This window comes from Nonlabens xiamenensis, from assembly GCF_003865345.1.
GTDB lineage: Bacteria > Bacteroidota > Bacteroidia > Flavobacteriales > Flavobacteriaceae > Nonlabens > Nonlabens xiamenensis.
In genome coordinates, this window is record NZ_RMVE01000001.1 from 980415 (window position 1) to 1038085 (window position 57671).

Consider the following 57671-nt stretch of genomic DNA (forward strand, 5'->3'; position numbering starts at 1 on the left):
AACCCTTACCACAACAAAAAATGCAGGAAGTGCAAAAAGAAGCTGGGTCTGGATATTTCAAAATTAAGCTGGACGCCGATGAAATCACCAAAGCCCACGCCACAATGGAGGTTACCAATCGTTCAGAGACAACAGGATACGGCGGTCTGTATTGGCAATATTTTGAGGACATGGATAAGATCTTACGCGACGATGAGAATGGTCCCTTGTCGGTCAAAAAGTCCTTGTTTAAAAAAGTTAGCAATAATTCTGGTGACCGTTTGGAAGCGATTACACCATCTGAACCTTTAGCGATAGGCGATCTGGTAACCGTACGTATAGAGATCAGGTCCAACGCAGATATGAATTTTATACACCTCAAGGATATGCGGGCCAGTGGGTTTGAACCGGTGGATGTGATTTCTACCTATAAATGGCAAGATGGGCTAGGCTACTACCAAAGCACCAAAGATGTGGCTACACATTTTTTCTTTGATCGCTTGAATAAGGGAACCTACGTTTTTGAGTATGAATTAAGAGCCAACAATGCTGGTAATTTTTCCAATGGAATCACTAGTATCGAGAGCATGTATGCTCCCGAATTTTCCAGTCATAGCCAGGGACAACGTGTGGAAATTAAGGAGGTGAAGCCATAAATGACTGTGGCGAGATAGTTAGCTTAAGATTCTTTAACGCTTTACGGATTTACGCTTGAAGCTTATAGCGTACCTTAGCAACAATGAATCAGGAGCAGACTTATTCATGGGGCACGCGTCAAAGCATCAAGACCTTGGTGGTCAAGATATTGAGCTTATTTTCCTCGGTGCGCTTGTACAATATTATATTGGTGGCGATCGCACAACTGCTGGCTGCAATATTTATCATTGCTCCTGAATTAAGGGTTAAAGATATACTGCTGGATTACAGGCTTTGGCTCATCGTACTGGCGAGCGCTGCTGCAATCGCTGGCGGCTATATCATTAATAATTTTTATGATCGGGAAAAAGACCTGATCAATCGTCCACAAAAAACTTTGTTGGAACATCAATTGAGTAGGCACACCCTTTGGTCCGTTTATTTTGGCATGAATTTTCTGGCTTTTGTGTTGGGAATGTTGGTTTCATGGCGGGCTGGGATGTTCTATGCAGCCTATATTTTTGCCATGTGGTTATATTCCCATAAGCTTAAAAGGGTTTTGTTTTTGGGAAACTTGATGGCAGCCCTATTGGCGATCACGCCCTTTTTTGTGCTGTTTATGTATTACCGCAATTTTTATCCAGTCATTCTGGTGCACGGTGGCTTTTTGTTTTTGATCATAGGTATGAGGGAGTTGATCAAGGACCTTGAGAATCTTAGAGGAGATCTGGCACAGAATTATCGCACCATTCCCGTAGTATTGGGAGAGCGACGTTCCAAGCAATTTTACACGCTGCTCACTTTGTTGACGATTTTTCCCATCGCCGTCTTGATCACTTATTTTGATATCGGCTACATGAAGTATTATTTTGCCTTAATTGGTGGTGCCTTAATGGTGTGCCTGCCATTGATCTGGTCTTCTCGCCGCAAGAGGGAATATCTTTTAATTCATTTTATACTGAAAGTGATCATCAGCGCTGGGGTATTTTCTATTTTACTGATTGATCTTCCCGCCATTATTGATCGTATTCAATCGTTTACCACATGAGATCACAGCACATCAAAGTTGCCTTGGTACAAATTTCACCTGTATGGTTAAACAAGCAAGCAACGCTTAAAAAGATCATCACCCGCCTGGAAGACGCAGCCGATCAGGGAGCGGAATTAGCGGTATTTGGAGAAGCCCTATTGCCAGGTTATCCTTTTTGGCTCGCGCTCACCGATGGGGCGTCTTGGAACAAAACAGTGGTCAAGGAATTGCACCGTCATTACGCTTTAAATGCGATCAGTATTGAGCAGGGAGATTTGGAGGAGGTTTGCGCTTTCGCGAAAGCGAACAACCTTTCCATCTATTTAGGCATAATCGAGCGCCCGCAGGACAGGGGCGGACACAGTCTTTATGCCAGTATGGTATACATCGATGCCAGTGGAGTTGTACAAAGCGTGCACCGAAAATTACAACCTACCTATGATGAACGTTTGACCTGGTCACCGGGTGATGGCCATGGTTTGGTTACTCATCAATTAAAAGGTTTTACCTTGAGTGGCCTCAACTGCTGGGAAAATTGGATGCCTTTACCACGTGCCGCCATGTATGCCCAAGGTACTAATTTGCATGTCGCCTGCTGGCCAGGTAGTGATCACAACACCAGGGATATTACCAGATTTATCGCCAGGGAAGGCCGTTGTTATGTTTTATCTGTTTCCAGCCTGATGAGTAAAACTGATTTTCCTAAGGATACACCGCATTTGGAGGAAATTTTATCTCAAGCGCCTGAGGTTTTAACAAATGGAGGTAGTTGTATCGCAGGTCCAGACGGAGAATGGATCGTGGAGCCGCAAATTGGATCAGAGCAAATTATCTATGCAAATTTGGATCTGCACCGTGTGTTTGAAGAACGACAAAATTTTGATCCCGCAGGACATTATTCCAGACCTGATGTAACGCAACTATATGTCAATCGTAATCGGCAGACTACTGTTAAATTTGACCAAGATGCCGCTTCATAGATCGGCTAAGCACTTATCTTTGAATCAAAAGGATAGAATTTGGAGCAAAGGGTTTTTTCTGCACACGGTAAATTTTTGATTACTGGGGAGTATGCGGTACTTGACGCTGTTCCCGCTCTTGCTGTACCTTTAAAATTGGACCAGCGTTTGGTCATAACACCCAGAGAGGACCAGCAGATTAACTGGAAGAGTTACGATGTGGATGGAAGTCTGTGGTTTGAATTGTCGACTAACGTGCATGATCTTTATTCGGACTGCATTGATTGTGACAATCCGATCAGTATAAAACTGGCCGAAATTCTCAATCACGCACTTCATTTGTCCTCGATTAGATCCTTGCATGGTTTTGATGCGGTTACCGAGTTGGATTTTGACCGAAAGTCAGGTATGGGTACCAGTTCGACTTTGATTAGTATGATTGCGCAGTGGTTAGGTTGTGATCCCTTTGCCTTACAATTTCGTGCTTTTGGAGGGAGTGGATATGACGTTGCCTGTGCGACTGCCCAAAAGCCTATCACATATACGTACGATCCAGTGCGTCCCAAGGTAGAAACCGTGAACTGGGATCCAGCCATAAAAGATGAATTATTTTTCGTGTATTTGAACCGCAAGCAGAACAGTCGGGAAAGCATTGCTAGCTATCAGTCTTCCCGACTGACATCAGATGTTCGCTCACGTCTGGTAGAGATGCCAAAAGCTTTTCTAAATGCTTCCAATGATTTGACTGTCTTTAAGGCACTCATCGACGAACACGAAGGACTGATCGCACCATTGGTAGGTATTTTGCCCGTCAAGGAAAGGCTTTTTGCAGACTATCCTGGGTCGATAAAATCCCTTGGAGGCTGGGGAGGTGATTTTGTAATGGCTACCGGCGGTGCGCAAGAGCGCGATTACTTCAGGCAGAGAAATTACCAAGATATCAGGGAATGGAATGAGCTGATACGCTAAATTATCAGGGAAGAGAAAATATAAAAAAAGGCCGCTTTCAAAAGCGGCCTTTTTTATTGTAGGTATTGTGTCAGAGAATTAATAGAAGATGACTCTGTTGTCTTCTATTTCGACGCTTTTTTTCAAAGCCTCCACCAGTTTAGAAGTGGATTGATTAGCAGCTTGATTAGCCAAAGTATTGGCATTTGATGCATAATTTTGCAAATCTGGAGCATCAGTGATCTCGGTCACTTTAATCACAAACACGCCAGTATCACCTTTGATAGGTTTAGATGTTGCGTCTTGTGCTAGACCAAAAGCAGTTCCCACTACTAGTGGTTCGTCACCAGCTCCTGGAATAGTCGGATTCTTACGAGAGATTTGTGAAGCTGTTTTAAGAACTTGACTTTGATTTTTTGCAATCGTACTCAGATCGTTGGATTGAATCTTGTCCATGATCATACGTGCTTTTTTATTCTTTCTCAAGATAGGAGTTACTTTGGCGCTGGCTTCTTCGCTGGACATGTTTCCGGCTTCATTCGCACCAGTTACTTTGGCTACGACAAATCCTTGAGCAGTTTCAAATCTTTTCACATCACCTACCTCAGTGTCCTCCTCAAAAGCCCACTTGACGATAGATCTGTTTTTTCCAATAGTAGGAAGGGTTTCATCCAACGGCTTGAGGTTGCTAACAGGTGTAGCCACCACATTGTTATCTTTGGCCAAGGCAGTAAAATCACCTTTTTCTGCTGCTTGTTGGAATTTGACCGTTTTGGTGTAAATGTCATTTCCAGTTTTCTTGGACGGGTAGATCTTTTTTGAAATGGTCGCTAGTTTTACCGCCTCTTCAGGAGCTTTGGCTTCGTCAATTCTGATGATGTGGTATCCAAAAGAAGATTCAGCTATTCCAATAGTTCCCTCTTCGTTACTAAAAAGGAATTCAGTAAATCCAGGAGCAAAGTTTTTGGCATTACCGGAGTAAACTACCCAACCAATGTCTTCTGCTTTAGCCACCTCAGTATTTTCCTTAAAGTAATCAAATTTTGAATCAAATACGGATTTGCTTTGACCAATAGTAGCCAGAATGCTGTCAGCTACTTTTTCAGCTTCCTCTTTGGTTCTGGTAGCCTGTGAACGGGTAGCGCCGGCATAGGCAACCAGTATGTGACGGTTTTGAACACTGTCATTGATTGTTTTTTTGTCCTCGATCAGGGCCAGTTTCATCATTTCCCCTTCTTGATAAGGACCTACAGTACTTCCTATCTCAGCTGTGGCCGCTTTTCTGGCCGGGGCTGGAAGCTTAGATACCATGGTGTACATCGGGTCATATGATTCCTCACTGTACTGGTTTACGTAGAGTTCTACATCTTCTGCCTCACTGAACGCTGGGATATCATAATATTGTTTCGTGTTTTCATTATAAACCTGATTTTCAGCGGTTAAGCGCTTACTCAATTCGGCTTTCAGGGCGTCTTTATCTGCTTGAGAGGCTTTATCCTCAAATAGAACAAATTGAAGATCGCGCTGGGCTTCCACCTCAAATTGTTTTTTGTGATCTTCTACATAAGCTTCAATCTCGGCCTTGGTTACCTCTACTGTGCTATCAGGAATAGAAGTATACGGAATGTTCACATATTGGAAACTGCGTTTGTCATTTTCCATGCGGTATTCCATTTCTCCTTCAGCAGCTGTGGCGATCAACCCAGATTTCAATAGATTGAAGAATTGGTTTTGGCGGGCAGTCTTAGCTTGCCCATTTACATAATCGTTCCAGATAGATGCGTTGGTGCCGCTGAATTGCGTATCAATAAAAGTCTTGAATTTAGCCTCAGAAAAGCTGCCATCCTCATTCTGAAATTGTGGGTTGCTTCTATAGGCGTCTTTAACTAAATCAGCCACTTGTTCATCAGTTACTGCTACACCTGCTTCTTGGATTTGCTGTTCCAGAACGGCATCGCGCACTTCCTGTTCCCAAAGCGTGTTCACTGCCTGGACAGTAGTGATACCATTAGCACGTTGGGTATAATTATCGACTTTGCGACCGAATTCCTCGAATGAAATTTCTGTGTCACCTACATATCCTACTGCATTGCCTTGTTTCTGACCACCAGAGGTCAACACCCCTTGAATGATGAACGCAAACAATGCGAGTGCAATCACTAAAATCAGAATTACTCCTTGATTTCTAATTTTACCTAATATCGCCATCTTATTTTGCTATTAATTTTTAGTGTGGGCGAAAATAGTGTTTTCCACTAAATAAATAAAGCCTCCAGCACCGATAAACCTATAAAAATCAAAGTTAATAGTACTTGGTGTGCCAACAGGTTTATGGGTTGTTTGTATTCGGGTTGCGATAAAAGGCTATCGGACTTTTTTTCTTGGATAAAGTGAACAATTGATCATTTGTGATAGGAGCTGAAAGAACACCTCGCCTTACTCTTTTTCACCCAAGGTCAGATAGACCAGATCAATTTTGTTGTCTGATTTTTCAAGAATTTTAAAGTGATTTCCATCGATCAAAACTTCTTCTCCTTCATCAGGAATTCCTGCAGTGGCATGGGTGATTAGTCCTCCTAGGGTCTCGTATTGGTCACTTTCAGGAAGGTCGATTTTATAATTTTCATTGATTTGGTCGACTTCCAATCTGGCACTTAATTTAAATTCGCGTTCATTGATCTGCTGATCGATCAATTGATCAGAGTCGTGTTCGTCTTCTATTTCACCAAATAATTCCTCGATGATATCTTCTACAGTGATCAAACCGCTGGTTCCGCCATATTCGTCTAGTACGATGGCGATGCTCTTGTGTCTTTTGATCAATAGATTGAGCACGTCCTTGGCCAGCATGGTCTCAGGCACGTTGATCACGTTGCGTTTGATATTCTGGATACTTTCTGGTGCATTGAATAGGTCAAAACTATGTACATAACCAGTGATATCATCAATGGTGTCTTCGTGAATCAGGATTTTTGAAAGTCCAGACGCTACGAACTTTTTGTTGAGTTCTTTAAGGTCTGTGTCTTGATGAACAGCGATCATTTCTGTTCTTGGCACCATCACTTCCCTGGCCTTAAGACCTCCGAAGTCCAGTGCATTCTGAAAGATTTGAATTTCAGTATCTACATCCTCCTGCTCCTGCGCGCTTTCCATTTGTTCGGTGATGTAATTTCCTAGTTCCAATTTTGAAAAAGAAAGCTGCACTTCATCCCCATCGGACTTGAAGAAAGTTTTCAAGATAAAATCTGAAATTTGAATACAAAACCAAGAAACAGGCCAGAATACCAGATAAAACAGGTAGGCAGGCAGGGCAAAAAATTTTAAAAGTTCATTGGAATAGATTTGAAAGAAAACCTTGGGAAGAAACTCAGCGGTCAACAGAATCACGATAGTGGTAATACTAGTTTGAACCAAAATTCCCTTAAATCCTTCTGAAATAGGAGCGTAAATATCGCCCAGTAATGTAGTAAGGAGTTCACCAGCAAAGATCCCGTAAACCACAAGGGCAATGCTGTTCCCAATCAGCATGGTGATGATGAACTTGGAAGGTTGGGCAGTAAGGTTACCTAAAATCCGACCAATAAAGTCATTTTGGCGCTTTTCTAATTCAATATGGATTTTATTGGAAGATACGTAGGCGATCTCCATGCCAGAAAAAAAAGCACTGAGCACCAACATCAGCAATATGATCAGGATCTGCGTGAGCATATTTATTTGTTGCGATCCTCAAATCTACGACGAAAACGTCGCTTAAAGAAAAACATAAAAATTGCCACTGCAGCCATGGCAAACATCAAATAGGATCTGTTGGGTGTGACCTCATATTCATAGATTCCCGTCGCAATAAAAACGACAGCAAAAATGAGATAGGCGTACTCAAAATATTTAAAGAATTTACTCATTGTCTTGGTTTATCAAAAAGGCATCATCTGCTTTCCTTACTTGTACTAATTTAAGGTTTTCATCCGAATCCAGAACTGTTCCAGAGGTGTTACCCAAATCTGCCTGTGTTTCTGCATCTTTCAGTCTGGTTTCAAAGGCTTGGTTGGTGAATATCCATTTATCGGATTGATCCCAATACAGTTGATCGCCAGCAAAGGTATTACCATCAGCCCTTATAATTCTGACATTGCCTCTCAGGTCGACGATGTCCGTGAGATCATAACTGGTAGCCTGATCTGCTAGAATGGTAGTAATCGCTGTGCTGTCTTGAAGCGTCTCGTAAATGGTGACTTTAATACCGTCTGGAAAATGAGTGTAAGGAAAATCATCATTAGAAAAATCCAGCATGTTCTTGCCTTGAAGACTCAGCTTTAGCTTACCGCTATCCGTATGTTTGAGCAGCATATTTTCGACCTCTCCTATAGGTTCGTTACTGGACATTTCCATTTTCTCAATAGCTTTCAGATTGTCTTGGCAGGAGGCCAAAAAACAGATCACGGCCATGGCCGTGATCTGCGATATGATATGCAATAAATACCTATTCACTATGGAATTCTTACCGATTCACCGATCCAGCAATTAAAGGAGATTGTGCTACCAGATTTATAATTGCTGGTAAATACCATCTGCTTGCTTGGAGCCGCCGCTCTATAGCTGGCTGCGGTTTTTTGAGCAGTGCTTTTGATAGACGGATCTACACTAGCAGCGCGATCTGCATATCTGGCAGCTACCCAGTTAATGGCTCTTTTTTCAAAAGGATTACTTCCGCAGCTACCGGTACTTTGGGCAATCATGTCTGCGATACGCAAATAAGGCAATCCAAAAGAAGGCTTAGCTTTAGTAGCCAAAAGGTATTCTTTTTTAGCGCTACTATTTTGTCCTTTATTCTTGTAAATAGTGGCTTTCTTGTAGTGAATATTGGCTTCCAGATCTTTGTCTACACCCAGAGCAATAGCTTCGTCCCAATATTTTAGTTTCTCTGCATCATTGGTAGCGATATTACCCAGTCCATAGGCAGTTTTTGCGCTCGGATTCATGGCATGCAATGCTTTTACAGACTTTATATAAAGAGGTGCATCTGTACATTCTTTTTTCTGAAGTCTTACTAAAACATTGCTCAACCAACCCTTATTGGTGCTGTTGGCATCAAACTCAGCATCATACAATGGAATCAGTTTGTCACAGTCGGCCAAGGCTCCTAAGGTTCCATTCACACTACCCATTACGATACCGTAATTCTTGAGGTTGATTTGCTGATTTTTCATCTGCTTTTCCTCAGTTTGCGTAATACTGCCTTCCTGTTCTTTATCCAATAATGTAGTAACTACCTTGGATCGTTCGTCTTGAAGATCTTCAATGTGTGCAGTCAAGGCGTCATAGATATCAAATAATCCCTGCAAATCCATTTTACCGGCACCGTATCTTTTTTCAGCCAGTTTGAAATAAGTCATCATCGCCTTTGGATCCGTAAAGTTCTTTCTGTCTTTATTAAATAGACTGTTTAGGATTTTGTATTGCTCGTCCTCAGTACCTACATCATATTTAAACATGACGCTGGCTGCTTCCATTTGTTTTTTGGTCTCATTTACTACGTCTGGAAATTTCTCTGCCTGGGTAGTCAACATCTTTAATAGACCTTCAACGTTTTCCTTTTCATCACCCTTTTTCTTTTTCAAACGGTCCTCGTAAATTCTTTCCCCGTATTGATAAATAGCGGCGCTGGCATCTGGACATTTCTCCATCAGCTGCCCCAACTGTTTGTAGGCTTCGTCGTAATTCTTAGCTTTTGCGTTTTCCGCATAGATACTCAACATGACATTACAGTCATTAGGTTGCTGCGCTTTCGCGAAAGCGACACTAAAAACAGCCATACCTGCCAAGATGATATTTTTCTTTAATTTCATAATAAGGGTATATTAAGTACTTAGTTGTATTTTCTTTTCTGGAACCATCTGTCATTTAGCGAAAGTCCAATGGAAATGCTGAAAAAATCTTCTTTAATCAGCCCTGCATCCGTTGTCCCTCTTTGTCCGTATTCAAAGCCGATATTGGCATTTGAAAAGGCGTTGGATCGTCCCACTGGCAATCCTAGTCCAAAAGATATGCCAAACTCGGTTATGTTTTCACCCCTGAGCTCCAACCCCAATTCTTCATAGCGCACGCCGCCTCTGTAAACAACTCTGTCCCAATAACTTGTAATACTATTGTAATTGGGAATATAAAATCCACCAGCTCTAATAATGTTTGCATCGGTAAATGTAGCATTTTGTGGAACAAAGGTTCTGTCAGTCAAAGAGCTACTACCTTTTTGCACATATTCTAAACCGATATTCCATTTCAAGGGTTTTCCCAACCCAATGCCCAAGGTGAGTTCAGAAGGTAGTTTAACGTCTTCATTGCTGGTCTCTGTAACCTGAGTATTGACAATGGATTCTGTCAGGTCTTGCCTTAAGAAAAAGCTAGACAAATTACGTTCACTTTTGGCGTTTAGATCGCTTTCTGGGGAATAGACAGCGCTGGCTTGCAATTCCATGTCATCACTGATCATTTTCTGAAAATGCAGACCAAAGTTATAAGAAACTCCGCTGAAATCGGTCTCATTGGTTTCATTGGTTCCAAATTGGACTGTATTAATCGCAACACTGGAGGAGTTGGTTTCCTCACCAAAATTATATCGAAACTCAGCACCCAGGCTTAAGGCATCCAAAAGTTGGTAACCTAAGCTAAAATAAGCCCGGTTGATACTTCCCTCACCCGTGAATCTGGTATAATTGGTGGGAGAAATATTTCCAATTTCGTATCCTACGGAATTAAAAGGAATAAGTCCAAACCCAAAGGCAGTGCGACGCCCTACTGGAATCCCGATGCTCACGTATTCGATGGTTGTCGCATCATAGGTGTCATTGTCATTTTCAGTAGAAGCCCAGGTTTCTGTATGGACGCCTCCAATGGTGTAAGTGGTTAGACGCAGTCTTCCATAGGCTGCGGGATTACGTAAATTAATATGCACACTATCGGCATAAGTGAGCATGCTTCCCATGCTCCTGTTTTCAATGGTGCCTTTAAAAGTTTCCTGTCCCAATCCGAAAAAGGAATAAGGGGAAGAAGTACGCGATTGGGCCAAACTGTAACTGCTGGCCATAAGGATTACCGCAATGATTATACTTCTGATCATAAATTGTGATTAAAATTGTAAAGCTGTTCTATGCCTTGAAGCATCAAAAAAGGCGTGGCAAAGAAACGGTTTTTTAGTTGTTTGACCAATAGATCGGCGTCTCCACCAGTGATAAAGATCTCTAAATGGTCAAATCGTTCTTTATATTGATTGATTACCCCTTGAATTTCTTGGGTAGCCCCATTGATCACCCCACTATGCATGGAGGATGCTGTTGTTTTTCCTATAAAATCCTCTACATTTTCTTTTTCCAACAACGGTAATCGGGCTGTAAAATTATGCAGGGACTCATACCTCAAACGCAATCCAGGGGAAATAGCTCCGCCTAAATATTGATTGTCCTTGTTCAACAGGTCATATGTGATACAGGTTCCAGCGTCAATGACCAAAACGGCCTGTTGTTCCTTACGCAATTGTTGTGCTCCAGCCATCAATGCCAAACGATCCATTCCTATGGTTTCACTTTGATAGGTGTTGGTGAAGGGTAGATGCATTGTGGGGCGAAGTTCAAAAATCTCTGTAAAATACTGCTCCAGGACCTGACGAAAGGCTGCATCCATTTTTCCTACAGCACAAATTGCGACAGTAGCTATGTCTGGATACTTTTCTTTGATATCGGTGAGGCGAGGTTGAAGTCCATTGGAATCCGTTCGGTAGAGTAGGAGGGGCTCCTGCTGCTGCATTACCGCAAGTTTGATCGAGGTGTTACCTACATCTACTACTACAATCATTGGTCCTTCTTGTGTGGGATACTGGATTCGAACCAGCGACCTCTACGATGTCAACGTAACGCTCTAAACCAACTGAGCTAATCCCACAATTTGTTATGGTTGTACACGGCATTTTGCCTGTGCTGGGACAAATGTAAAACACTTGTCTGCTACTGCCATATGTCCACACAAAGGTTTAGCACATATTAACAGTAGTGCAGCTGGGCTTGTGAACCAATACTGCCGTGATCAACAAAAAACCCGATCTTTTTGATCGGGCTTTTGTGGTACCTCCAGGAATCGAACCAGGGACACATGGATTTTCAGGCTGCAGCACTATAGAGGCAACAAAATCCCAGGACTGATTCTCAACGGATTGTTCTACAAGCAACCGATCGAAACGGGCTGCAAATGTAACGTAATCGATTTTATTTGCGATTATCAAGATAGCAGTTTTTTTATAAATAAGGAAAATGTAAATCGTGATGTATGACTAGTGCAGAAGGATTGTCGACCCGTATTCGTAAATGCGTAACTTTTGTGATGGACATAGTCGTATCCATTTTAAACCATAGTCCAATGCTGTAATTATTTCGGCTTTTTTCTCTCAAAAAGATACTTCATCACCAATAAATAAAATAGAAAGACTGAGGTGGTTAGAGAGCCCATAACAAATAAAAATTCCACTTGATTTAAGTCAAATCCGCAAAAACTGAAACCTTTAAGCAGAATTAGTATAATAATGAAAGCTTTCCATATACATGTCAAAACAAAAGCTTTAAGGGCATTTTGTTTTCTTAAAGTACGCTCTTGATCACGATCTTGTTTGGTAAGATAGAATTTTTTGTGGTCGATCCAATCGGGGAGTGATTCTAGAGAACCTTTAAAAAGAGTGTCGTTTTCTTCCTCAGATTTAGAATCGTTTTTATCATTGATAGGTTCAGGGTTAAAGCTCCCAAAGTACTCCTCGTAATCTTGATTTAAATTATCTCGCTTTCTTTGTTTAGCCATTCGAAACTTGATTGACCTTTTTTTTATAATAATCCTTTATAAGATTGTTATCAATTTGCTGATAATGATAACCATTATAGGTTTGTGCCCATGGAGTATCTTCCGTGTGAGTTTTGGAAGAAAGCTCTAGTCCAGTAAATCTCTTATAAGCATTGTATACTGATCTCAAAAACTTTTCATCTTTTTTCTTTATTTCTGAATTTGACAATGAGTCTAAGGCACTGAAGGACACTGAATCTTGACCAAATATTTTGATTGTAAAGTAAAGTCGAGGAATGACTGGTCCATATTTCCAAGCCTGGATTTCTTCTTTAAAGAGAGGTTCGCCATAAAAAGCCAAATAATATCCATGAGCTATGTAAGTTAGTTTTAACAGCTTCATTGGGGTCATGGGACTACCTTCTTCTTCAGCAAAGCTTAGAAATTTTTTCGCTATGTCATAGCATGAGTACATTGGGTTCGTAGGTTTTATTTAAAGTTAAATTATTTGAGATAAATATATTATAATTATTCCATAAAGTGTCTGTATATTACATAACACTCATCAATGAGTAATATTAGTTGCCTTCAATGCTGCAATTTATGTTCCAAAATCTTTTCTAAAAATGATTATAACTATCGTGTAATTTGTCGGTAGTATCCTTATATACTTTCCTTCTTTCCTTCTTTCCTTCTTTCCTTCTTTTACTTTTTGGACTTCTTATAAGGATTATTTAAGTGTTGTGGCCTAACGGGCCTTATTTTCGTTTGATTGAAAAAAAAGCAGAAACAAAATACCTGAAAGACTTAAATTCATGCAGCATAAATAGATTATCAAAAAGGCAAATAATTAAGGCCCAGCTGCTGCAGCTGGAAAAATGCCTGCTCGGGAATTTTCAAAATTCCATTACTTAGATAGCTTATATTGCAGGATACGACTATCGCTCTTCACTTAATTGAAGAAGCCAGGCTTTCCCGGGTGCTCAATACGACTATCGCAACCGGTAATTGCCTAGCTATTATCAATCATAATTTATACGTGGTTGGCATTCGATTTTTACATTTAAGTATCTATACTCATGGCAAGGAATTCCACAATTCCTATTATTGCCGATTTTTTGTCCAGACGATCTTTAAGCGGTTTTACTGCTGTTTTCTTCATTGTCCCTTTCTTTCAAAGCCCTTTTCACACTTTCATCGATCAATTGCTGCAAGGCCTTGGCCGCTAGATCCTCCATACCTGGTTGCGCATGCTTTGGAAGTTCTCCAGTCTCCTCAATAGTGTTTTGAAGGTATCCTGGATCCTTACTCCTTAAATAACTATCTGTTATTTCATATCTATATATGTAGTCAAGACTGATATTTAGTCTCTCAGCCAGTTGAATCGCTAGATCTATCGGTAAATCTCTATCCTTAAAATACCTGCTCGCGGTTTGATGTTTAAGGTTATACTCGCTAGCAAAATCAACAATTCGCCAGTTTAAATACTTAGCGATATAGTTTAAATTGATAGAACTCAATCTTTTCATAAAAAAATAATATACACACCGAAAAGGTGGATTTTACCTGTGTTTTTTGGTGTATTAATACCTCAAAGCGGTGTTTAAATACTTTTTATAGTGTGAAAAACATTTATTTGGTGTATCATTGCCCTATTAAGATACTAAAAAGATCATGTCATCATCCAAAAAGTTTAAAACTCAGCGTGTGGTCCAGAACTGCATTAATGTTTATGCCAATGCAACTGAGATCATGATCAGAACCCAATGTTCTATAAGTGCGGCACTTAGGTTTCTTTCGGTTCACGACAAGGCTATGAATATGTTCACGCTCAAACAACAACGCGATATGTATTACGCCGGAAAGGAGTTTTATAGCCTCATAGAGGTCAAAAAGCTCGCGACAATTACAGCAATGAGTGAAATGCTCCGAAATGAAGTAAAAGATCTTACAAAACAGGATATTAAAAACATCGGCCAGGAACGTATGGCCATATAACAAAAAAGCCCGGCGCTTGAGCTACGGGCTTTTGAAACTTCAATAGCATCAAAATTCCACTTAAGATGCGAAGAGGTACAAATATAAGTAATAATCGATGTCAGCAATAGCAGTTGCGCAATTTTATGAAATGTTGTCTCCAGCCGAAAGGAGGAAGGCAGATGCATTGCTGGACGCTATCCGGGAACCGGCACCACCTGTGAGCGATGCCCAGGCGTCATTTGATTATTACACTAACAATATCACCGCCATGAAGGCCATGCTATTAAAGCTGGAGGAAGAGCGCAAACAAAAGAGACCAAATGCGGGCTAAGGCTCCTTTCATGCCGTGGACACGTTCACTGGAGCATTGTCCACGGCTATATACAATTGAATACATGACAATCGACAAGAAAAAACCACCTGGCTAAAACCATGAACCATCAAGGATGCAACCCTTGATGAGCCATGAAACATCAATAGAAATTTTAAAAATTCCACAACATGTACACACCTCAAACAGGTCATCATCAACGACAACTTGTATTGCCCAGCGTGGGCGATGCTATTTGTAAAAAATTGACGCGCATTGACGCTAGTGCGCTCATAGAAACAACAAAAAGTGATAGGACAATGATCTACACCATATACACGCTGCTTCCCTTATGGAAGTTCCTGCCTTGTTTTCAAGGGAAAAGAATTGCCCGGACAGAAAATGACCCGGTATCTGTATCCATTTCAATTTATAAGTCATGAGTGAGAAACTAATCACTATCACCGTAGAAAAAAAGATAGGAAAGCAGTTGGAGGAATTCAAGAATTCCGATAGCCTTTATTTGAAGAGTAGATCCATAAAACTACGCGGAGTAGTCTATCATCAGCATCATGCAATTGTTGGATTTATCGTGGATGAAGAGCAAACCTTCCAGTCACAACTTTTTTCGGACCTGTTTTTCATCGGGTTCTATACCGGAGGTGAGCTATTACTAAAAGAAGAATTATGATCTCAGAACCTAAAAACGCAACGCAAAGAAGAGATGTCGATCCCGCTTTCGCGAAAGCGAGACTTGAGGAATTGGATAAGAAAGAAGAACGTATCAAGAGACAGATTTTCCTACTGGATGTCTTGGTATTCCTTTTAGGAATTGCGCTATTGCTAGGTGTGGTCCATTTAATAAGACATATATGGATCACGCTATAGTATTGATCAGCGAGGAAATCAATCGGCTAAGCCGGGCCCTCAAGCGCATGAATGAGGATAGTAAAAATGATTGGGGAGACCTGGAACCAGAATACACGGCCAAATTGGATCAGTGCATTCGGGCCCGTGAGATCCTTATCAATAATCTACAAGTTATAACAGAGCCTTAGATATGACCATACGAGAACTTTTAGAGACCTGCGTTGGTGATGGTGCAATTTCTTCCATAAAAACTCCAAAAACCTACAATGGCTTTTTGATGCATCTAAGTCTTTGCCCAAACACCAACATCAAGGACGTCAAGATTGGCCAGACCGTCAGGATAGATGACTACTTCAAGGTGGATACCGGTGTCACTGTAGGCGCCATACTTCTTGAATTAATGAACATTAAGACCCCAACTACACATGACAATTAATCAATTCCTAGAAAAATACTACTCCCTCGAGCTTCAGCTATGGGATTTTCAGTACCCTGATCGTCAGGACGTGAATCAGCACTTCAAAGATGTTACCCTAGACGTATATGAGGAGATTGCTGATAGACTCAACATAGACTTTCGCTCAAACCTATTTGAGAACGTCCTAACAGAGCTGGAGGCTTTGAATCTCAGATTAAATAACTCGACAAACATAAAAGCTTCCCCAAATTTATGAATTCCGCGTTACAATTACCACAATTCCTGGAACCTAAAGACGGACCCAGATCAGAAAATAGATTTGGTCATAAATTATATAGGTCACCATTTATGGAGGGTCGGGACATAACTACTTCCATGACCATCAACTATCGGATCCTTTATGATCAATATGCTTCCCACTGTGAAGAGTTTAATATACAAGTGGACAACTACAATGCAGAAAGGGAACGACTGGAAGAATCCAAGACGACCAGGACAGAACTGAGGCAAAAGTCAATCATGAGATTGGCCAGGAAGAAGAAGGCCCGCAAGCATGATCCCGATCCGACCGCCTGGAATGAGCTCATTCATGAGTTCAACGTAGAGCATGGCACCAATTACTTACTGGAGCGCAAACAGCCCTTAAAGCAGAGCTATGATGTACTGCTCTCGGTGCTTTTAAAATACTATTGCGCACAGCTTACGGCTCATGTCGCCAAACGCCGGCAGAACAATCTAAGTCTGGTGATACCATTACCTGCTCTCGAGACAAATAGTGACCGCATACTGAGATATAAACAAGATGGCTTGCGTCAATTGTCGTGTGACAACAGAACAGTACTAAGACAGATCAAACGTCTGGAGGCCGCGGGAATTCTTCAATTTATCAGCCATGGCGCACGTGCAACCAGCGAGATATATTTCAACCCCAAACTGCTTAATATTCAAGAGAAAGAGCCTAAAAAGGGTCCTAAAAAACCACAAAAACCGACTCCAAAACCCCAGGAATCTGAAAATTCTTTAAGTGCTCAGGATCAATCTTCTAAGGATTCAGAGTGTACAAAAAGTACACTGTTAGGTGGCCCTTTAACCAGAACATTAGAAATCCTTAAAGAAAGAAAAGAAGTTTCCAACTTCAATGATATGCGGAACGGCGCAAAGGCGCCTACGGCAGATGAACCAGAACAGAACCAGAACACCAATTGCGTGCAAACTTTTAAATCAGATCCCGTGCTTCAGAACGTTAAAAAAATAAATATTCCTCCCGCGCTCCAGAAAAATGAAACTGATCCGGCCGCCCGCATTGCTCCAAAAACAGAAAAGAACGGCCGGGCCCAGGCGAAAAGCATAGAACTATTAGCTGGAGTACAGGATGTATTTACGCTTTCGCGAAAGCTTTCTGAACATTTCTATGATCATTATGAGCCAATTCCCAATGAGGATCTTCAGTGGGAAGTGCAGGAGGGAAGCTTGACCCGGCAGGACTTTAAAAAGGTGATCGATCAGGAATTTCTCAAGTGTTTTGCCCGGATTTATGTAGGAATCGACAAACATTATCAAATGAAACCATACCACTGGTCCAAAGCTTTGCAGGACATAGACAAAAATCTTTTTAAGATTTTTACCGGTAAGGTGTTTTCAAAACAAGAGATTCTGGACCAGCTCAAGGTGTACAAACGCATGATCCGTATGGCTGATTACAGTTTCAAAAAGAATACCGACTATTTCCCGCGCTTTGCTTATGAGTATCTCTGGAGAGGATCAAAGATCAGCTTTTGGAACCTGGAACAACGAGCCCAAAAAATAGACCGACAAACGGCCACGCGCAGGGCCGAGCGAGAGCGCCGGATGATCAAGATCCTGGAGATCAATACCAAGATCAAATCAAACCGGCAGATGAAACGACTCAGGAATGATTATACCAAGGCCCGAAAGGCAGCTTCCAGATACTTGGATCCTAAAAATACAGAATGGACCAGGGAACGTTTGGATTCCTATTGCAATAGCGAGCTGTTAAAATCTGTATCAAAACAGATTGACCGAATCATTGCAGACGTGCAATTTCGGCAATTACCGAAGCACAATCCATAAATGCAGGCATTATTCTTTCTGCAGCTGCCACCAGGAAACCAAAAACGCCAGCAAAACAATCAAACATTCAATAATATGTACATAAAACTGACTTCAATATGCACTTAACGATTAGAAACCTAAGTCCTAAAGCCCAAGAAATGTTGGAAGCCTACATGGAATCCCACGATATCCCCAGTAAATCCAAAGCCATTGACAAGATGCTGGAGGACCATCGGGAAATGAACAATCTGAGAATCTCCAGAAATCAGTATAGAAATGACATGGAGCTGTACAAGTCAAGATGGGAGGCTATTGTAAAACTGCTCAGAGGCTTGAGTTTCCATATGAAAGCAGATGTAGATGGGGAGAAATAACAACTGCACCTGCACCCCAAAGGCAAAACTAAGCTGTAAGAACTGCAGCCGGATAAAAATGTGGTGGTCAGATCCAGCAGGTAATTCTCGAGCTTGGTACTCCAACTGGAACGATGAAGCTTATCAAAAATCTGATAGTGCCATAGCCACCGCTATGCTGGTACGTTGGAAAAGGAAGTTCAATTTTCCGTTTTATCCCATATTCTATTTGAATCGCGAACCAGACCGTCCAGAGTTTGAGTTTATTGAGCACATTAAAAACATTCAGGAATTATGAGAATTCCAACCATAAAGGTTAAGTATGATCAGTGCCTCACAATTGAGGTACTGGTTGAAGCTCTTAAAACATTTTTCCAGGCAGATATAGTAGTTTCCACCTATACCGGTGATCGGGCAGCTCTACACAAATTGAAGCTGAACATTGCGGCCAAGATATTTAAGGACATCCAGTTCAAGTACAACTCAAGAAAGTTCACAGGAAAGGGCAGTTTTGAATTTTACAAATACGAGGCTGAAATCATCTACGATGGATTGCTCAAGATGGAAACTACTCACCAGCAAATGCAGTTGAGACAGCGGGAATTGATTGATAACCTGATACAGGAAATTTTTGATATTGAGACCAAGAATCCCTGGACGGCCGCATTTGATTTGTTTCAGATAGGTGTCAAATGATTTTTTGAAAGAAAATGTTAGATCTTAAACCTGAAGTAAACGGTCAAGTATAAGCGTAGTGCGGGATTTCGGAGCGATTCACTGTCCGCCCAACGCAAAGTATCTTAGTAGCAAAAATGCTCATTTTTAGCTGTTCAGACCGCATTACGCTTATACAATGTTGTGCTTGCGTGCTTTTCATAGATACATTTCTTCATCTCGATTCTTTTCTTGCCTTATTTGTTCATCAGCATAAGACAAGTATTTAGTAGCCCATTCCGCAACAAGTTGTATTTCATGATTTTCAATTGACTTAAACAGTTCCTTTTTTGCTTCCAGAAGAGGCACGACTGAACCTGTCCAAGAATATGTCTCCATATTTGAGCTTAAATTTCTTAGCACTTCTTCAATGCTGCCAAATTCATCAATAAGTCTTTTGGCTATTGGATGCCATATTGAATACTGATTATTATTTTCTCCATAAATCGGAACAAGTTCAGCTAGTCTTGCTGGAGCTAGAGGTTGATTGGATTTACACCATTCAAAAATCAAGTCAATGTCTCCATCAAATAAAACTCCAACACTTCTTCTTACACCCCCAATGTGTGAGCCAAGAATATGCTTTAGACCATAAAACTTGATATAGTCATCCTCTTTTGACAACAAAGCGGTTGAAAGGTCTTTCCAAATAGATTGAAAGTGAATTTTCATTAGAATCTCATAAATTCTTTGAGCATCATTGTCGAGATGATAGGAATTATCCCAGGAAATTGATTCGATTATTGATCCGTTGATAAATACAGCAAGCTTTGACTCATCACTTGAAGATAAGATTGAACAGATTGTTTGCGACCATTTATAATTGTCAAGCTGTCTTTTTTCTTTCTTAGAAGCTCCTAATCTAAAAATGCATTTTTTGAAAATGGGTGTGAGAGTAGTTTTTAGCTCATCGTCATTATAACCAAGATTAAAAAATAAATCAAAAACTAGTGCATAGCCTTCATCACCATATTTAAATAGCTTACTACTAAAGTCTTCTAATTCATCAAAATCGCATCGATTTAATGAGTTGCTGTAGCTAAATACATCAAAATTTGTTAATTCACACCTACCACTTTCGATAAGTTCAAATAATAATCTGAAGTATCTTTTTCCTTCAGCATCAATTGAAAGGAAATAAAACAGGAGATAGTTCAGCTCCTCATTTCTCGAAAGCGATATGTAAAAGCCTTCTTTAATTTTAGAGTTTGCTTCAGCTATGAAACCACCAAAAACTGTAAGATTCCTTTCTTCTCTTTTTAGATCGGTAATAGTGTTTATTGATAGGTCAATGAACGCATCAACTTTATCAGCATTATTCCGTATCAGTTCATAAATCCTTTTACCGAAATGATACGAATATACTTGCTGATTGGTGTAAAAAACAGGAAAATGTTCCTCCCAGGATAATTGGTCAATGATAAACTCATCTGCCAATTTGATTATAGCATCCTTAACCTTTTCACTAGAATAGGATTCGTCATTGTCTAAATGGTAGGAACTGGATATTGTTTTATATCTAGTTACAAAGTCCATTTTTGTCAAAGAGTTAATTAGTGCATTAATTTTTTCCAATAAGTCTTTTGACAATGATGCTCTCTCATACTTCCTAGCATACTTTAGCCCCTTCAACCCCTCATCCCAATCATATTTTTTGTGAACTGATATTTCTTCAACAAAAGGAATAATTACATGGCCAAGGCGAGCATTACAAATCGATCTAATACTATTTGCAATAGCATCACTCGCAGATTCAGAGTGTATTTTATCTGTCTTTACTATGTGTGTTAACTTGGTTAGAATATTTGTCCAGTACTCACTTACTTCATTACCGGTAGGCTGATAATCTCTAAGTCTCTTGCTTCCTTGACTTTCTGCTCCACCCATCCTACTAAAATGACCATATGCTAACCCAGATTTCATGGCTCTAATGGCAAGCTCGTAGTATTCCTCATTTTCCTTAGACAAACCCCATTCAATTATTTTCCAACGTTCTTCCAGATCAGCCTCTGTACCCGCCAGTAGAATTTTGAATAATTGCAAGAATTGACCAGTTGCGTTATTAGCCCAAGTTTCATTTTCTGCAATAGCAAAAGCAAATAATAACTTTGCACTTTGGTTAAATGTTCTCTTATCAAAACATAGCTTTTCTAAAACCCAAATAAGATTTCTTCTCCCTTCACTAATCTCTAATAATTCTTCTTTTGATTTATTTAAAAAGACCCTTGTTAAATTTTTAGAAACAGCCACTGGATTCACTTCAACAAAAGAGCGGAAGAGGCGTGAACCCAGTTCAGAGTTTAAAACTCCCGCGTTATCGAAAGGGCTTTGAGGCCCCACAATTTTTTCAATAATGGATATGGCTTTATCATTATATCCGAGGTACTTCATTTGTTCGGCTATAGCCTCAGATAGATTTTTCTTGTCTGGTTCTTTTAATTTTGCAATGTTTGTAATGACATTTAGAAGTCGATCGGGTGTACATGGCTCAAGCCATTCCTGTGCAAGCGACATTGCTAATGGGAAAGGACGTAAACCTATTAGTCTACCCTTTTTCTCAAAAATCTCTCGTTTTAAGAAATGGGTGCAGGTTTCATGAAATTCATTAATGATTACTTGGTCATCTCCTGTTAAGCTGGTTATGTTTTTATCTTTAGCAATAAATTCTAGCTGAGTTTTTAATTCATCCTCATAGCCGAAATAGTTAAAGATAGAACACGATTTTAAGATTGTTCGATATCTAGCATTTTGTCCCTTTTCACCAAGAAGTTTATCAAGAAGTTCCTTATCGTCTAACTTACCAATAAATTTTTCACCGTTTTTAATGCTTTCTCCTATAAGTACAGCCATTAAAGGAATACCCTGAGAAAACTCTTTTATTTTCTCAATATTATCCTTTCCCAATACATCAATATCTTCGGTAAGAATTTGATCAACAATTGACGATAAATCTTCTTTCTTGATTGAAATGTAGTTTACTCCATTTATTTTATCTATCTCCAGTTCTTCTGGATTAGAATCGATTGTGATCAGGGAAATACGATTGTTTTCATTTTTAATAAAGTGAAGTAACTGACGATGAAGAGCTCTTGAGCAATTATCCAATATTACAATTCTGTCTTCCTGTTCTCTTGTCAGCCTTGTGAAAAGAGCTTGATAATCAGCGTTAGAATGATAATTACAATTTAGGTAGAGAACTCTGCTATTTAAGTATATAGATTCTTCTGATTCATTAGCCCTGAAAGCTTCTAGTAAAATTCTTGTTTTACCAAGCCCAGATAGACCAATTAATCGAACACTCTCATTTGGGTTCCTAATACCACTTAAAATTTGCTTTGTTATTTCACTAATAAACTCGCTAGAATAATATTTCTGAGATGTATTTGTCGTTCTTTCCCAATCACCCCATACAGATAAGGGTTTGTACTTATCTTTTTGATGTTGAAGTGCAAAAATTGCAGTTTCTTTAATGGCTCCAACTAGTCTGGATACTAATTGATTTTGAGCTTTTTCTTTATCGTTAACTTCCGGTGAAAAGTTATATTCGACAGGAAATCTCAGGTGTTTTATATCAAAAGGAAGTAATTCTTGATTTTCCTTTAATGAACCTAAGGTTCCATTTACAATTCCAATTATTCTTTCTTCTTGAATAGATTTATATGCAATACCATATTCTAAAAGAACATTTGGGTTTGGTGTTGGTTTTTGCGTTTCTCTTAAGACTTTTTGAACCTCAGGAGGGATTGTATCAGGGAAATTATGATTAATTATAGATAAGTCAGCAATGAATATATCACAATTTGGAATTCTTTTATCCATGATTGTGGAGGCTAATTGAACGGAGCCTGGTTCGCCTGAGATACCTTCTTCTATTTCGAATTCAACCTCCTTTAGTTCGGGCTTGTTTTTTAGTTTCTTGACAGCTTTTTCTATGCAATCCAATATGAAATATTTATTGTATTTGGCATCTGTAGTCATCTGCCAAGAAAAGAATATCTTCAATTTCATCTTTTAATTCTTGTTTTCATGAACGGTTTTATGCATGAAGCACAACAAAGATATATGATTACTTCAGGATCATATTCTGGATCAAATTAAAGAATAAAAAACGACTAGTACATGAATTGCAGGCAGTTCAATGGAGGATCCTGCCGGATCGGGATGCTTGAAGGAAAGAAAGTGCAGGCAAATAATGAGTGCTGTCTGATTCTCCTTTTTATTTGCTGTTGGTTAAGAATCATTTATATCACTTAGTCGATTACCTAACTGGCCAATCTCCTACCCAATGTATCAAACAATGGTTCGCCTAGCTCTTCCCGCAATTCTCTAAATTCAGGAATGGTCAGACAGTGAAGTCTTTTGCGTTCTGGTCTTTCCCCGTACTTAGTTTGGACGTCATGGATGATGCGCATGAGTGTGCGCTTGGGGTAATTGTTGTACATGTTGAGCAGTTGTGCCTTTGACGGCACCAGTGTATCTATATTCATTGGAATCTAGCGATTGATTGAGCGATAGTCGTACATGCAATATAAAGAATCAACAGTGTGGAATTATCGGAATTCCACGCAGGTTGTACGTTTTGACAGCATTTTTTCGATGAATCCCGCAAAAATTTGATGATTGAAGTAAAAATCTCTGATTCCTTACACCTCTCGTCGATTCGTGGAATTCTCAGAATTCCTCAAAATAGATTTGTGGCTCAGTAGGAGTATTAAACGAATGACTGAGTACGATCTTTTAAATAAAACCTTGACCACGGATACCAAGTTAATCAACATGATTGATGGTACCGAATGCAGAACTCGATACATGGGTAGGGGCAACACCCGATTCACGATAGAGAAAATGGCGCAAATGGTAAAGGAGACTTTGCACCACACAAAAAGGATTTCCCAAGAGTTTCTGAAAATGTACGGACGGGACCCCTTGAAGCTTCATCATGGAATTAACAAATTCCTATGGGAGAATTACCGGTATAGGATGGATGGTGAAACACAAGATATCCGGTCCCCTGGATGTGCAAAGTCCGCAAGGTTGACTGGAATTGACTGTAAAGGGGTTACGATCACCGCCTCCAGTATTCTCATGAACTTGGGAATTCCACATTCTATAAGACGTATCAAGAAAGTTTATACAGATCCTGAAAACTGGTCACATGTTTATCTAGTGATCCATCATCAAGGAGAGGAGCTAGCCGTAGACGGCACAACAAGTTTTACAGAACAACAGCCAAACAGTGAGGCAGATGACATCATTATGATACACCAAGGACTTTATAAACCTGAAATTAAAAAAAGAACGACTAGAGCTATAAGAAAGAGAAAGTCGAAGGGTCTAAAATCTCCTTTGGATCTCAATGTGACAGAATATAATGTAGCCGTTTTTATTTCAGTAATGCGTGAATTGGTAGCTCATGGCGCCAATGCAAAAATGGCTGAAGCAGCAAAGAATCATCTTAGAAGGATTTTAGATCAAGGTAGACACCCTATCGTAGAGATGGAAGAAAATACTCTTTTCATCAATGGAACCAAATATCCATTAGTTGACGCGGGTTTAAAGTCTTCAACAGATCTATCCACGCAGATATTCACTGGGAAGTCCACAGGAATTACAAATCCTTTTGCGTCTATAGGTTTCGGTGGTACTTCAGGAGGTGCAATCTCAACAACAGGGACTGCCAGTACAGGAGGATTCAATTTTGACAGCTTTCTAGGTAACCTTGGAGGAAATCTACAATCAGGAGGTTTCAATACAGGTGGTTCAACCGGAGTTGGAGATACCAGCGCGGGATCGGCAATTGGTTCCATTGCTGGCGGTGCTACAGCTGCAGCGTTTGGATTGCCTCCCGGAGTTGGTTCAAGTATTGGAGGAGTAATAGGAGGATTGTTTGGGGGCTCCTCTTCTGGGAGCCCGGAGATGGGAACCGAAGATGCAAAATTGGATGGCGAACATTTTTTGAAAACCAGCGGGATCAGTCAAGCAATCACAGAAGAAACCTTTAACAAGTTCATCTTTTTCTCAGAGAATTACTATCAGGCTCGTTTTGCCAAATCAAAATGGGATCAATCTGCATCTACTAAAGAAGGAAATAGATTGGCAGCAGAGGGAATGAAAAAACTTCAACAAGCTGTAACTCAGAGGGTGGGTCAATACTTTCAAATTCAGCAAATAGGGACAAGGCCAATGGCCCGTGATAGGGAGATATCTACAGTGGGTGGATGGCACGGATCTACGTTGCCTACTACAGCTTTCGGCAATTGGACAGTTCCAGTATATAAACTGACACCGAAGACAAGCGCTAATCCTACCAATAATCAGCCAGTTGGAAGTCTTCCATCTGGGAATGCTGATAACTCTCCACAGACAATTGACGATAAAAAAGAAAAAACACTCTCACTTGCCCCTGTGGGCTGGGGAATGGCAATAATTGGAGCTTTGGCCGCTGGAGCCGCAGTTCTAAAGAATAACAATCCAGAACAAAAAACTCAAACTCAAAAAAAGCAATCTAAAAAGTAAGTTATGAAAGTAGGACTTCCTAAAACCAAAAATGACAAAAAGCGCCCTGCATTTTACGGCTCTGCAATATTCTTTGCATGGCTCTATCGAATGATCACTATGTATATACCTAAAGCGCACCGTGAGAATGTTTCTTACATAGCAACCGCTTTGGGTGCGTTAGGGATCACTTTTATCAACGGTGATGATATTATCGCGGCAATCGCCCAGGGGGCATCTGCTGGTGTTGGTATAGTCGGTACTGTCGATACAACCCAATTTATCAGTCAGAAGTTGTGGGACCCTGTTCAAGTTGGGACCGACCAGTACAATGACAAAGGATTCCAGTCAAAATTCACAAACGCAATGTTGGGTTACGATGCTGGAATGAGCAATGGCGTAGATGGGCAAATAGGTATGCCTGAAACCGTTGACGCTTCTCTATGGGATACCGATTTAGTTCAGACCATTCAGGAGGATGGTTCTTTAAAGGAAGTCCAGAATGATTTGCCTGGCTATACTCAAGTCAGAAGAATGTCAGGCTACTAAAAGCCTAAATCAAGAATTATTAATCTCTAAATAAGAACGTTGTGAAAAATTTTGAATACAACAATCGATTGGTACAAGATCTTGCAAAAGCAGGGTACTTTTCTCCCACTCTGAATGGGAAAATCAAAAGAGGAGCTTATGAGCTTCGCGAAAGTGAATTGACAGTGAAGGCGCTTGTGGCCGGAAAGTCTGGTCCTATTGAACTTCTAAAGTCTGGAAACAGAGTAAAAGGTTTGAATGACTTTGATTCTGGAAACCGACTTGCTCAGGGTCGAGGATTCTTAGTCAACAGAATCGAACTTTCCACTGGATTGGCAGCTGATGGAGCTGTGACTGCAGAGGCGGCCGTTTTTGGTGCCATCAGCGATGATGCAATCAATGAATCCATCCTGACTATTCAAACGGATAGAAACGTGATCACCGAGCGTTCTGTGCGCACGATCACCAAGGGAATCTCCAGTGACGCTAATAAGATTTCAATGCCTGGTATTGACTTGAATAAAGTCATTGCCCTTAAGGATGAGGCAGAACAAAGTGCAGTGGTGGAGACGCCCAATGGTCTATCTGTACAATCTGGAGCTGGAAAAAATGCTGCTTTGGCGATGGTGCTAAGTGGTTTTGAAGTTATCGGACTTTAATCCGTAAACAATTTATCCAATTGAAGCCCTGCCCTGATCAGGGTAGGGCTTCTTAATTCTATTGAATATGAATACAAGATCACTTGATAAAGTAGTAGATGTTATCCTTGAAGCTGGAGGGAACGGAGGGAACAACACCGTTCAATTGCCCAATGCCATACTTGCAGGAATCGCTGTTTTTGACGACGAGGGAAACACCCCAAAGAACACTAGGATTGAAATTCTGAAGAACTCTAACCCAGTTGTTGAGTCTCGACATATTTCAGCATTCAGGAGAGCTTCAGGAGGAGGCTCTTATCTGGGCCAAGTAAAACCATTATGGATTGAATGCGATGGTCCATATGATATCCGTGCAACCCACGATGATGAAAACCTTGCAGCGGACCATGTCCTCCAGGTTGAATTGATCGTGATTCCAAAAGAGGATATTCACTTGTATAAAAGATAAGCCATGCAGGATTCTGGATTTTGGGAAGTAGGTACATTGACTAAAAATGAGAGCAATTGGGACATTCAGTATTGCTCTAACCTTGGTTTGACAAACGAAGGTACATCAACGGTCACAGTCAATGGCATGCCAATCAAACCCGGTGGATCTTTTCCTGTTACACAAAACACGGCAATATTGAATACAACTGTGAAGGTGACATTCTCTGGAGGGGGAAACAACCTATTGCGCTACAGCTTTATTCGTAGAAAACCATGCAACAATGAGTAAACACCCGGACATCAAACGATTGGATGATCTATTGAACCAGAATATTACCTGGGCGGTAAAGATCATGGCTCCAGATTTTGGAGATGCCATTCTGAAGAAGAATTATCGAGGAGAGGATCATATATGGATTCATGCTGGAATGGTACCAGATGGAGACATATACCGTCATGTCACTCAGCTGGCCAAGCAGAAGAACCTGAGTCGATTAGATTTTGAGATCAAAAGGAAACGAGGGAATTCCTATGACAGGATTCCATCCAATCAGTTGAGTAACAATAAATTCTCAGTAACGATTATGAATCAGCAACCCCAACAAGCTCCACCTGGGAATTATGCAATTCCAGGAGTCCAGCCAGCTTTGGCAGCTCCAGAGTTTCAATCTGCAGTCGTAGGGCTCAGTATGCCTGAGATCATAAACTTAAATCAAAGGAAGCATGATGCCGATCGATTTGAACGTGAGAATATGGAATTAAAGGAGAGGCTGGAAAAAGCTGAAAACAAGATTAAGGAATTCGAGGATTCCAAGCCCTCTACTCAGGATCGATTGATGGCCATTGCTGAACAAGATGGAGTAGCCCTCAGAGTCATGGACTTTCTGGAGTCGCTTACAAAACGCCCAGGATCAGAAAATGCAGGTCAATTGGCCAAGCCTGAAGTGGAACAGAGATCAGCAACTCAATTGCCAGCCACGATCCAGCAGTTGCAAAATATATTGCTGCAGCTCAATGATGAGCGGTTGAACCAAAAAATGACTTCCCTGGTCTACTGTATTAAGAATTTTGAAGGCTTTGACGATCAAATCAGAGAGCTCATTCATGAACATCAAGAAAAGCAACAACAGGCTGAAGAAAACCTGGACGAGGTTGCTTAAATATCATCAACTATAAATTCAAATCCAATGCAACAATTAGTAATACTTGGGAAAGACCCAAAAGACACCAACAAAAGATATCAGGCTATGTCTGAGCTTAACCTAGCTAGCACAGAGGTACTTGAAAAATTGGTGGAACTGAAGAAATTACCGAAGGCTGAGAACATGCTACTCAAGAAGTTCGGGATGATAAAAATGTTTGTTAAGTAAGATATGAATCCGGTACTCATCGCCAAAGCAGGAAAATTCGTTTATGAGAATCGCAAGCCCATTGCCTATACAATTGGTGGTGCGGTCCTGTTATATGTTGGGTACCGGGTCGTCTCTGGGCTTTTGGAAGATGATAGAAGTGAATCTGAGGATCCTTCCCTTCCAGCTTCAACACTTTCTGACGTTCGTACTCGAGCTATCTCAGAACAACTGCATAAACTAATGATTGGCTTTACAAAGAGTCAAGATGTATTTGACGTGGTGGTGAAGCTCTCCCATAATGACTTTATCAAGGTTGGAGAAATGTTTGGAGAGAGATCTTATTCACCGGCTGGATTTGGAACGGATGAAAATGTCTGGTTCCTGCCCAATAAAGGTTTGAGGGACTGGGTACAAAACGAGCTGAATGACAGACACCTTGAGATCATCCGTAAACGCCTTCCTGGAATATTTGGAATATGACGGAAAATCAAAAACATATTTGGATTGGCGGGGGCGTGGTTGCTATTGCAGCACTTGTTACTACTGGTGTGGTGATATCTAAAATCAAGAAGGGTAAAGATCATTCTCAGACTAGAGTTGGTGATCAACAGTCGGACTCCAATGAATTTGGGACTGGAAATTTGGTCCCGGAAGATTTTGGTAAGGCCATTGGCGATGACCTGGATGCGATAAAATTTTTGGAGCTCAGAAAAGTAGAAAATATAGATGGGATCTGGACAAATGTTGAGGGAACTGTCAAGTTCAATCCAGGAGAACGCATTGGAGAAATCCATGCATTTCAAAGAGATTATTACGAACCTACCAAGTTGTATCTGATCATTGAAGAACGCGGGTTTAATTGGTTCAACCCAGAATATTACAGGCTTGAAGTTCAAGATCTGAAAATCTAATACTCGTTGATGATGACCTGTGGACACTATTTCCGTTGCATGGTTGGTGAAAGCAGGTCTGTATCAACTAAATCAAAAAAGTATGTGCGATACATGTAATGAATTAGTTCAGGGAACTGCAGTGAAAGGAAGTTATGGCTATTCTCTTGATGTGGTCAAGCCACCCATGGACCAACAATATCAGGATGACTACGATAATCATCCAGCGCCTGGGAGCGCCTTTGATGCCCTACTTAACAATGCCCAAGGTTTTTTAAACCCTCAAGGTTCTTTAGATGGAGTGAAGCCTTTTGATCAGTCTGCCTCTTACATCTTGCCTTACGATCCTGTAAGTGTGGGGAGTTTAGTGGACAATCAATTTACTGCTTCATTAGGCCCTGATAAACCAATGCAAACGGCATTTGGCATTACAGGAACTATCGTGGATTCTGAAGGAGATCCGGTATCAGGAGCTACAGTTTATGTGGATGAAAGTAACTATGCCATGAGTGATTTTGAAGGGAATTTTATCATTCCCAATATCGCTGCTCCGATTCAAGCGGTTATCCAATATCAAGGAAGTAAGTTAAAACAAACACTAAATCCTGAAAACCTTATCAAGCTCGGTGCAGATGCTCTTGATCAAATTACAATTACGGCGAAAAAGAGAAAGTTTCCCTGGTTATGGGTTGGCGCTGGTGCTTCGGCACTGGCACTGACCTTATATGCTGTAAGCGATAAACCTGTAAAGGCCAAAATCTAAATGAGTACGGGAATTGTGAAATATCAAGGCTCAGTATCGCCCGCTCCATTAAGTAATTACTTGGGAGCATTTGAAACTGTTGCAGAAATTCAGGCGCTTCCCCAAGCTGGAGGGAACGAGGCCGACTTGATACGTGAAGGTCAAGCGGACCAACGTTGGTTTTTTGATACCAATGATGCAATTTGGCAACCGTATGGGGATGAAGATTTCAAAGGATATTTTGTCAGTGTTGGCGCTGTCATTGAAGCATTTCCTTTGCCTTTGCCAACTTGGGTGGCAAGTAATAACAAAGATCGGTCTATCAACTATATCGTGTATAACGGGCGTTGGATCCAGGAGCCTACTCAATTGGATGCTGCTTATGTAGATGAACGTATTGAGGATAAATTGCCTCCTCCAAGTCCACCAGGAGTGGATTATCAGGGTGTTGTTGAGACCGGAGAAGTTGACACTGACAACTATAAATTAGCATTAGGAAATAAAAATAACTTTTCCGAATCTGCTAAGATTGAGATAACTAAGGGTAACGTAGAAGTCAAAAACGGAACTTTACGAGCTTCCTCAATTTATAAGTCCAACATATTTGTTAGGCACTTATTTAATCAGGATAGTCCAAGGACTAGGGTTTATTTGGATGGAACCTATAACGGAAATAATGTAGATGTTTTCTGGCCGCGTTTCGGTGGGATGTTGTCTGTGATGAAAACTTATAAATCTATCACTGCTGCAAATTATAGTTTCCAGAGCTTAGATAACTCAAAACTGTTAGTTGTTGATACTGATAACTGTAACATTCAACTTAGCAATGAAGTATGGTCTGGCGGTGGTATTACGCCAATTCTTTTTAATGGAGCTGGAACATTAACGTTTTCCCCTGCTGCCAATTTCAATTTAGAACCTATGAGCGGCAGAATAAGCCAGATAAGTAATCCTGGAATGGTCTATTTACTTAATAGAGGTATCAATACTGTGTTATTGTTCGGAGACCTAGACAACGAACCATTTTAATTCAAACAATGATTCAATACAGAAACTATATAGTTATTATTTCCTTCTTCTGGAGCTTTGTTTGTAATGCTCAAAACAATCTGAAGAACATTTATTTTTCTTTTGGACTAGATCCTAAAATAGCCTTGATTGGCACCGATAATAAAGATACAAGTCATCCAGCAGGATTGAATTACTTAGGTAAGTTCGGTTTGGATTGGAAGGGTCCTTGGGAAACATTTGGTTATCTGGAGTCTTATGAAGATATAGGATATAGAGGTATTGGAATTGGTCAGAATTATCAGGTGTTTATTGGGAGGCTGGAGTTTTTGGCTGGTTTTGATTGGAGCATTATTAGCAGGAAGGAAACTACTGATCACGGACTAAATACCCATTGGCAGGAGTATCTGCCAAGTCTTGGCGTCAATGGAGAATTCAGGTATCACTTTAATCAAATTGTAGGGATCGGATGGCAAGCCAACTACAGATCACGACCAGATCTGCCTTCACTTCTCGGGCGGTTATCAGGTTACATCAACTTATACATTAAAATTTAAAATAATGGGTATTGAAGAAATTATTGGGGTCATAATAGTAACAGCTCTTGTGATAAGTGCTCTTGCAAATTTTTCATTTGTCGTGACCAATAAACTGGTTTTGCTCAAGCAGGAAAATCGTGCATATTATAAACGTGGCCCAGTGATCAGGCTTTTCAACACTGTTTTCCTGTTGACAGCCTTGATGAATTTTTCATTAGCGTTCTATCTATTTCGTTACGTTCATTTAAGATTAATTATTCATACGTTGCCCCTGGCAATGGTGTGTGCTTTTTGTGCAGCCATAACCGTAGTGACCGCCATTGCCTACTTCCGTTTCCGTACAATATTTACCAGGGCCCAAATTCCAGTGGATATTCACAAGAAGAAGCTGGCTAACGCTAAAGAAGAAAAAGAAAAGGAGTTGAAAATTCGCTTTCGCGAAAGCATCATCCTGAATATCTCCAACCACACTAACAAACAAGAATTACTGAACTCTTTAAAACTAGCTGATGGATGGGAATGAGACTGGAATCATCGGTTCCATTATCGGCGGTGTTGTCGCGATTATAGGTAGCGCCAAGTGGATAGTGGATGCTACTAAGAATTATTTTGAGGCTCGAAAGCTGAAACTAGAGGAGAAAGAACAGGAGGTTGACCAAGAGCGTGAGCTCCGATCACTGGCTGAAAGGGAAAACGATCGGTTAAGACTGGAGCTCCAGCAAGAACGATATGAGAAACAAGGAATGCAGATGCAGTGGAAGTATGTCAAACCACTACTTGTCAGAGTGAATAATGATGATAAAGACACATTGGAGCTTATCAATTTATTGGACGAGGGCTTTTATATCACACCAGCCGAAACATGAATAAAAAAGAGAAAGTGATGTTGGGAATATCTGGAACGGCCTTGGGCATAGGGCTGTTGACGATGATCATTTATAGAAAAACAATTATGGCGAAAATAGAATCTGCAGTTTGGGACATTCATTCAGAAAGACGAATCAATACATTACACCCAAAAATCAGAAATAGGGTAAGGGCGTTTATCAATGAAGCAGAACGTCAAGGAATCAAATTGAGAGTCACTTCGGGATATAGAACCTGGGACGAACAAACCAGATTATATAATCAAGGGAGAACCCTTCCTGGGAGTATTGTCACTAATGCAGAAGCTGGAGAGAGCTGGCACAACTACGCTTTAGCATTTGATGTGGTCGAGATCAAAAACGGACGTGCTTTGTGGAACAATGCAAATTGGTCTAAGATTGGAAAGCTAGGAAAGTCCTTTCGATTTTCTTGGGGTGGAGACTGGAGGTCCTTTGTGGACAAGCCGCATTTCCAGGATGATTTTGGCTATTCGATGGCTGCTCTTCGTCAGAAATATTTATCAAACCAGATGACCAACGGTTATATTGATTTAGCATGATAATGGTAACAAATATTCTCAGTTTTCTTACCTGGAACAGGATTAAAACATTGCTTATCATAATTGCAGTGATCGCCGCCGTGTTCTTCTGGAAGGATTATGAATATCAAAAAGAGGAAAACACTAGACTATCCAACAATGCAGTATCTATAAGAAAGTTCGATAGTCTTAGATTTATGCAGAAAAGCTACACGAAGGATGAGCTGAAAGAATATCTTCAATACCAGGATACTGCTCTACATAATTTCTTGAAGGAGGAGCGAATTCGCATCAATAGGATAGAAAAAGTAATCACTCAGAGCCTGAGCTATCGCGATACACAAAACCGTCAGCAGGACCTTACGCCAATACTTGATGCTATAAAGGAAAATAGGAATCTCAAAATTCCCGTAGTAGATAGTACCAAGTGCATGATCATTAAGGGGTACGTAGCTTATGACAACGACACACTGTCATTAAATATAACTGATAGAAAGTTCAAAAATAAAAGCGATGTAATCTCCTACTGGGAAAGAAACCAGTGGAGCTTCCTCGGTATCAAAACCAGGTTATTTGGACGCAAGAAAGCCACGGTTATTATCAAAGATGACTGCGGGCGAACCGAGACTATTGTAATTGATAAAAAAGAAAAATGAATTTTCATGGTTAGGATCAGCTGCAGTTATCACGACTGTAGCTTTTCCTGTATATAAAAATTTTCAAGATGAATAAGACATATGTATTGATGGGAGCTGTAGCGGCCGGACTGGTTGGGCTATCCTTGGTTGGCAATCAAGCTGCAAAAGATTATTCTAAACAAATAGATCAATTAAAGATTAGGGTGAGCAGGGTGGATTTGGATAGTATCAAATTCAGAGCGCCGGATGTTTTTGCGAAATTGGATATCAGGATCACAAACCCTACTGCAGAAGATTTTACCATTGATGGTTTTGGAGTTGTAAAGGTCACCCGAGTATTTGTAAAGGATATCGCTGGGAATGTGATTGCCCAAACTACAGTGAACCAGGAAAGCATTTCTATCCCGGCCAATAGCTATACCGAAATCAAAAACATCCAGTTCCAAGGCAGTATCACCAAATTGCTGCCGTTGATCCAAAGTATATCCGGAATTCGTACTGCAGTAGAAATTGACATTTTGGGAACCACATACCTTATTGAAAATGATTGATATCAAAACTCTCGAAAACGAGCTTCGCAATGAAGTAAGTAGACAACGACTTGAGGAGATATGCGTTTGGGCACTGGCCAATGGTCAGAAGGATGTTTATATGCGTACTATAGGAGTACTGGATGATTTTCCTACGGCTAAATCCTTTGAGCTTGGTCTGTATCGACCTTTTTTACCAACACTGAGATGTGATTATAATCAGGCTTTTGATTCTTTTGATCCCAACGATCTTCCCAAAGGATTGGCAAAACCAGAAGCGATGGATCTGTCAGAACTATATGAGACGATCAATAATAAGATTTTGAAATCTATTGAGGATCATAAAAGCATTCCATGGAATAAACCATGGGTTAAGCCGTCAAAAATTGAAGGTGATGTGGAGTATAATATGTATCTGAGCTATGCGACAAACAAACCATATTCCATTTTGAATCAACTAATGATTGATGATCAGCTGAAACAACCAGTCAGCAATCCATTTTTTATCACACCCAATACCATCAAACGAAAAAGGGGAAAGCTCAAGAAAACGGCTAAACAAATAACTCTTTTTGTTGCCGGGGTGATGTGGGTGTTTGAAAATGACGATGATAAATATATCACCTACTCTGAAAATAAGATGAGAGCATGGTTGACTGACAATTTTCAATACAAGGGAGGTGTCCTGGAATCAACCATTAACGATTGTTTTAGAAGGTTTCTCACTACGACACAAGTTTACTCTGCGGATGATGTCACTGGAATCAAATTCAATTTTGATAACCGGGATTATATTCCTGGTCGAAAGAACCAGTGGGAGAATTCAATTGAGGTCGCTGATGCCATGGTTGAGAGCAGACCAAGTCCACGGGTTAAAATTATTCATGAGGCACAAGATCAAGCATATTATACCAGGAGAGAGGATAAAGTAGTGATGCCGAAGAAGGAACAATTTCCTGAAGCTGCCAGATATTATGCTACACTCTTTCATGAGATTATTCACTCTACCGGATCTTCAAAGCGTCTGCATAGAGTAATGGGAGCAAAGCAATTTGACCCGCAATACAACAAAGAGGAGCTTGTCGCGGAAATCGGAGCTTCCTATCTCACGGCCGAAGCAGGAATTCTCAATTTTCACATTGAGCACACTGCAGACTACTTGAAATCATTCATTGATGGTCTTAAAAGACAAATAGGTGAGGATCCTGAGACATTGGTCACGGCATTTGCCAATGCACAACGTGCCGCTGAATATTTTCTTCAGAGAAATACAAACGGTACCCCAAAATATGTGGATCTGGTGCTTCAGGCTCAAGCAAAAAGGCGTAAGGAAGAAAAGGCCAAGGTGAAGAAAGTGGATACCAAAAATAATTCAACACAGGCCAAGAAGAAAAGGCCGAAGTCAAGGAAAAGGAAACCTGCTACTAAACGCGAAGCAATACTGAAAGAAATTCAGGCATTGCAAAGTAAACCAACCGGCAAACTCAAAAAACGACAGCTCAACTTATTTGAGGTAATTTCAGAACCTGGACTGGCCGCTCCAGAGGATATTGTCAGTAACAAATTAAAATACCAGGAGACGGTAATCAAATTAAAGTATGGACTGAAGGTACCAGAAAGAATGATTAAGGTAGGTGAAGTGTCAGATACTCTTTCAGATCATACAGATAGAAAATTGATCAAAATCCCTAAAGCAGTATTGGCCAACATTATTGATCAGGATCCAAAGGGCCCTTCCTTCTATAATCTGATCGATTTATCTAAATCCATCAATAATGCTGATGCAATCATTCGTACTTCCGCCAATATACTCTGGGTAGGAATGGATCTCATTGATTTTTCAGGAGGAACTTATAAAGCTATTGTAGAGTTGGTTGAAAGAAAAGATGGTGTGGTAATTCATGAAATATTTAAGAAGCTCAAACTATCCGAATTTAAGCACCTTCAAGCTATGGCGGAATCGGACGCAAAACTCCTTCAAGAAAATTCAAAAAAAAAGAAGGAAGCCCTGGCGAATCCTGTTGAACATGAGGAGGAAACATTTGCAGAAATTGTAGATATCGTTAAAGATGTATTTGAAGATACTGCAGATATAGTAGTGATGAAACCCGAAAATAATTCTCGTGTGGAATCAGTGAATTCAAATCTTCCAAAAGATGTGGCCAAACTCTTTGACAACGGCGCAAGTGATGTCGAGATTGACACATTCACTCTTCCTGGAGAGATTGGTAAACTGTTGGGAGAACTGCAGGCATTCAAATTAGCCATTCAAATTACAGGAGACCCCCATGCAGGAAAGACTGAATTTTTGACTCAATTGGCAGATGCAATAATCGAGAATGGGGATTCACTTGCTTATTTGGACCTGGAACAAGGAGGCCTGCAGTCTAAAGATACACAAGCGGCCTTTGACAGAAATATTGCTCTGGAGAGACAAAGGAAAATACAGGTCATGGGTGAGGCTCCAGAAGGAATTACCACAGTACAAAAAGTCGCTCCTCATTTTGATTGGGTAATCATTGATTCCTTCCAGGAGTTGAACGCTCACGTTAAGGAATTCAATAAACTGAGAAAACAGTTTCCCAAAACTAGGTTTGTATTCATATTCCAGCAAAATGCAGATGGGAAGGCTCGAGGTGGTGTTAAGACGGATTATGATGCCAATGTCCGACTCAAAGTCTTTAAAGTCGACAATACATTCGTCAACAACTATGTCGAAGTGCTCAAAAATAGAGGTAACACTATAGGTTTAAGGTATAACGTCAGTCAGAGAAAAATGATCCATGATGACGCCGAAATGCAATCTGAAGACAACAATGATAATAAGTCTTCAAGTCAGTATGAAAACTCAGATTGGAGCAATCAACCCTTGCTGCTAAATTAAAAATGCCAGCAATAATGAAATACCAAGGTGACGGATCCGGAGAGCGCTGAGAAAATACTGCCTGCAAAATAATTCCTGGATCTTACCGGCATCGCTAAGTTTTGCAGGCATTATATGTCTAAGGAAATGCGGTGTCCAAAATCAGAAACTACTCCAGCTCCGATTCCACGCAAATAGTTTTTAAGTCCGGCTATAGATTTATGCCTGGTCACCTCCTTCATCTTTAGTAGAATTTCATCATGATTTAGCCCATCATTTTGAAAAGATTCATACACTTTTAGCGCCATGGTGTGTCTGTAGCTGTAGATGGTGTATAGCTCTCCGTAACCCATGGCTTCCCTCAGCTTGATAAATCTTTTTCCAAAAAGGCGCTGTTTGTGGGCAAGGGTAGCATTCCAAGTCTGTGGCGTTCCTGAATGGTGGATCAAATCAAAGCTGCTTGCTAATTGATGTACTCCTTTTTCAATTAATAATTCGCGAAGTTGCGGAACCATGGCCACGTGCTCGGTCTTGGTAGACTTGGTTTTAACCGATATCAAGTTTCTGGAAAAATCAATATTTCCGCATTTTAGACGCATGATTTCCTTTGGCCGAAGAAATGTGTAGGCCATGACTCTAAGAAAGAAGAGTAGGGCAAGGTCATTGGACTCCATCCATTTTGTGTTGTCCTTGATCTGCTGATCTGTAAAAGGTTTGTTTTTTACGGGATCAGCCTTTAACTTATCGATAACTGCAACTGGATTGGCTAATAATAAGCGTCGTTTAACTAGCTGCTTAAATAAGGCTGAAAGATTAGCTCTTTGATTATTGTAGTAGGTTGGATTGGTGTCATCGTTTCTTAGCTTTTTAAAATATAGGTCAAGCACATGTCCTAATTGGTCAGATGTAGTCAACATATTTTTGTGTACAGTAGTTTTCAGCCAAGAACTGAAATAATTATATGAACGTGTGTAGTCCTGGAAGGTAGGGGCGGCAATGATGCCTTCCCGGCTATCCAGGGCGATTTTTAAGTCATGTAACAAAGGATCTGATGGTGCTGGAGCCGTTGAGGCCTTTTCTTCATCAAAAGGATTGAAGCCTTCCTTTAGCAGCAAATGATACGCTTCGGCCATAGCCTTAGCCCATTGCTTTTGTTCTCCCAGTGTTTTCCATTGTTTGATGGTAGCACTTCTTTTGATCTCAACTTTCTTTCCCTTTTCTTCATTCCAATGGGACCAGGTGACCAAGATTTGCTCGTTTGGTTTTACGACATAGGAATTCGGCCGATTACGGATCTTCTTTGGCACGTACACGTGCGGAATGGTGTATGTGTTGAGCGGCGTTGAGATTTCGATTCGATTTTTTTGCCGATTAATTATGAGCTCGAATTTTCTCATATCAAGCTCCTAAATAGAGAAAGCCCTGCAAATACAGGGCTTTCTAAGGTGGTACCTCCAGGAATCGAACCAGGGACACATGGATTTTCAGTCCATTGCTCTACCAACTGAGCTAAGGTACCTTTTTGCTTTAAAGCGGTGGCAAATTTACATAATATTTAATTTGATAAAAGCTTTTCTCTGTGTTTTTTCAAAAAAAATCAGCTTTTCTCAAGTCCATTCCTTGAGTAATTGCTCTAAGGTCATTCCTCTCGAACCTTTGATCAAGATAACTTGCTCTTTGGTAGGGTTTAATGACCAGGACTGAGAGAGGTCTTTGTGAGTTTTAAATTTCCCGCCTATCTCCATAAAATTTTCACCTACCAGATGTATCTCGTCGATTCCCAATTTATTGGCGTAAGCGGCTATTTCTTGATGTTCTTCCTTTGCGTAGATTCCCAGCTCAAACATGTCTCCTAAGATGGCGACCCGATGTTTAGTAGATTGTCGGGAGAGATTTTCCAGGGCTACTTTCATGCTACTGGGATTGGCATTGTAAGCATCCAAAATAATCTTAGTCTTTCCTATTTCAATGATTTGCGACCTGTTGTTGCTAGGTTGGTAGGATGCAATTCCTTTTTTTAAATTTTCTGAGGAAACCCCCAGTGTTTTACCTACCGTATAGGCAAAAACTGCATTGTGGTAATTATACGTTCCCGTAAGTTGGGTGCGTATCAATAGCCCATCTATAGTAAATAAAATAGGGTCAATTTCAGTGTGGAGCTGTGCGCTTTGAGGAGTAAATATTTGCTTTATTCCTGCGCTACGTACGATTTGTTCAGGATCCCAACGTCCCACAATAGCCGTTCCATCGGATTCCTTTAGGTACTCGTAAAGTTCACTTTTCCCTTTTTTTATACCGTCCACACCGCCAAAGCCTTCCAGATGTGCCTTACCGTAATTGGTGATTAATCCAAAGTCAGGTTGTGCGATTTCTGCAAGTGCGGCTATTTCACCTTGATGATTGGCGCCCATTTCAACAATGCCTATCTGAGTAGACTTGTTCATGGACAGCAAGGTGAGGGGCACGCCAATATGGTTGTTGAGGTTTCCACGGGTCCCAGTGACGTTAAATTCTGTGGCTAAGACAGCACAGATCAATTCCTTTGTGGTGGTTTTTCCGTTACTTCCGGTAAGGGCTACTACTGGTATACCTAAGGCATTTCTATGGTGTGTCGCTAGTTGTTGCAAGCTTTCCAGCGTATTGGGAACTACGGTGACCTTGTCCTGATCCTGCCATTGTGAATCACTAGTGACTACATGGTGAGCTCCTAGATCCAGCGCTTGCTGTACGTATTCGTTGGCGTCAAATCGCTCTCCTTTCAGAGCGATAAAGAAATGACCTTTCTCAAGGCTTCTCGTGTCTGTATGTGCTCCCTTGGAGTCGAGGAAGCGTTGATATAATTCTTGAATCATTGCTTAAAAATAGCGCAAAAAAAAGCCCTTTAGGAAAAAGGGCTTTTACATTTTTCAAAACTTATTAGTTCCTAGGTGTCTTGTTCTTTTTAGACTTGGAACCTACGCGTGACATCGCACAACGGAAACCTAGGTCATCCTTGGCCATGTCTTGAGGGTAAAATCTTCGGGTAGCTGGATCTAGCCAGTAAGCTCTATCTCTCCATGATCCACCTTTGATCACGCGTACTTCATCGTCTATCAAAGAAGTACGGGTGTCGCTCTTGTCATACTGACGATCCAAGTTTCCTAATGAATCCGCACTCACCTTGTGTTTTGGTGAGTTGTACATACGGTTATTGTTGTTCTCTTCAAGAGTGTTTCTATTGTCAAAATACTTGGTAGATTGAGCATCCCCATCACGGAAGTTACGGTTATCACTTCTGTCAAAGTTAGTTCTCAAATAAGTTTCATTGTCATCAATGGACTCCTGCTGGATCTCACCTGGGTAAGATCTCGCGATCACTTTACCATTGCTCAACGTATCATAAGGAATAGAGTCAGCGCTAACCACAGCGATCATTCCGTCAGGACCAATTTTGTTTCTGGTGTAAACGTTACCCCTGTAGTAGTTAAAGTCGTTGAATTCATCGTCTACGATGGGGCGATAAACATCGGCTACCCATTCAGAAACGTTTCCAGCCATTTCATAGACGCCAAAGTCGTTAGGCTCATATGTTTTTACTTCTGCAGTGATGTCTGCACCATCATCACTCCATCCAGCGATTCCTCCATAGTCACCGTCTCCCTGCTTGAAGTTAGCCAAATGATCTCCACGGGTTTTTCTCTTACCACTACGGGTATATTGACCATCCCATGGATATTTCTTTCTACCTCTGTAGGCATTGTACTCACGCAAGCTTCCTAGTCCAAGAGCAGCGTATTCCCACTCAGCCTCAGTAGGCAGTCTATAGGCGGGAAGCAATACACCATCTTTTCTGGTGACATAAAGCCCGCTTACTTCTGTACTGTCCTTGGCTGCTTTAGATTCTTTCTTTCTCTGAACTTGTTCAGACTTCTTACCACCTCTTGTCAAAGTGGAGTCACCTCCATAGGCAAGGGTAGGTGCATTTAGATAAGTTTCTGTACTGAATGTCTTAGATGCATCTCTTGTAGAAAGAGAGTTCTTTCCAGTATAACCTTCTTCCTGAAGTATCAATTGGTTAACACGGTCAGTTCGCCAGTTAGCATATTCTACAGATTGGATCCAGGTCACACCAACTACTGGGTAGTTTTGGTAAGCCGGGTGACGCAAGTAGTTCTTGGTCATCTCTTCATTGTAACCCAATCGGTTTCTCCATACCAACGTATCTGGTACAGCACCGTTGTAAATGTTACGATATTCTTCATCTTCTGGAGGGAAAACTGCCTTGATGTATTCCAACATCTCCAAGTACATTCCATTGGTAACTTCTGTTTCGTCAATGTAAAAAGATTGTACGTGTTGCTGGTTAGGTGTGTTGTTCCAGTCGTGCATAGGATCATCCTTTACACGTCCCATGGTAAAAGTACCACCTTCAATAAAGACAAGACCTGGGCCAGTTTCCTGTTCATTATATTTAGTGTTCAGTTCAAATCCATTTTTTCCCGTAACGTCCCATCCGGTACCACGAGAGGTGGTGGTGTAGTCATTTCCACCGCCACAGCTCACCAGTAAAAAACCGGTGAAGAGTGCAAAGGCTGCTTTAAGTGCAAGGTACTTCTTCATTTTAAGAATTTGTTTTGAAAAATGAGTCGCAATATAATATTTTCGATCTAATATGAAAGCATTAATTAACATTATTCACGTTACATTTGTCGTTTAAGCCTTTAAAACGCCGATGAATAACTTTTATTATAGCGAATTTTGATTTTTTAGGGCTTATTTTTTATATACTATTGCATGTCTAATGCCGTTTATTAAACCATGAGATCATTCTATTGTCTACTTATCTTTGGTTCTTTCCTTTTTTCAAAGGCTCAAAATCAGTCTGTTGTCCTAGAATGGGATGGGTTTGCAACGCATGTAATCGGCGATCAAGAATGGAAAGTTCCTTTTTTTTCCAAGCACCACGTTTATGATGGTTCCAAGTTACAGTGGATTAAAAGCCAAGAAGTAACTGGATCGGTAGAAGAGTTTTCGTTGCAGATTACAAACGTGCGATCAGAGCGTATGGGCAGACAGGAGATCGGCCAATTAGATATTTCCCAAATCCCTCAAGGTTTAACATACAGTTTGAGGAATGCGCTTTCGCGAAAGCGCAATTATGCTCAAATTAGTGTTAGTCCTATATATAAGGAAGGCAATCAATTAAGACGTTTGCTTTCTTTTAGTTATTCTTTCAAAACCTCGAGTTCAGGTTTATCTAAAGCTCAGACCGCTAAAAATGCCAATTTTGGGAATTCAGTGTTGGCTTCGGGTAATTGGTATAGATTTAGGGTGACTCAAACAGGTGTACACCGCATTACTGGTTCCTTTCTTTCTAATTTGGGGATTGATCTTTCCAGGGTTAATCCAAACAATATCAAAGTTTACGGACATGGAGGTACCTCGCTACCCATCATCAATAGTGATGATCAATTTTATGACCCGCCAGAAATCGCCATTAGCGTTACAGGCTCAGAGGACGGACGTTTTGATAATGGAGATCAAATTTTATTCTATGGTATCGCTACAGATACCGAATATGTAGCTGATAATGATAGTTTCATCAATCCTTATTCCGATGAATCCTACTATTATATCACTGTGGATGGTGGTCCTGGGAAACGTATTCTACCTCTTGCTCAGCCAAATGGACCAGCCTCCATCACTTACGATTATTTTTATGCTCGGCAGCACCATGAAGTTGATGATGTTAATATTGCTTCTATCGGCCGCATTTGGTATGGAGAGCGTTTTGATTTTGAACCAGAGCAGAGTTTCGACTTTGAATTTAACAACGTGATAAGTTCGCGACCAGCCCGATCCCGCATCGCGACTGGTGCAATTGCCGACAATACTACTTCCTTCACTTTTACAATTGACGGTCAGCCTGCCGGCGGAACTTCACTCACTGGTCTCGTCAATAACGGTAGCCGAGATAATATCAATGCCGCCCGTAGGGTGACTGGTTTCAGAAATAACCTCACGATATCCTCAAATCAATTTTCGGTGGTGGTGAGTTATGACAACGCAGGAAATCCAGGTGCAAGGGGATACCTGGACTATATTAGTCTCGAGGTGCCGCAACAACTCACTGGGATTGGACAGCAATTCAGGTTTAGAAATCCAGATGCAGCAACGCAGGCTGGAAATGCGAGATTTCAATTCAGCAATTCAGGAAATATTACAGAAGTCTGGGATGTCAGCGATCCTTATAATATTAATAAAGTGGTGAATGCTACCGCTGATCCCAACTTTTCTTTTCTGGATGAAGCAGGTCAGGTGAAGGAATACGTTGCCATTGACCCCAGTAATTTTTATAATGTTCAAAGTGCTAGAGAGTCCAGAGTGGCTAACCAGAACTTAAAAGGAACGATATTTAATGATGGGTCAGGGAATTTTAGAGATATTGATTACCTCATTGTTACTCCAGATTTTTTACGTTCAGAAGCGCAACGACTTGCCAATTATCATATTGCAGAAAGTAATCTGAACACTAAGGTTGTAACACTGCAGGAGATTTACAACGAATTTTCTGAAGGGCGCCAAGATATTAGTGCCATCAGGAATCTGGTACGTTACATTTATGACAATGCCTCCTCGCCTGCACGTCGTATTCAATACCTCAATCTTTTTGGGGATGCTAGTTTTGACTACAAAGACCGGATCCGGGTCCGTGATAATATTGTACCTGCCTTTCTGTCGGCCAATAGTACGTCCTTGGTGTCTTCTTATTGTGCTGATGATTTCTACACTTTTATGGATAACGGCGAGGGTGATGTAGCAACCAATAATCTCAGTGATTTGGCGGTAGGTAGAATGATTGTAAGCGACCTACAAGAAGCCCGGGAAATGGTGGATAAAGTGATCAGTTATACTGCCGAGCCTGCTTTTGACCGTTGGAGAAACAACATCTCCCTGATAGGAGATGATGTAGATATTCGTTCTGATGCCTCACTGCAAGTCAATGTCAATGACTTGGCAGATGAAATTGCAGCGAATCGACCTGACTATAATGTCAATAAAATACTACTGGACAGTTATCAGCAATTCAGTACCGCCGGAGGTCCAAAGTATCCGGATGCAGTTGAAGATGTTATTAATGCTTTTGAACAAGGTTCTTTGGTGATCAATTATTTTGGACATGGTAATGAAGATGGATTGGCTCGCGAATTTATCATTACCCAGTCCATGGTTGAGAATCTCAGGCATCCAAATACCTTACCGCTTTTCATTACAGTCACCTGTGAGTTTACCCGATTTGACAATCCCTTACGGATCAGTGGTGGCGAGTTAACTTATTTGAATCCGCGTGGCGGAGCAATTTCCATGGTGGCCACCAATCGTCTGATTTTTATCAGCGATGGCGAGGCTTTTAACAATATTCTCGACCAATACCTTTTTGGCTATAATAATTTGGAGCCCATTTCCATGGCCGAAGCCTTAAGACTTGCCAAGGTAGATCCAAGGTTTCAAAATCGTCCTGGTCGTCGCGTCATTGCCTTTGTGGGCGATCCAGCACTTAGATTAGCTTTTCCTTCTCCAAGAGTGGTGTTGACCAGTGTTAATGACTCTCCTGTCAACGGAAATACTGAAGTATTACGTGCTTTGGACCGAGTGAAGCTAGGAGGTGAGATACAAACAACATCTGGTACTTTACTCAGTGATTACAGCGGCCAGGTCTCTATCACAGTTTACGATAAGCCGATCAATCGTACCACAAATGCAAATGATCAAACACGTGATACCAACGGCACTCTGATTGTACTACCTTTTGAACAGTTGGGTGAGGTGCTATTTAGGGGGCAAGCCACGGTCCAAAATGGTGTTTTTGAAAGCGAATTTATCCTACCGAGGGATACCCAGATACCCATTGGTAATGGCCGGGTGTCATTTTATGCCAAGAGAGATAATCAACCAGAAGATCAAAATGGGTATTCGTTGGATCTACGTATTGGTGGTGTGAATCCAAATGCTCCTACAGACGATATAGGTCCAGAGGTCGAACTCTTTATGAATGATACTAACTTTGTCTCTGGTGGTATTACGGACAGCAGTCCATTTTTATTGGCTTTCTTAAATGATGACAGCGGGATCAATACCTCCAGTGGTATAGGTCATGATATCACTGCTATTTTGGATGGAGATGAGGCCAATCCTTTTATTCTTAATGATTATTATGAAGCTGACCCAGATGACTTCAGTAAAGGAAAAGTTTATTTTCCTTTACGGGACATTGAGCCAGGGCTACATACATTGAAGTTGACAGCCTGGGATACCTATAACAACAGTGCCATGGGAGAAATACAATTTGTGGTATCTGATGTTGATGGGGTACAACTCACCCGTGTGCTCAACTATCCCAATCCTTTTACGAGCTATACCGAGTTCTGGTTCAATCACAATCGTCCGTTTGAGCCTTTAGATGTCCAAGTGCAGGTGATGACAGTGTCAGGAAAAGTAGTGTGGAGTCAGAACCGCAGTGTTACGACTACAGGCTTTACCTCTAGAGACATCACCTGGGACGGTCGAGATGACTTTGGACAAAAATTAGGAAAAGGAGTGTATGTATATAAGATTACGGTAAAATCCACGTTAGCTAATGAAACCAGCAGCAAGATCGAAAAGCTGGTTATCCTTTAATAAGACTGATTGCTATATATTTGCGATCCCATAAAATGATTTGATGAAGAAATTATTCCTATTATTCGTTGTTGCGCTATTTGCTTTACCGCGGGCAGCCCAGGCCCAAGACTCTGCTACGGATTCGAGAGTGATCACAACGGCTTTACCCTTTTTGCGAATTGCTGGAGATCCTAGAGCGGCCGGTATGGGAGATATGGGAGTGGCGACCAGTCCAGATGCTTGGTCCCAACAATGGAACCCATCTAAATATTCCTTTAGCGATCAGCAGCATAAATTTGGCGTTGCTTATACGCCTTATCTAGGTAATCTGGTCGATGATATTGCGATTGCTCAATTGGTGTATGCCAATAGATTTAATGAGCAGAGTGCTTTTGCGGCGAGTTTGCGCTACTTTTCTTTGGGGTCAATAACACTAACTGAAACAGGTCAGGAAGGTGATTTCAGGGAAGAGAACCCTAACGAATTTGTTTTAGATGCCACCTATTCATTAAAGTTGAGTGAGCAATTTTCTATGGCAGTAACCGGTAGGTATCTGCGGTCTGATTTGCGTATTCAAGGTGTAGATAATGATGCCAGCGCCGCCAATAGTTTTGGTGTGGATGTGTCTGGGTACTACCAATCTGAAGAGCAGGCTTTTGATAACTTCAATGGAAGATGGCGCGGTGGATTCAATATCAGTAATATTGGACCAAAAGTTCAATATGATACGGGAGGCCAAGAAAACTTTATTCCGACCAATCTGGCATTGGGAGGTGGGTTTGATTTTATTTTAAACGATGGATTTAGCAAGGTCGGTGTCACTGCAGAATTCAATAAGCTGTTGGTACCCACGCCTCCAGTACGTGAGAATGGAGATGAGAATATGAATGGTGTTCAGAGAGAAATTCTGGAAGGTCAGGATGATGACGTGAGCTTTATCAATGGAATCTTTCAATCTTTTGGAGATGCTCCTGGAGGATTCTCTGAAGAAGTAAAGGAAATAACATGGGCTTTGGGGGCAGAGTACACCTATGACGATAGCTTTGCCGTAAGAGCAGGATACTTCAATGAAGCGGATGAAAAAGGTGCCCGTAAATTTTTGGCCTTGGGTGCAGGTTTTGAATTTTCCCAGATTGGAATTGACTTGTCTTACCTTTTCAGTACCAGCCGTGTAAATAGTCCGCTTGAAGGTACACTTAGATTTGGATTGACTTTCAACTTTGGAGACGAATACACAGAATACTAGACCATAAAAAAGGTTGATATACATACTACGCTAGATGTTTATGAGGGTATTCATGAGCTTGCTGAGCAGGATCAGTCCTTGATGCAACAAGCTATTGATGCCCGTGGTCGTGCCTATGCACCATATTCCTCTTTCAGCGTAGGTTGTGCGCTGCTGCTTGAAAATGGAGAAGTTATCACTGGAAATAATCAGGAAAATGCCGCTTATCCTTCCGGACTTTGTGCCGAGCGTGTAGCGATTTTTTATGCGGGATCTAGATTTCCGGGTGTAGCGGTCAAGAAATTAGCCATCACTGCCGGTCCAAAAGATAATTCCTTGACTAAACCAGTTCCGCCATGTGGGGCATGTCGTCAGTCTATTGCAGAATACGAAAACAATCAAGGTACTCCTATTCAACTCCTTTTTATGGGCGCTGCTGGAAAGGTGGCAAAATCATCCTCACTTAAAGATTTGCTTCCTTTGGTTTTTGATCGGGATTATTTATAACGATTGCGTACTTTTTTAACCCGTCAATGGGTTTTTCTTTCCCCTTTTTTGCTCTATTTTTGTTCTGCTTTCGCGAAAGCGGAAACATTAACAACTATACTACATGAAAAAAGTCACTAAGGAGGTCCTGCTCAATTGGTATGAGGAAATGCTCTTCTGGAGAAAGTTTGAGGACAAGCTGGCACAAGTTTACATTCAACAAAAGGTAAGGGGATTCCTGCATTTATATAATGGTCAGGAAGCTATACTTGCCGGTGCGCTGCATGCCATGGATCTTACCAAGGACAAAATGATCACCGCTTATCGTAACCATGTACAGCCCATCGGAATGGGCGTGGACCCCAAAAGAGTTATGGCAGAGCTTTATGGAAAAGCCACTGGAACCTCGCAGGGTCTGGGAGGATCAATGCATATCTTCTCCAAGGAACACCGTTTTTACGGCGGACATGGTATCGTAGGTGGACAAATACCGCTGGGAGCAGGAATTGCTTTTGGTGATAAATATCATGATGTTGATGCCGTAACCTTGACCTTTTTTGGTGATGGTGCTGCCCGACAAGGATCCCTACATGAGACTTTTAACCTGGCCATGTTGTGGAACCTGCCAGTTGTTTTCTGTGTGGAAAATAATGGATATGCCATGGGAACCAGCGTCGCCCGTACAGCCAATCACGAAGACATATGGAAACTGGGTCTGGGCTATGAGATGCCTTGTGGACCTGTGGACGCGATGGATCCTGAAAAAGTAGCTGAGGCGATGCATGAAGCCATCGAGAGAGCACGATCAGGAGGCGGACCAACGTTCCTTGAGTTGAAAACTTACCGCTATAGAGGTCACTCCATGAGTGATGCTCAAAAATACCGCACAAAAGACGAGGTAGCCGAATACCAGAAAATCGATCCTATTACTCAGGTGAAAGACAGATTGATGGAAGAACACGGTGTTAGTGAAGACGAAATCAAAACAATGGATAAACGCGTCAAAGAACGTGTGGCAGAATGTGAAAAGTTTGCCGAAGAATCTCCGTTCCCAGACATCAACGTAATGTATGATGCAGTATACGAACAAGAAGACTATCCATTTTTACCAGCAAAATCTTAATTCATGGCAGAGGTAATTAACATGCCACGATTGAGCGACACCATGGAAGAAGGTGTTGTGGCAACGTGGTTGAAACAAGTAGGAGATAAGGTAGAAGAAGGTGATATCCTGGCCGAGATCGAAACCGATAAGGCGACCATGGAATTTGAGTCTTTTAATTCTGGAACCTTGCTACACATTGGTGTGCAAGAAGGTGAAACAGCACCTGTAGACCAATTGCTTTGTATCATTGGTGAAGAAGGAGAAGATATCTCAGATTTACTGGAAGGTGGGTCTGGTGATGACGGTAAAAAAGAAGAAAAAGATACCGAAGCCTCTAGTGAAGAGGAAGACGAAGAGCAAGAAGACTCAGCCGACGCTGAAAGTGATGAAGCTGCTTCTGGTGGAGATGATTTGCCAGAAGGTGTAGTTATCGTCACTATGCCCAGGTTGAGTGACACCATGGAAGAAGGTACCGTAGCGGCCTGGTTGAAAAAAGAAGGAGATCAAGTAGAGGAAGGGGACATTTTGGCTGAAATCGAGACGGATAAGGCTACGATGGAATTTGAGTCTTTTAATTCTGGTACGCTACTTAAGATTGGCATTCAAGAAGGAGAAACCGCCAAAGTTGATGCTTTGCTGGCCATCATCGGACCTGAAGGAGCAGATGTTTCCAATGTAAAATTGGATGATGCGCCAAAGAAAGAAAGTAAAAAAGAGGAGCCTAAAAAGGCTGATAAAAAGGAGAAGTCCGCTACTAAAGAGGAAGAAAAATCTGCAGCAGATAAAAATGTTGTGCCAGCTTCCTCTGCCACCAAGTCCAACGAATCATCAAAGAGTTCAAACGCTTCTGGCGGCCGAATTTTTGCCTCGCCATTGGCAAAGAAAATGGCTGAAGAAAAAGGAATCGATCTTGCACAAGTTCAAGGATCTGGAGAGAATGGGCGTATTGTGAAGTCGGACATCGAAAACTTTACACCATCTGCTGCTAACGCTAGCGGAGCTCAGAATTATATTCCTGTGGGGAAAGAAGAGTTTGAAGAAATTCCCAACTCGCAGATGCGTAAAACCATCGCCAAACGTTTGGGGCAATCCAAATTTACCGCACCACATTATTACCTGGGACTTGATCTGGATATGGACAATGCCATAGCAAGTCGTAAGGCCATTAACGAATTGCCGGATACCAAAATCAGTTTTAATGATATGGTCATCAAGGCGGCTGCCATGGCGTTACGCAAACATCCTAAGGTCAATACACAGTGGACTGAGAAGAACACGATCGTTGCCAAGCATATCCATATTGGGGTAGCTGTGGCGGTAGATGACGGTCTGTTGGTTCCTGTATTACCATTTGCCGATCAAATGAGTTTGCAGCAAATCGGTGCCAATGTAAAGGAGTTGGCTGGAAAAGCAAGAAACAAAAAACTTCAACCCAAAGAAATGGAGGGCAGTACTTTTACCATCTCCAATTTGGGAATGTTTGGAATTACCGAATTTACTTCTATCATCAATCAACCCAACAGTGCGATCATGTCTGTAGGGGCGATTGTACAGAAGCCAGTGGTCAAAGATGGTCAGATGGTTATCGGTAACGTAATGAAGATCACGCTGGCTTGTGATCACAGAACGGTAGATGGGGCCACTGGTGCTGCATTTTTGCAAACCTTTAAATCCTATATTGAAAATCCAATTGTGATGTACGTATAGGTTGTCGCCTGTATATACTGAGTAATATAACAACACATTGAGATCCTTTCCTTGGAACTGAGCTTTCCCACCTATGGGCTAAGCGATCTTTCAACGAAAGGATTTTTTATTCACATTGACTTTTTTGGTCCCGTTGTTGGTTTTTAACGAACTGGTCAGGTACCCCACCCTCGGCGCAAATGGTGTTCAGGTATAGGCTTTATGGAATTAAGCTGATAAAAACCAGCGCACTGCTTATCTTTACCACATAAAACCCATTTATGAACCAAATTTTATTAGTGTCAGCCTTCATCTTTTTGGTTTCCTGTTCTAGTCAAAAACGTCTAGAGCGTATGCAGGAATCCATTTCAAATTCCCGTGAAAATGCCCAAGTTGAGTTTGATAAAATCGATGCAGCCTCTGTTGCTGCTGATGTTGAATATCTCTCCAGTGATGCGCTTGCAGGTAGGGATACGGGAAGTAAAGGGATTAATCTGGCGGCATATTATTTACAGGAGCAATTTCAGCAAATGAAGATTGAACCTTTCTTTGAAAGCTATAGGGATCTTTTTCAGGTAGAAGGGAAAGACGCCTTTAATGTGGTGGCAATGTTACCAGGTACAGATCGTGAAATGCAGAAAGAGATCGTTGTGATCGGTGCCCATTATGACCATATAGGCATGGTACAGGCCGTAGCCGGCGATAGTATTGCTAATGGTGCCAACGACAATGCTACAGGAACTGCCACTGTAATGGCGATGGCCAAAATCTTAAAGCAAGCAGATTTTAATAGGCGAACGGTTGTTTTTGCATTGTTTTCCGCAGAAGAAAAGGGATTATTGGGATCAAAGCATCTGGCTCAACGCATGAAACAGGATGGGCACGATGTGGTGGCCATGCTCAATTTTGAAATGACCGGAACACCCATGGTAAACCGACCTTACCTCGCTTATTTGACAGGACATGATCTTTCCAATATGGCCGAGGTTTTTAATACATCTAATATCCAGCGTCAGGTCACAGGAAAATTAGATCAAGCCGCTACCTATAATTTGTTCATGCGCTCGGATAATTATCCATTTTACAATGCTTTTCAGGTGCCCGCACAAACCTTTAGCACATTTGATTTTACTAATTTTGATCACTATCACAAGGTGGGAGATGAGTTTGCGCTGGTTGATACCTCTCATATGGCCGAGTTGATCAATGCATTGATGCCTGGCGTTTTTGCCGTGGTCAATGGAGATCGATTAATCATGAAGCCTACTGCAGATGAGTAAAACAATTGTGGTTACCGGTGCGAGTCGAGGGATTGGGTATGAGCTGATACAGTTACTAGCAAATGCCGGACATACGGTCGTGGCGCTTTCGCGAAAGCGAGAACCAATGATTGCGTTAGGTCATGCACGTATTACCGCCATTTCCACCGACCTTACCCAATCCAAGAGTATAGATGATGCGGCAACGGAGATATTGTCTAATCACGATCGAGTAGATGTGTTGATTCACAATGCTGGCATGTTGGTCAACAAGCCCTTTGCGGCAATCACTGCAGAAGATTTCCAGCAGTGTTATCAAGTGAATGTGTTTGGAGTTGCGGCGTTGACACAAGCGCTTATGCCTGCTTTCCATGCGCAATCCCATGTGGTAGCGATTAGTTCGATGGGTGGAATTCAGGGCAGCGCAAAATTTCCTGGATTGGCAGCCTATTCCAGTGCCAAAGCGGCGGTGATTACTTTATTTGAGTTGTTGGCCGAAGAGTATAAGGAGAGTGGGCCCAAATTCAACACCTTGGCCCTAGGAGCCGTCCAAACCGAAATGTTGGCCGAGGCATTTCCAGGATATGAAGCACCACTAAATGCCGCGGAAATGGCAGCTTATATTGCCGATTTTGGCCTGACCGGCCATAAGTATTATAATGGGAAAGTTCTGGAGGTAAGTGTGAGTACTCCTTAAAATTTTAGGAGTGCAGAGTTCTGAATTCTTAAATTCTGAATTCAACATTTTCTTTATTTGGTAGGAGTGGACGGGAATGTTGATGAGGAATTTGCCCTTTATTATTCTAAACTGGTCTCGGCTGAATTCTATTTTTTGAAATCTGTATAAAAAGAAAGCCTTTACTGGGTAAAGGCTCTCCGGGTTCGCTAAAACCAAAACAACATAGTTGTTTGTGGTAAAGGTAAGGATTTTCTATCATTAAAGATTCTTGCTCATTTTACCATCCTAGAACATATTATCTGCCCGAATAGCCACACTTTATTATTCAACTGATCACTGGCGGGTACTCATAAGACGATCAGCCATTTTAATAGCATTATGGGCATTTAAAATCTTACCCGATTTTGAGAGTTCGTTAAACGGAGTTGTTTTTTCTGGATCTGTCTCTGTAGGTGTGGGCACTTTGACGGTATAAGTGACTCCAGATTCCATTAAGATATGTTTGACTTCAGGAGCGGTAAGGCTCGGATAATAGGATCTTATCAAAGCTGCGACGCCGGAAACGATAGGTGCTGCAGCGCTGGTGCCATCAAAATCCTCAATCATGGTGTTGTTTGATCCAGCGGTATAAATATCAATTCCAGGTGCAAAGAGATCCACGTCTATTTTACCGTAGTTGCTGAAGTCTACAAGAGGTTCATGGTTAACATAACGATTGCTGGCCCCGATTAACATGAAATTATCAGTAATTTCCCTGCCATTTTGGTCGGTATCATTGGGGTATTTAGGGAAATCTTGAATATTTAGTCCATCATTACCTGCAATCGAAATGATCAGCACATCTTTTTCAGCCGCATATTTGATAGCATCATGAACCCAGTTTTGGTGTAGTGAAAAATGCTTCCAGAAACTCATATTGATCACCTTGGCCCCATTATCCACGGCATAGCGAATGGCCAGGGCTATGTCTTTGTCGTTCTCATCTCCATAACAAGATGTGGCAAGCGACATGAGCTTTATTGAGTTGCCATGATTTAAGCCTAAGATAATACCAGCAACTGGATTGGCATGATCTAAAAGATCGGTATGAACATTAATTTTAGGCGATCCATATGTCCTATCGTTTAAATTATTAGCATCATCTCCTTGGATTTGTCGATCATTGTAGTCCAAGTCTGTGAGTAAATCATGTAATTGCGTATAGTGGTTTCTCAGAGAATCTACGTAGCGCGAATTGATGTTATACTTTTCGAATTCTCGTAATGCGACAAAATTCAAACTATCGATATCTGCAGATTTTGCTTTTTCTAAACTATCTATCGCTTTAAGTGTAATCTCACGATCATTGAAATAAGGTTGGACCTCTTCCATGACACCATAATAATATCGATCAAGCCTTTCATAATTTTTTTTTAATCTTAAAAGATTAGCTTTTCTTTCTTTATAATGTGCTAATACGGTTTGATAATATTTTGCTCTAATTGGATCTTTATAATTCGGTAATATTATCGATTCGTTCAATCGAGTCACACCAATTGATTTTAAAATACGCGTACTTTCCAGATTGACATACAGATTATGGTCGTCATTCAGATTTGCAATGTAATTCCATCCATTGATATCGTCAACATACCCATTATTATCATCATCAATTTGATTTCCCGGTATTTCATCTTGATTCACCCAAATGTGATCTTTTAAGCTATCATGACTGATTTCCATAGGTGTATCCAGCACCGCTACTATTACCGTTGCCGGTTCAATTTTTTTTAGAAATCTACCAACGTCTACAAAGTCAATCGACGCCGTGCTATCAGGAATTCTTTTTTGAAGATGCCATGGGGTGGAACGGGAGATCTTAGGATCAGAATGAAATTTAATACCTGATTGATCCAATACTTTTGAGATGCATGAGGTGAAAAGCAATAACCCCATAATAATAATATAAAACCAAAATCTCCGCATATAGTTAATTTTCTTACTTTAAATTAAGTCCAATTTTGGGCGTTTGTTATCTAGACCTAACAACACTATCAGCCATTTTAATAGCATTATAGGCATTCAATATCTTACCCGATTTTGAAAGTTCATTAAACGGAGTCATCCTCTCTGGGTTTTCCTTTGTAGGGGTTGGTACCGAGACGGTATAAGTGACTCCAGATTCCATTAAGATATGTTTGACTTCAGGAGCGGTAAGGCTCGGATAATAGGATCTTATTAAAGCTGCGACGCCGGAGGTTACAGCTGCTGCTGAAGATGTGCCGTCCGAATATTTCGTAAAACCATTATTTTTGGTTGTTGTGAAGATTCTTTCACCTGGAGCGAATATGTCTACATCGTTTTTTCCATAATTAGAATATTTTGGCTTTAGATTTTCATCAATTGTATATGAGCTGGCACCTACTGTTAAAAAATTGTCTACGAATTCTTCTCGCAGCTCATTAATGTCATCAGGATATTTGAAGCTTTCGGATAAATCAATGCCGTCATTTCCAGCAATACTGATTATTACAACGTCATTATCAGCTGCATACTTTATAGCCTCATCAACCCATTCCTTGTGCATACTAAAGTGCTTCCAAAAACTCATATTGATGACTTTAGCTCCATTGTCTACCGCATACCGGATCGCCAGCGCAATATCTTTATCATGTTCATCGCCAATTGCTGATATCGCCAAAGACATTAATTTAGTTTTTTCTGGGGCAATTCCGACAATAATACCTGCCATTTGTGTGCCATGGTTCAGGGTGTTATCAAATAACCCTAAGGGTGTTCCATACTTGTGGTCGTTTAAGTCTCTGGAATCATCATTTTGGATATTACGATCATCGTAATTTAAATTAAGAGATTTAAAATAAATACTATCGGAGCGTTTTTTGTGAAATAATAAGTATTCCTCTGTCATGTTGTATGAAAGTAATTCTCCCCAATAAGATGCTCTTTTAAAGAGTAAAGAATCGTTTTTTATTTGAAGTTTGAGACTGTCAATCGCTTTAAGATCGTAAGCCCTTTTATGTAAAATAGAATCAAATTCCTTTTGCAATTCTCTATATTCCGCTAAAACTGCATCATTGTTGGTCTTGTTAAACTTTCCCTCCTCCAATAATTTCTTATAATTAGACCTTAAAGATTCCAATTTTTCATACGAACTTGATTTATTTGAATTTTTCAACTCTTTTAAAATCCTTGTGGATTCAAAATGGGCATATCTAGTATTTTTGTTACATAAATTGCCCAAAAAATTCCATCCACTGTGGTCATCTATGTACCCGTTCGTATCATCATCAATTCCATTGCCTGGAACCTCAAGAGGGTTGAACCATATGTTGAGTTTTAAAAAATCATGTTTAAAATCTATTTCACTATCAATTACAGCGACTGTAACTGATTTGTGTTCTGTATAATCAAATTTACGTATCGAATGAAGGTTTATTCCTGCCAATTTATTGAGTCCAATACTGGACACATGCCAATTTTTTAGACTATCAGTTCCGAGCATTGAGGGTTCCATTGAGCTTTCCTTAATGCTCTCCTTTTTAATAAATGATTGGGAGTTGCACGAGCAAATCAATGCAAGAACAAATATGGAAATAATGAGTTTTCTTTTCTTCATAGACTAGTTTCTACCCTTAAAACGTAAACTACCCTTCTAGATTCATCAATACAAACTTGTTTGTACCTGCCTAATCTACCTGTTCCCGTGTCTGGGTCAGGATTTTTGCCGGTATTATTGTTTCCTCCTATTATGTGTTCTTTTTTCTTGATAGTGTGAATCCTAAATTTGTCTAAGGAAATAGGTTTCTTTTTCATAATAATTGTTTTGATGACAGCTAAATTATAATAGAGTCTGACTACGTATACAGTTTTTACGGCCTATATGCATTAAATTCAAGAATTTAGGTTTCTTTTTTTGAGACATCAATTTCTCGTAAAAAGAATGAAGGTTTTATGCCATTTAATTTTTGAAAGGCTTTGGAAAATGATTCAGACGACCTAAAACCAAATTCATTCGCAATAGCTTTGATGGTATATCTTTTAATTTTGGGGTCTACTTTGGCCCTTTCAACGAAATGATCAATTCTGAGCTGATTCAAATAATTGGCAAAGGATTGTTTTTTATAGTGGTTCACTATCTTTGAAACATAATTACTATTCGAATTGATTTCTTTTGCTAAAGAATTTAAGGTAACATCTATATCTAAATATCCCTTCTCTTCCTCAAATTTTGACAACCTATTAAGAATGTCCTTTATTGTAATTTCAGGTATATTTAATTTCTTTTTAGAGTTATCTGTATAAGTCAACGAGTTCTTTCCACTCAGGCCTACAACTTGTTTCTTTTTATCTGGTATTGGCTTTACTTCTCGACCCAATTTGTCACCAATCAAATTTTTAAACTTTCTTTTGTAAAGTGTTTTGTTATAAAACTGAAATAAAGAAGTCAGCACAGTTAGTGTAAGTAAAAGAAGCATAGATAATTTAACAATCTGAAAATCCTTTTCTTTTTTACTGAGTTCTAGTATTGCTTTTCGTTTCTCCTCCCTGAGTCTTGGAATATCGTATTTCTTATAGATTCCTGTGCTGAGAAACATTTTCTCATCTGTAAGTAAACTGTCTACTATGATCAGCTGATTGGTGTAATAAATTTGGTGTTGCAAATCACCCTCATCTTTATAAAAATTGACTAGTTCCGCATATGAATCTTTAATAATATTATGGGCAGTATTATTATGCTTAAATAAGCTGTCCACTTTTTTAAAATATAAGACCGATGAATCCTGTTGATTTAATTTTTGATATACCTTACCTAAGTAATAATAAGCGTAAGGCATGTTATTAGCTGATGGCTGTAGTTCGTAGTAGGCTGTATGTTTAATTAAGCTATCTAACGCAATCTGATATTCACCCCTTTGGTAATGGCTTACTCCTTGATTTAAAGCGAAATGATGATCTTCATCAAAAAAGTTATATTCGACGGCTTTTCGATATCCCAATCGGTTGTAGTAGGAAGCGGAATCAGGATTGTTGAGGTCAGTGAAAATGTTAGCAATTGAATGTAAGCTGCTCATATATAATAAAGTATCGCTCATTTTTATTTCGCCTCTCTGCAATCCCTCCCAAACTTTTCTATAGCCTGCAAGTGCCTCTTCCTTTTCATTCAGTCTGCGCTTCAGATCAGCTATGTTGTATTCCGCAATAAGTTGATATTCTTTGCTATTTGCTATTTCAGCGTAGTTGGCTACCTGTAGGTATTGATTGAAAGCTTCCTTAAACATCGTCTGGTTGAAATAATGATCTCCCTTGATTTTAAAGGCTTCCATTGGATACATGTGACCTATGTCGGTTTTAGTAATCTGTATAATACTATCAGCATAGGACAATGCCTTTTCGTTTTCGTATAATACTGCCTGACAGTTATACCC

The 57671-nt window shown here is 40.6% G+C and carries 59 protein-coding genes and 2 tRNA genes (2 of these 61 cut by a window edge); 40 read left to right on the forward strand and 21 right to left on the reverse strand.

What is annotated here, in order from left to right:
• The 4 genes from EGM47_RS04285 to EGM47_RS04300 form a co-directional block, all read left to right on the forward strand.
• Positions 1–635 carry the 3' portion of an alpha-2-macroglobulin family protein gene (locus EGM47_RS04285; protein ID WP_124979503.1) on the forward strand. Its footprint begins 5767 nt before the window's first position, so only the last 635 of its 6402 coding nucleotides appear in the window; its start codon lies beyond the left edge, outside the window; it ends in the stop codon at positions 633–635.
• A gap of 83 nt (positions 636–718) precedes the next feature.
• Complete coding sequence (locus tag EGM47_RS04290; protein WP_124979504.1) at positions 719–1663, forward strand: geranylgeranylglycerol-phosphate geranylgeranyltransferase; 945 nt, start codon at positions 719–721, stop codon at positions 1661–1663.
• Positions 1660–2625, forward strand: a complete 966-nt coding sequence (locus EGM47_RS04295; protein ID WP_124979505.1) for a carbon-nitrogen hydrolase family protein — start codon at positions 1660–1662, stop codon at positions 2623–2625. The genes EGM47_RS04290 and EGM47_RS04295 overlap by 4 nt, the downstream gene beginning before the upstream one ends.
• Positions 2626–2664: 39 nt before the next feature.
• On the forward strand, positions 2665–3573 hold the full coding sequence (locus tag EGM47_RS04300) for a GYDIA family GHMP kinase (RefSeq protein ID WP_124979506.1): 909 nt from the start codon (positions 2665–2667) through the stop codon (positions 3571–3573).
• A gap of 78 nt (positions 3574–3651) precedes the next feature.
• On the opposite strand, the gene EGM47_RS04305 is transcribed toward EGM47_RS04300, so the two are convergent.
• The 11 genes from EGM47_RS04305 to EGM47_RS04355 all read right to left on the reverse strand — a co-directional run bounded on the left by EGM47_RS04305 (position 3652) and on the right by EGM47_RS04355 (position 13898).
• Positions 3652–5760, reverse strand: a complete 2109-nt coding sequence (locus tag EGM47_RS04305; RefSeq protein WP_124979507.1) for a peptidylprolyl isomerase — start codon at positions 5758–5760, stop codon at positions 3652–3654.
• Positions 5761–5988: 228 nt separating this feature from the next.
• Complete coding sequence (locus EGM47_RS04310) at positions 5989–7260, reverse strand: hemolysin family protein (protein WP_124979508.1); 1272 nt, start codon at positions 7258–7260, stop codon at positions 5989–5991.
• A gap of 2 nt (positions 7261–7262) precedes the next feature.
• Positions 7263–7454 (reverse strand): hypothetical protein, encoded by a 192-nt coding sequence (locus tag EGM47_RS04315; RefSeq protein ID WP_124979509.1) that lies wholly within the window; start codon positions 7452–7454, stop codon positions 7263–7265.
• A complete protein-coding gene (gene lptC / locus EGM47_RS04320; protein WP_240642205.1) occupies positions 7447–8040 on the reverse strand; it encodes an LPS export ABC transporter periplasmic protein LptC in 594 nt (197 codons plus the stop codon). The genes EGM47_RS04315 and lptC overlap by 8 nt, the downstream gene beginning before the upstream one ends.
• Entirely contained in the window at positions 8040–9398 is a 1359-nt protein-coding gene (locus EGM47_RS04325) for a hypothetical protein (RefSeq protein WP_124979510.1), read from the reverse strand. Before EGM47_RS04325 ends, lptC begins: the two co-directional genes overlap by 1 nt.
• Before the next feature lie 20 nt (positions 9399–9418).
• The gene (locus tag EGM47_RS04330) at positions 9419–10669 is read right to left on the reverse strand and encodes a hypothetical protein (protein WP_240642217.1); all 1251 of its coding nucleotides are present in this window, start codon (positions 10667–10669) and stop codon (positions 9419–9421) included.
• Positions 10666–11400, reverse strand: a complete 735-nt coding sequence (locus EGM47_RS04335) for a type III pantothenate kinase (protein WP_124979511.1) — start codon at positions 11398–11400, stop codon at positions 10666–10668. The genes EGM47_RS04330 and EGM47_RS04335 overlap by 4 nt, the downstream gene beginning before the upstream one ends.
• A gap of 12 nt (positions 11401–11412) precedes the next feature.
• Positions 11413–11487, reverse strand: a tRNA-Val gene (locus tag EGM47_RS04340).
• 480 nt (positions 11488–11967) lie between these two features.
• Positions 11968–12390: a hypothetical protein gene (locus EGM47_RS04345; protein WP_124979512.1), complete on the reverse strand. Its 423-nt coding sequence runs from the start codon at positions 12388–12390 to the stop codon at positions 11968–11970.
• Positions 12383–12844, reverse strand: coding sequence for a Panacea domain-containing protein (locus EGM47_RS04350; protein WP_124979513.1), 462 nt, complete (start codon positions 12842–12844; stop codon positions 12383–12385). The genes EGM47_RS04345 and EGM47_RS04350 overlap by 8 nt, the downstream gene beginning before the upstream one ends.
• A gap of 658 nt (positions 12845–13502) precedes the next feature.
• The gene (locus EGM47_RS04355; RefSeq protein WP_124979514.1) at positions 13503–13898 is read right to left on the reverse strand and encodes a helix-turn-helix domain-containing protein; all 396 of its coding nucleotides are present in this window, start codon (positions 13896–13898) and stop codon (positions 13503–13505) included.
• A 145-nt stretch (positions 13899–14043) separates the two neighbouring features.
• Between EGM47_RS04355 and EGM47_RS04360 the strand changes: the two genes are divergently transcribed.
• The 11 genes from EGM47_RS04360 (at position 14044) to EGM47_RS04410 (ending at position 19069) form a co-directional block, all read left to right on the forward strand.
• Positions 14044–14367 (forward strand): hypothetical protein, encoded by a 324-nt coding sequence (locus EGM47_RS04360; RefSeq protein WP_124979515.1) that lies wholly within the window; start codon positions 14044–14046, stop codon positions 14365–14367.
• A gap of 97 nt (positions 14368–14464) precedes the next feature.
• Positions 14465–14680, forward strand: coding sequence for a hypothetical protein (locus tag EGM47_RS04365; protein WP_124979516.1), 216 nt, complete (start codon positions 14465–14467; stop codon positions 14678–14680).
• 170 nt (positions 14681–14850) lie between these two features.
• Positions 14851–15102, forward strand: a complete 252-nt coding sequence (locus EGM47_RS04370) for a hypothetical protein (protein ID WP_124979517.1) — start codon at positions 14851–14853, stop codon at positions 15100–15102.
• Positions 15099–15350 (forward strand): hypothetical protein, encoded by a 252-nt coding sequence (locus tag EGM47_RS04375; protein ID WP_124979518.1) that lies wholly within the window; start codon positions 15099–15101, stop codon positions 15348–15350. The genes EGM47_RS04370 and EGM47_RS04375 overlap by 4 nt, the downstream gene beginning before the upstream one ends.
• Complete coding sequence (locus tag EGM47_RS04380; protein ID WP_124979519.1) at positions 15347–15547, forward strand: hypothetical protein; 201 nt, start codon at positions 15347–15349, stop codon at positions 15545–15547. The genes EGM47_RS04375 and EGM47_RS04380 overlap by 4 nt, the downstream gene beginning before the upstream one ends.
• Positions 15532–15717: a hypothetical protein gene (locus EGM47_RS04385; protein ID WP_124979520.1), complete on the forward strand. Its 186-nt coding sequence runs from the start codon at positions 15532–15534 to the stop codon at positions 15715–15717. The genes EGM47_RS04380 and EGM47_RS04385 overlap by 16 nt, the downstream gene beginning before the upstream one ends.
• A 2-nt stretch (positions 15718–15719) precedes the next feature.
• A complete protein-coding gene (locus tag EGM47_RS04390; RefSeq protein WP_124979521.1) occupies positions 15720–15965 on the forward strand; it encodes a hypothetical protein in 246 nt (81 codons plus the stop codon).
• 234 nt (positions 15966–16199) lie between these two features.
• Positions 16200–18038 (forward strand): hypothetical protein, encoded by a 1839-nt coding sequence (locus tag EGM47_RS04395; protein WP_124979522.1) that lies wholly within the window; start codon positions 16200–16202, stop codon positions 18036–18038.
• 98 nt (positions 18039–18136) lie between these two features.
• On the forward strand, positions 18137–18394 hold the full coding sequence (locus EGM47_RS04400) for a hypothetical protein (RefSeq protein WP_124979523.1): 258 nt from the start codon (positions 18137–18139) through the stop codon (positions 18392–18394).
• 58 nt (positions 18395–18452) lie between these two features.
• Positions 18453–18671: a hypothetical protein gene (locus EGM47_RS04405; RefSeq protein WP_124979524.1), complete on the forward strand. Its 219-nt coding sequence runs from the start codon at positions 18453–18455 to the stop codon at positions 18669–18671.
• Positions 18668–19069, forward strand: coding sequence for a hypothetical protein (locus tag EGM47_RS04410; protein WP_124979525.1), 402 nt, complete (start codon positions 18668–18670; stop codon positions 19067–19069). The genes EGM47_RS04405 and EGM47_RS04410 overlap by 4 nt, the downstream gene beginning before the upstream one ends.
• 177 nt (positions 19070–19246) lie before the next feature.
• Here EGM47_RS04410 and EGM47_RS04415 read toward each other — a convergent pair whose 3' ends face one another.
• Both EGM47_RS04415 and EGM47_RS04420 read right to left on the reverse strand, forming a co-directional pair.
• Positions 19247–23095, reverse strand: coding sequence for a hypothetical protein (locus EGM47_RS04415; RefSeq protein ID WP_124979526.1), 3849 nt, complete (start codon positions 23093–23095; stop codon positions 19247–19249).
• A 254-nt stretch (positions 23096–23349) separates the two neighbouring features.
• Positions 23350–23574, reverse strand: a complete 225-nt coding sequence (locus EGM47_RS04420) for a hypothetical protein (RefSeq protein WP_124979527.1) — start codon at positions 23572–23574, stop codon at positions 23350–23352.
• Between the two features lie 232 nt (positions 23575–23806).
• Here EGM47_RS04420 and EGM47_RS04425 point away from each other — a divergent pair, with 232 nt between their 5' ends.
• The 18 genes from EGM47_RS04425 (at position 23807) to EGM47_RS04510 (ending at position 37186) form a co-directional block, all read left to right on the forward strand.
• The gene (locus EGM47_RS04425) at positions 23807–25603 is read left to right on the forward strand and encodes a hypothetical protein (protein ID WP_124979528.1); all 1797 of its coding nucleotides are present in this window, start codon (positions 23807–23809) and stop codon (positions 25601–25603) included.
• A gap of 3 nt (positions 25604–25606) precedes the next feature.
• Complete coding sequence (locus tag EGM47_RS04430; protein ID WP_124979529.1) at positions 25607–26131, forward strand: hypothetical protein; 525 nt, start codon at positions 25607–25609, stop codon at positions 26129–26131.
• Positions 26132–26172: 41 nt separating this feature from the next.
• Positions 26173–26769, forward strand: a complete 597-nt coding sequence (locus EGM47_RS04435; RefSeq protein WP_124979530.1) for a hypothetical protein — start codon at positions 26173–26175, stop codon at positions 26767–26769.
• Positions 26770–26836: 67 nt separating this feature from the next.
• The gene (locus tag EGM47_RS04440) at positions 26837–27217 is read left to right on the forward strand and encodes a hypothetical protein (RefSeq protein ID WP_124979531.1); all 381 of its coding nucleotides are present in this window, start codon (positions 26837–26839) and stop codon (positions 27215–27217) included.
• Between the two features lie 3 nt (positions 27218–27220).
• Positions 27221–27487: a hypothetical protein gene (locus EGM47_RS04445; RefSeq protein WP_124979532.1), complete on the forward strand. Its 267-nt coding sequence runs from the start codon at positions 27221–27223 to the stop codon at positions 27485–27487.
• Positions 27480–28358 carry a hypothetical protein gene (locus tag EGM47_RS04450; RefSeq protein WP_124979533.1) on the forward strand — a complete coding sequence of 293 codons (879 nt, stop codon included), beginning with the start codon at positions 27480–27482 and terminating at the stop codon, positions 28356–28358. Before EGM47_RS04445 ends, EGM47_RS04450 begins: the two co-directional genes overlap by 8 nt.
• Positions 28359–28385: 27 nt before the next feature.
• Complete coding sequence (locus tag EGM47_RS04455) at positions 28386–28568, forward strand: hypothetical protein (protein WP_124979534.1); 183 nt, start codon at positions 28386–28388, stop codon at positions 28566–28568.
• 3 nt (positions 28569–28571) lie between these two features.
• Positions 28572–29030, forward strand: coding sequence for a hypothetical protein (locus EGM47_RS04460; RefSeq protein ID WP_124979535.1), 459 nt, complete (start codon positions 28572–28574; stop codon positions 29028–29030).
• The gene (locus tag EGM47_RS04465; RefSeq protein ID WP_124979536.1) at positions 29027–29461 is read left to right on the forward strand and encodes a hypothetical protein; all 435 of its coding nucleotides are present in this window, start codon (positions 29027–29029) and stop codon (positions 29459–29461) included. The genes EGM47_RS04460 and EGM47_RS04465 overlap by 4 nt, the downstream gene beginning before the upstream one ends.
• Positions 29462–29543: 82 nt before the next feature.
• Positions 29544–30203 carry a carboxypeptidase-like regulatory domain-containing protein gene (locus tag EGM47_RS04470; protein ID WP_124979537.1) on the forward strand — a complete coding sequence of 220 codons (660 nt, stop codon included), beginning with the start codon at positions 29544–29546 and terminating at the stop codon, positions 30201–30203.
• Complete coding sequence (locus EGM47_RS04475) at positions 30204–31211, forward strand: hypothetical protein (protein ID WP_124979538.1); 1008 nt, start codon at positions 30204–30206, stop codon at positions 31209–31211.
• Positions 31212–31219: 8 nt separating this feature from the next.
• Positions 31220–31747 carry a hypothetical protein gene (locus EGM47_RS04480; RefSeq protein ID WP_124979539.1) on the forward strand — a complete coding sequence of 176 codons (528 nt, stop codon included), beginning with the start codon at positions 31220–31222 and terminating at the stop codon, positions 31745–31747.
• Between the two features lie 4 nt (positions 31748–31751).
• The gene (locus EGM47_RS04485) at positions 31752–32252 is read left to right on the forward strand and encodes a hypothetical protein (RefSeq protein WP_124979540.1); all 501 of its coding nucleotides are present in this window, start codon (positions 31752–31754) and stop codon (positions 32250–32252) included.
• Positions 32239–32595 (forward strand): hypothetical protein, encoded by a 357-nt coding sequence (locus EGM47_RS04490; protein WP_124979541.1) that lies wholly within the window; start codon positions 32239–32241, stop codon positions 32593–32595. The genes EGM47_RS04485 and EGM47_RS04490 overlap by 14 nt, the downstream gene beginning before the upstream one ends.
• A complete protein-coding gene (locus EGM47_RS04495; protein ID WP_124979542.1) occupies positions 32592–33155 on the forward strand; it encodes a M15 family metallopeptidase in 564 nt (187 codons plus the stop codon). The genes EGM47_RS04490 and EGM47_RS04495 overlap by 4 nt, the downstream gene beginning before the upstream one ends.
• 50 nt (positions 33156–33205) lie before the next feature.
• Positions 33206–33790 carry a hypothetical protein gene (locus EGM47_RS04500; RefSeq protein WP_124979543.1) on the forward strand — a complete coding sequence of 195 codons (585 nt, stop codon included), beginning with the start codon at positions 33206–33208 and terminating at the stop codon, positions 33788–33790.
• Positions 33791–33858: 68 nt separating this feature from the next.
• On the forward strand, positions 33859–34323 hold the full coding sequence (locus tag EGM47_RS04505; protein WP_124979544.1) for a hypothetical protein: 465 nt from the start codon (positions 33859–33861) through the stop codon (positions 34321–34323).
• On the forward strand, positions 34316–37186 hold the full coding sequence (locus EGM47_RS04510) for a zincin-like metallopeptidase domain-containing protein (RefSeq protein WP_124979545.1): 2871 nt from the start codon (positions 34316–34318) through the stop codon (positions 37184–37186). The genes EGM47_RS04505 and EGM47_RS04510 overlap by 8 nt, the downstream gene beginning before the upstream one ends.
• 110 nt (positions 37187–37296) lie before the next feature.
• On the opposite strand, the gene EGM47_RS04515 is transcribed toward EGM47_RS04510, so the two are convergent.
• From EGM47_RS04515 to gldJ, 4 genes are all read right to left on the reverse strand, one after another.
• Positions 37297–38562 carry a tyrosine-type recombinase/integrase gene (locus EGM47_RS04515; protein WP_124979546.1) on the reverse strand — a complete coding sequence of 422 codons (1266 nt, stop codon included), beginning with the start codon at positions 38560–38562 and terminating at the stop codon, positions 37297–37299.
• A 49-nt stretch (positions 38563–38611) separates the two neighbouring features.
• Positions 38612–38684 (reverse strand) — tRNA-Phe (locus EGM47_RS04520).
• Positions 38685–38772: 88 nt separating this feature from the next.
• Positions 38773–40017: a UDP-N-acetylmuramoyl-tripeptide--D-alanyl-D-alanine ligase gene (locus EGM47_RS04525; protein WP_124979547.1), complete on the reverse strand. Its 1245-nt coding sequence runs from the start codon at positions 40015–40017 to the stop codon at positions 38773–38775.
• A 64-nt stretch (positions 40018–40081) separates the two neighbouring features.
• Positions 40082–41764, reverse strand: coding sequence for a gliding motility lipoprotein GldJ (gene gldJ, locus EGM47_RS04530; RefSeq protein WP_124979548.1), 1683 nt, complete (start codon positions 41762–41764; stop codon positions 40082–40084).
• A gap of 198 nt (positions 41765–41962) precedes the next feature.
• Here gldJ and porU point away from each other — a divergent pair, with 198 nt between their 5' ends.
• From porU to EGM47_RS04565, 7 genes are all read left to right on the forward strand, one after another.
• Complete coding sequence (gene porU, locus EGM47_RS04535) at positions 41963–45823, forward strand: type IX secretion system sortase PorU (RefSeq protein WP_124979549.1); 3861 nt, start codon at positions 41963–41965, stop codon at positions 45821–45823.
• 43 nt (positions 45824–45866) lie between these two features.
• Positions 45867–47051, forward strand: a complete 1185-nt coding sequence (porV, locus tag EGM47_RS04540; RefSeq protein ID WP_124979550.1) for a type IX secretion system outer membrane channel protein PorV — start codon at positions 45867–45869, stop codon at positions 47049–47051.
• A 3-nt stretch (positions 47052–47054) separates the two neighbouring features.
• Positions 47055–47537, forward strand: a complete 483-nt coding sequence (cdd, locus tag EGM47_RS04545; RefSeq protein WP_124979551.1) for a cytidine deaminase — start codon at positions 47055–47057, stop codon at positions 47535–47537.
• Positions 47538–47640: 103 nt separating this feature from the next.
• Positions 47641–48639, forward strand: coding sequence for a pyruvate dehydrogenase (acetyl-transferring) E1 component subunit alpha (pdhA, locus tag EGM47_RS04550; protein ID WP_124979552.1), 999 nt, complete (start codon positions 47641–47643; stop codon positions 48637–48639).
• A gap of 3 nt (positions 48640–48642) precedes the next feature.
• Positions 48643–50328, forward strand: a complete 1686-nt coding sequence (locus EGM47_RS04555; RefSeq protein ID WP_124979553.1) for a pyruvate dehydrogenase complex dihydrolipoamide acetyltransferase — start codon at positions 48643–48645, stop codon at positions 50326–50328.
• 260 nt (positions 50329–50588) lie between these two features.
• Positions 50589–51587 carry a M20/M25/M40 family metallo-hydrolase gene (locus tag EGM47_RS04560; protein WP_124979554.1) on the forward strand — a complete coding sequence of 333 codons (999 nt, stop codon included), beginning with the start codon at positions 50589–50591 and terminating at the stop codon, positions 51585–51587.
• Entirely contained in the window at positions 51580–52263 is a 684-nt protein-coding gene (locus tag EGM47_RS04565; RefSeq protein ID WP_124979555.1) for an SDR family NAD(P)-dependent oxidoreductase, read from the forward strand. Before EGM47_RS04560 ends, EGM47_RS04565 begins: the two co-directional genes overlap by 8 nt.
• Positions 52264–52578: 315 nt before the next feature.
• Here EGM47_RS04565 and EGM47_RS04570 read toward each other — a convergent pair whose 3' ends face one another.
• The 4 genes from EGM47_RS04570 to EGM47_RS04585 all read right to left on the reverse strand — a co-directional run.
• On the reverse strand, positions 52579–54180 hold the full coding sequence (locus EGM47_RS04570; RefSeq protein ID WP_164510816.1) for a S8 family serine peptidase: 1602 nt from the start codon (positions 54178–54180) through the stop codon (positions 52579–52581).
• Between the two features lie 76 nt (positions 54181–54256).
• On the reverse strand, positions 54257–55861 hold the full coding sequence (locus EGM47_RS04575) for a S8 family serine peptidase (protein ID WP_124979557.1): 1605 nt from the start codon (positions 55859–55861) through the stop codon (positions 54257–54259).
• Positions 55858–56058 (reverse strand): hypothetical protein, encoded by a 201-nt coding sequence (locus tag EGM47_RS04580; protein ID WP_124979558.1) that lies wholly within the window; start codon positions 56056–56058, stop codon positions 55858–55860. Before EGM47_RS04580 ends, EGM47_RS04575 begins: the two co-directional genes overlap by 4 nt.
• A gap of 86 nt (positions 56059–56144) precedes the next feature.
• A protein-coding gene (locus tag EGM47_RS04585; RefSeq protein WP_124979559.1) for a helix-turn-helix domain-containing protein crosses the window boundary here: on the reverse strand, positions 56145–57671 show its 3' portion. Its footprint extends 213 nt past the window's final position; the window shows 1527 of its 1740 coding nt (coding positions 214–1740); its start codon lies off the right edge, out of view; the stop codon is at positions 56145–56147.

What these genes read in the sequence shown, in the direction of transcription:
- EGM47_RS04355 (WP_124979514.1), bottom strand. Translation starts at nt 13,898, where the DNA reads ATGAAAAGATTGAGTTCTATCAATTTAAACTATATCGCTAAGTATTTA.
- EGM47_RS04370 (WP_124979517.1), top strand. Translation starts at nt 14,851, where the DNA reads ATGTACACACCTCAAACAGGTCATCATCAACGACAACTTGTATTGCCC.
- EGM47_RS04470 (WP_124979537.1), top strand. Translation starts at nt 29,544, where the DNA reads ATGTGCGATACATGTAATGAATTAGTTCAGGGAACTGCAGTGAAAGGA.
- gldJ (WP_124979548.1), bottom strand. Translation starts at nt 41,764, where the DNA reads ATGAAGAAGTACCTTGCACTTAAAGCAGCCTTTGCACTCTTCACCGGT.
- EGM47_RS04560 (WP_124979554.1), top strand. Translation starts at nt 50,589, where the DNA reads ATGAACCAAATTTTATTAGTGTCAGCCTTCATCTTTTTGGTTTCCTGT.
- EGM47_RS04475 (WP_124979538.1), top strand. Translation starts at nt 30,204, where the DNA reads ATGAGTACGGGAATTGTGAAATATCAAGGCTCAGTATCGCCCGCTCCA.
- EGM47_RS04460 (WP_124979535.1), top strand. Translation starts at nt 28,572, where the DNA reads ATGAATCCGGTACTCATCGCCAAAGCAGGAAAATTCGTTTATGAGAAT.
- EGM47_RS04310 (WP_124979508.1), bottom strand. Translation starts at nt 7,260, where the DNA reads ATGCTCACGCAGATCCTGATCATATTGCTGATGTTGGTGCTCAGTGCT.
- EGM47_RS04315 (WP_124979509.1), bottom strand. Translation starts at nt 7,454, where the DNA reads ATGAGTAAATTCTTTAAATATTTTGAGTACGCCTATCTCATTTTTGCT.
- pdhA (WP_124979552.1), top strand. Translation starts at nt 47,641, where the DNA reads ATGAAAAAAGTCACTAAGGAGGTCCTGCTCAATTGGTATGAGGAAATG.
- EGM47_RS04360 (WP_124979515.1), top strand. Translation starts at nt 14,044, where the DNA reads ATGTCATCATCCAAAAAGTTTAAAACTCAGCGTGTGGTCCAGAACTGC.
- EGM47_RS04395 (WP_124979522.1), top strand. Translation starts at nt 16,200, where the DNA reads ATGAATTCCGCGTTACAATTACCACAATTCCTGGAACCTAAAGACGGA.
- EGM47_RS04580 (WP_124979558.1), bottom strand. Translation starts at nt 56,058, where the DNA reads ATGAAAAAGAAACCTATTTCCTTAGACAAATTTAGGATTCACACTATC.
- EGM47_RS04400 (WP_124979523.1), top strand. Translation starts at nt 18,137, where the DNA reads ATGCACTTAACGATTAGAAACCTAAGTCCTAAAGCCCAAGAAATGTTG.
- EGM47_RS04385 (WP_124979520.1), top strand. Translation starts at nt 15,532, where the DNA reads ATGGATCACGCTATAGTATTGATCAGCGAGGAAATCAATCGGCTAAGC.
- EGM47_RS04570 (WP_164510816.1), bottom strand. Translation starts at nt 54,180, where the DNA reads ATGGGGTTATTGCTTTTCACCTCATGCATCTCAAAAGTATTGGATCAA.
- EGM47_RS04525 (WP_124979547.1), bottom strand. Translation starts at nt 40,017, where the DNA reads ATGATTCAAGAATTATATCAACGCTTCCTCGACTCCAAGGGAGCACAT.
- EGM47_RS04485 (WP_124979540.1), top strand. Translation starts at nt 31,752, where the DNA reads ATGGGTATTGAAGAAATTATTGGGGTCATAATAGTAACAGCTCTTGTG.
- EGM47_RS04445 (WP_124979532.1), top strand. Translation starts at nt 27,221, where the DNA reads ATGCAGGATTCTGGATTTTGGGAAGTAGGTACATTGACTAAAAATGAG.
- EGM47_RS04305 (WP_124979507.1), bottom strand. Translation starts at nt 5,760, where the DNA reads ATGGCGATATTAGGTAAAATTAGAAATCAAGGAGTAATTCTGATTTTA.
- EGM47_RS04410 (WP_124979525.1), top strand. Translation starts at nt 18,668, where the DNA reads ATGAGAATTCCAACCATAAAGGTTAAGTATGATCAGTGCCTCACAATT.
- EGM47_RS04345 (WP_124979512.1), bottom strand. Translation starts at nt 12,390, where the DNA reads ATGGCTAAACAAAGAAAGCGAGATAATTTAAATCAAGATTACGAGGAG.
- EGM47_RS04380 (WP_124979519.1), top strand. Translation starts at nt 15,347, where the DNA reads ATGATCTCAGAACCTAAAAACGCAACGCAAAGAAGAGATGTCGATCCC.
- EGM47_RS04465 (WP_124979536.1), top strand. Translation starts at nt 29,027, where the DNA reads ATGACGGAAAATCAAAAACATATTTGGATTGGCGGGGGCGTGGTTGCT.
- EGM47_RS04515 (WP_124979546.1), bottom strand. Translation starts at nt 38,562, where the DNA reads ATGAGAAAATTCGAGCTCATAATTAATCGGCAAAAAAATCGAATCGAA.
- EGM47_RS04325 (WP_124979510.1), bottom strand. Translation starts at nt 9,398, where the DNA reads ATGAAATTAAAGAAAAATATCATCTTGGCAGGTATGGCTGTTTTTAGT.
- EGM47_RS04390 (WP_124979521.1), top strand. Translation starts at nt 15,720, where the DNA reads ATGACCATACGAGAACTTTTAGAGACCTGCGTTGGTGATGGTGCAATT.
- porV (WP_124979550.1), top strand. Translation starts at nt 45,867, where the DNA reads ATGAAGAAATTATTCCTATTATTCGTTGTTGCGCTATTTGCTTTACCG.
- EGM47_RS04335 (WP_124979511.1), bottom strand. Translation starts at nt 11,400, where the DNA reads ATGATTGTAGTAGTAGATGTAGGTAACACCTCGATCAAACTTGCGGTA.
- EGM47_RS04330 (WP_240642217.1), bottom strand. Translation starts at nt 10,669, where the DNA reads ATGATCAGAAGTATAATCATTGCGGTAATCCTTATGGCCAGCAGTTAC.
- EGM47_RS04415 (WP_124979526.1), bottom strand. Translation starts at nt 23,095, where the DNA reads ATGAAATTGAAGATATTCTTTTCTTGGCAGATGACTACAGATGCCAAA.
- EGM47_RS04425 (WP_124979528.1), top strand. Translation starts at nt 23,807, where the DNA reads ATGACTGAGTACGATCTTTTAAATAAAACCTTGACCACGGATACCAAG.
- porU (WP_124979549.1), top strand. Translation starts at nt 41,963, where the DNA reads ATGAGATCATTCTATTGTCTACTTATCTTTGGTTCTTTCCTTTTTTCA.
- EGM47_RS04375 (WP_124979518.1), top strand. Translation starts at nt 15,099, where the DNA reads ATGAGTGAGAAACTAATCACTATCACCGTAGAAAAAAAGATAGGAAAG.
- EGM47_RS04420 (WP_124979527.1), bottom strand. Translation starts at nt 23,574, where the DNA reads ATGAATATAGATACACTGGTGCCGTCAAAGGCACAACTGCTCAACATG.
- EGM47_RS04350 (WP_124979513.1), bottom strand. Translation starts at nt 12,844, where the DNA reads ATGTACTCATGCTATGACATAGCGAAAAAATTTCTAAGCTTTGCTGAA.
- EGM47_RS04440 (WP_124979531.1), top strand. Translation starts at nt 26,837, where the DNA reads ATGAATACAAGATCACTTGATAAAGTAGTAGATGTTATCCTTGAAGCT.
- EGM47_RS04450 (WP_124979533.1), top strand. Translation starts at nt 27,480, where the DNA reads ATGAGTAAACACCCGGACATCAAACGATTGGATGATCTATTGAACCAG.
- EGM47_RS04430 (WP_124979529.1), top strand. Translation starts at nt 25,607, where the DNA reads ATGAAAGTAGGACTTCCTAAAACCAAAAATGACAAAAAGCGCCCTGCA.
- EGM47_RS04365 (WP_124979516.1), top strand. Translation starts at nt 14,465, where the DNA reads ATGTCAGCAATAGCAGTTGCGCAATTTTATGAAATGTTGTCTCCAGCC.
- EGM47_RS04510 (WP_124979545.1), top strand. Translation starts at nt 34,316, where the DNA reads ATGATTGATATCAAAACTCTCGAAAACGAGCTTCGCAATGAAGTAAGT.
- EGM47_RS04565 (WP_124979555.1), top strand. Translation starts at nt 51,580, where the DNA reads ATGAGTAAAACAATTGTGGTTACCGGTGCGAGTCGAGGGATTGGGTAT.
- EGM47_RS04295 (WP_124979505.1), top strand. Translation starts at nt 1,660, where the DNA reads ATGAGATCACAGCACATCAAAGTTGCCTTGGTACAAATTTCACCTGTA.
- EGM47_RS04480 (WP_124979539.1), top strand. Translation starts at nt 31,220, where the DNA reads ATGATTCAATACAGAAACTATATAGTTATTATTTCCTTCTTCTGGAGC.
- EGM47_RS04455 (WP_124979534.1), top strand. Translation starts at nt 28,386, where the DNA reads ATGCAACAATTAGTAATACTTGGGAAAGACCCAAAAGACACCAACAAA.
- EGM47_RS04405 (WP_124979524.1), top strand. Translation starts at nt 18,453, where the DNA reads ATGTGGTGGTCAGATCCAGCAGGTAATTCTCGAGCTTGGTACTCCAAC.
- EGM47_RS04505 (WP_124979544.1), top strand. Translation starts at nt 33,859, where the DNA reads ATGAATAAGACATATGTATTGATGGGAGCTGTAGCGGCCGGACTGGTT.
- EGM47_RS04495 (WP_124979542.1), top strand. Translation starts at nt 32,592, where the DNA reads ATGAATAAAAAAGAGAAAGTGATGTTGGGAATATCTGGAACGGCCTTG.
- EGM47_RS04290 (WP_124979504.1), top strand. Translation starts at nt 719, where the DNA reads ATGAATCAGGAGCAGACTTATTCATGGGGCACGCGTCAAAGCATCAAG.
- EGM47_RS04490 (WP_124979541.1), top strand. Translation starts at nt 32,239, where the DNA reads ATGGATGGGAATGAGACTGGAATCATCGGTTCCATTATCGGCGGTGTT.
- EGM47_RS04575 (WP_124979557.1), bottom strand. Translation starts at nt 55,861, where the DNA reads ATGAAGAAAAGAAAACTCATTATTTCCATATTTGTTCTTGCATTGATT.
- EGM47_RS04555 (WP_124979553.1), top strand. Translation starts at nt 48,643, where the DNA reads ATGGCAGAGGTAATTAACATGCCACGATTGAGCGACACCATGGAAGAA.